This window comes from Chloroflexus aurantiacus J-10-fl (assembly GCF_000018865.1).
GTDB classification, from domain to species: Bacteria; Chloroflexota; Chloroflexia; order Chloroflexales; family Chloroflexaceae; genus Chloroflexus; species Chloroflexus aurantiacus.
The window spans coordinates 4,844,406-4,902,076 of record NC_010175.1 but is presented as its reverse complement, the minus strand read 5'-3'; the positions used below and the strand labels follow the sequence as shown (position 1 = coordinate 4,902,076).

Here is a 57,671-nt window from a genome sequence, read left to right as displayed (position 1 = left end):
ACGGCCAGACCCGATGGACAACAGGTGAATAGTCCTGTACCGTGGAGTGGTCGCTTGACCAATGCCGGATGCTGAGGGGTAGTCGCCGCGGCGAGACGAGCGCCGTCCAAGCCGGTAGGGAGCAGGGCGAAGGAAATCCGTCCTGCGCTGACCGAGAGGTGAGTGAAAGGGGGTTGGGGAACCAACCGCCAATGGCGAGGCGCCTGTGCAGCCACGAAAGGCCGGCTCGGGAGACCACCCACGCCCGTACCGCAAACCGACACAGGTAGACAGGTCGAGGAGACCAAGGTGGACGAGTGACCCCCGGTTAAGGAACTCGGCAAATTGACCCCGTACCTTCGGAAGAAGGGGTGCTGCGTGTAGGGTGAAGCCCCTGGCGGGTGGAGCCCGAGGCAGCCGCAGGGTCCAGGCCCGGGCGACTGGATACCAGAACCACAGCTCCCTGCTGAAGCCGGAAGGCGACGTATAGGGGGTGATGCCTGCCCAGTGCCGGAAGGTTAAGGGGAGGGGTGAACGCTCCAAACCGAAGCCCCGGTAAACGGCGGCTGTAACTATAACAGTCCTAAGGTAGCGAAATTCCTTGTCGGGTAAGTTCCGACCCGCACGAAAGGCATCACGATCTGGGCACTGTCTCGACCGGGGGCTCGGTGAAATTGCAGTGGCCGTGAAGATGCGGCCAACTCAGAGCGGGACAAAAAGACCCCGTGGAGCTTTACTACAGCTTGCCATCGGGCCGTGCAGGCGGATGCGTAGGATAGGTGGGAGGCGGAGAAGGCGGACTTGCGGGTCTGCTGGAGCCGACGGTGAAATACCACTCTTCGGTCTGCGCTGCCCTCACCGGCGGAAGGCTGGGACGGTGGCTGGCGGGTAGTTTGACTGGGGCGGTCGCCTCCTAAAGGGTAACGGAGGCGCGCAATGGCGCCCTCAGGCGGGATGGTCATCCGCCGTGGAGTGCAACGGCAGAAGGGCGCTTGACTGCGAGGCAGACAGGCCGAGCAGGGATGAAAGTCGGCCGTAGTGATCCCACAGTACCGGGTGGAAGGGCTGTGGCTTAACGGATAAAAGCTACCCCGGGGATAACAGGCTCAGACCGCCCAAGAGTTCATATCGACGGCGGAGCGTGGCACCTCGATGTCGGCTCGTCGCATCCTGGGGCTGGAGTAGGTCCCAAGGGTTGGGCTGTTCGCCCATGAAAGCGGCACGCGAGCTGGGTTCAGAACGTCGTGAGACAGTTCGGTCTCTATCCGCTCTGAGCGCGTAGAGCAGTGCGCGGGGCTGGCCCTAGTACGAGAGGACCGGGCTGGACGGACCGCTGGTGGAGGAGTTGTGGGGCGGCCTGCAAGCTCCGTAGCTATGTCCGGGAGTGAGAACCGCTGAAAGCATCTAAGTGGGAAACACGCCGCAAGACGACTGCTCTCACAGCGCAAGGCTGGTAAGCCCCCCGCGAGATGAGCGGGATAAGCGGCCGGAGCTGGAGGCGGGGTGACCCGTAGAGGCGACCGGTGCGCAGGGGCGAGGGCTTCCGTCCGTCGCGGCGAGGGGGCCGGGACGGGGCAGGTGATGGTGCAGTGAGCAAGAAGGACAATCGCGTGAGGGGTGAAGGGACGACCTTCAACCACTGGGTGTGTGAGGAGCGCGGTGGACCCACCCCGATCCATCCCGAACCGGGTCGTGAAACATCGCAGCGCCGATCCTACTGGCGGCTCTCCGCTGGGAACCTAGGTCCACGCACCCGACCGATGATGACCCCCGGCAACCAGATACGGTTGCCGGGGGTTGTTTGTTTGGTGCACGCTCTGTTTACCGGTCGCTCACAGGCTGCAATGCCATCGGGCCTGCCAGTAGTGCATCGCTTTCGGGGCGTCGCAGGTGTGGGAGTGCTGGTTTCACGCATCTGCGCACAGGCACAGCGGCGGTTGAACGCTGAATAGTATTCTGCACACACCGGATTTGATGTCACTCAGAGCCTTCGTCTTCCTGAATGTCTGGTTGAACATTTGTCGCAGGACATCGTAGCTCCACGTGGATGTTCTGGGATTTGCAAAGTGCAATTCCGGGATCGGCGTGACATGCGCCTGAGAGTAAGCGCGGTACTCTGATAGCAAATCCGGTGTAGCAACGGTCACGGTACGCAAGCTCCTGTCGCCATCACGCTGCGGCCCTGAGCGCTTCATCGTGGTGCGAAAGCGCTGGTATCCTCTGGGAGTTTGCGCCTCCGGTTTGCTCATCACCGGCAATAATACGCCGTGCCCGCCGTCAACGGTGTATCGTGCTCCAGGCTCAGTGTGCGACAGTGGAAGCCATCCGGTACAGGTGGTTTCCGCTCCAGTGGGGGCATGGCGCAGCGCACTGCTGGCCGCAGCACTACCCCTCACGCTGGTGCTGCACCTGAGCGCGAATGGATTGAACCAGCCGCTGCCCCTGCAACAACGTATCAGTGGCTTGTTGGCGGCACACCTTGTAGTGCGCCAGCACAGTACTGACAATCTGCATTGATGCGCAGTGTCAGTCCAGCAGCATAACGGCTGTATGGTATGGATGAAATAGCTGCTGCATAGTGGGTTGATCTCATACAGATCGCGGCTCACGAGCGTGCAAACCAAACTGCTTGACAAGTCAATTTGCATCACGTATAGTAATGGTATCGGTTTTATTCCAAATCGGAATAGATTGCATCACCCCGAGACAATAATTCTCAGCATTACGTCAGCCTCTTCATTGTCCCTCCGCTCCCATCTCAATCGGGGTTCTGCGCATCCCAGTCTGATTTTCCTTTCCGGCTCGCTGGCGAGCTATGGCGATAGTTGGCGTTCATTGACGAACGGAGAGTGCTATGGACATCAGTCGGGAGAAACTCCTCTGGGCGTATGAGCGGATGCGGCTCATTCGTGAGTTCGAGGATCGGTTGCACACCGATTTTGCTGCCGGGAAGATACCTGGTTTCGTTCACCTGTATGCCGGTGAAGAAGCGGTAGCTGTTGGTCTCTGCGCGCACCTGCGGGATGATGATTTTATTACCAGCACCCATCGCGGTCACGGGCACTGCATTGCCAAGGGAGTCGATCTGCGGGCGATGATGGCCGAGATCTACGGCAAGGCAACAGGAGCCTGTAAGGGCAAAGGCGGTTCGATGCATATTGCCGATGTCGATAAGGGCATGCTTGGCGCCAACGGCATTGTTGGTGGCGGCCCGCCACTGGCCTGTGGTGCCGGTCTGACCGCGAAGATCAAGGGTACCGATCAGGTAACGGTTTGCTTCTTCGGTGATGGAGCGTCGAATCAGGGTACGACGTTTGAGGGTCTGAATCTGGCGGGAATCTGGAAATTGCCGGTCGTGTTTGTGTGTGAGAATAACGGCTACGCCGAGACGACGTCACCCCGTTATTCTGTTTCCGGGCAAGACATCGCTGCACGCGCACGTGGGTTTGGTATGCCGAGCATTGCCATTGACGGCCTCGATTTCTTTGCCGTTTACGAGGCAGCCGGTGAAGCTGTAGCGCGTGCCCGGCGCGGGGAAGGCCCGACGTTTATCGAGGCGCAGACGTATCGCTACTATGGTCACTTCGAGGGTGACTCGATCCGCTATCGCACTCGCGATGAGGAAGCTCATTATCGCTCGCTCGACTGTCTCCACCGTTTTCGCCAGACTGTGACAGCGCAGGGATTGTTGACGGCTGCTGAGCTTGATGAGATCGATGCCCGTGCTCGTGCCGCGGTGGAAGATGCGGTACGCTTCGCTGCCGAAAGCCCATTGCCCGATCCGGCAGAGCTGTTGACCGATGTCTATGTTGATTATCCGATGTCGGCTTTGTGGCCCTTCCAGGAAGCTGCCGTCGCAGTACGACGCTAGATGCGAATAGAGATAGTGAGCTGTAGGGAAGGGGTAGCTTTCCTTCGGCACAGACAACTCAACGATGAGGTGATACTATGACTGCAATGGTTGAAGAGGCAGTACGTACTCTGAGCTATCGTGAGGCGATCAATGAGGCATTGCGTCTTGAGATGCGGCGCGATCCAACGGTTATCTTAATGGGTGAAGATGTCACCGGAGCATCCCATAGTGAAGACGAGAGCCATCTTGATGCCTGGGGTGGGGTGTTGGGGGTGACGAAGGGTTTAGTACACGAATTTGGCCGTCAGCGTGTGCGTGATACGCCAATTACCGAGTCGGGATTTGTTGGAGCCGGTGTCGGCGCAGCGGCAACCGGTCTACGACCGGTGGTTGAGCTGATGTTCATCGGCTTTATGGGGGTATGCCTCGACCAGATCGTCAATCAGGCCGCCAAGATGCGCTACATGTTCGGTGGCAAGGCGCGCATTCCACTCGTCATTCGGACGATGATCGGGGCCGGTTTTCGGGCAGCAGCCCAGCACTCCGACTCGATCTACTCGACGTTTGTTCATTTCCCCGGCCTGAAGGTGGTTGCGCCGGCGACTCCGGCTGATGCGAAGGGATTGCTGGCAGCGGCTATTCGTGACGATGACCCGGTTATCTTCTGTGAGCACAAACTGCTTTACGATATGAAAGGGCCGGTTCCCGAAGGTGAATATGTTATTCCGCTTGGGCAGGCTGATGTGAAGCGCGAAGGTGGTGATGTCACGATTGTAGCCATCTCTCGTATGGTATTGCACGCTTTAGAGGCGGCCGAGCGATTAGCGCAACAAGGTATCAGCGCTGAAGTCATTGATCTTCGCACCTTATCACCACTCGATGAGACGACGGTACTGGAGTCGGTGCGGAAGACCGGCCGTCTGGTTGTGGTTGATGAAGATAATCCACGGTGCAGTGTGGCGGGCGATATTGCCACCCTGGCGGCGACACAGGCGCTGGAATTTTTGAATGCGCCGGTCAAGCTGGTCACACCGCCGCATACCCCGGTACCGTTTAGCCCGACACTGGAAGATGCCTATGTGCCTTCGCCTGAGCGGATTGTGGCAGCGGCGCGGGCGACATTTGGCTGATTCTGGGGGCGCTTGTTGCAGGAGAGATCATGCCTACCGAGGTTGTGATGCCAAAGTGGGGCTTGAGCATGCAAGAGGGAAAGATCAACCTCTGGCTCAAGCGCGAAGGCGAGTCGGTGCAGCAGGGTGAGCCAATTGCAGAGGTGGAAACGGAGAAGATCACGAATGTCGTTGAAGCTCCGGTGAGTGGAACGCTGGCGCGGCTGTGTTATCCGGAAGGGAGCGTTGTGGCGGTGACGAAGGTTATCGCCTACATCACTGCTCCCGGTGAGCGGCTGGTCGAGGTGGCCGGGAATGGCGCAGTAGAGACGGTTCCGGCTCCGGTTGCCGTTCAAGATACGCCGGCAGTGTCTCTGCCGCCGGCACCAGCCCGTACCGCTGCACCGCGCGCCATGCCGGCGGCGCGCAAGCTGGCCCAAGAGCATGGGATTGATTTGAGCACGCTGGTCGGGAGTGGCCCTGGTGGGGCGATTATCCGGGAAGATGTTGAGCGAGCCATTGCAGCCCGGGCGACGCCAGTACAGCCGCTCCAGCGGGTCGGCTTCTACAGTGATGGTCATCGTCTTGATGGCTTGCTGTACACGCCTCGTGATCTAGCACCGGGTGAACGCAGGCCAGGTGTGGTATTGCTGGTCGGCTATACCTACCTCAAGACGATGGTGATGCCCGACATCGCCAAAGTGCTCAATGCTGCCGGCTATGTTGCACTCGTCTTCGATTACCGTGGGTTTGGCGAGAGTGAAGGAGAGCGGGGTCGCCTCATGCCACTTGAGCAGGTGGCGGATGCGCGGGCTGCCCTGACATTCCTATCCAACCAGCCGACTGTCGATCCTGAGCGCATGGCTGTGATCGGGATCAGTCTGGGTGGTGCGCACGCAGTGACAACCGCTGCCCTTGATCGGCGAGTTCGTGCAGCGGTGGCATTGGAGCCGCCCGGCAACGGTGCGCGTTGGTTACGGAGTTTGCGTCGGCAGTGGGAATGGAGTCAATTCCTGGCGCACCTGGCTGAAGATCGCCGGCAGCGGGTGCTGACTGGGAAGTCAAGCCTGGTCGATCCGTTAGAGATTGTATTACCCGATCCGGAATCGCAGGCGTTTCTCGATCAGGTTGCGGCTGAGTTCCCCCAGATGAAGGTGACGTTATCGCTGGCAAGTGCTGAAGCGTTGATCGAGTACGCTCCGGAGGATATAGCGGGTAACATTGCCCCGCGACCGTTGCTGGTGATTCACGGCGATGCCGATCAGCTTGTGCCGCTGGCAGAAGCGCAGGCTATCGTCGAGCGGGCGGGGGCAACGGCGCGGTTGGAGGTTATTCCCGGTATGAGCCATTTCAACTGGGTGCTACCGGGAAGTGCAGGATTTATTCGGGTAACGAACAGTATCGTTGAGTTTCTGCAACAGGCACTCCCTGTTGTCAGGTCATCGTAATCTTCGCCAGCAGGAAGACCGGCAGGATCGGCAACAAAACGCTACCGTGTCTTACCTGCTGCTATGCAGTGGAGCGCGGGGCAATAGTGCCCCGCGACGTGTTCCATGGTTACTGTTGGCATCATCGCTAATCCGGCATCAGGGAAGGATATTCGGCGGCTGGTAGCGCATGGCTCGGTGTTTGACAATGAAGAGAAGGTCAGCATCGTTAAGCGGGTTCTGCTAGGGTTGGAAGCCGTTGGGGTTCAGCGTGTCTGGATCATGCCGGATCGGTTCGGGATTGGCCTCAAGGCGCTCGACAATCTCCCGTTGACGATTGAAGCAACGCTCCTCGATATACCGGCCTGGTTTACGCCTGACGACACGTTACGCACGGCACGGTTGTTTGCTGAACGTAACGTTGGCTGTATCGTGACTCTCGGCGGGGACGGTACCAATCGACTGGTTGCCAAGGGGTGTGGTGATGTACCGCTCATGCCAATATCAACCGGCACCAATAATGTCTTTCCATTGATGATTGAAGCGACCACCGCCGGCCTGGCGGCAGGGCTGGTCGCGTGTGGTCGGGCCGACGCGGCAGTAGTTCGTGCCCCACGAATTGATGTCTACCGCCTGGCTACGCCGCAGGCGATTGATCAACTGCACGAAACAACACCGGATGATATAGCGCTGGTGGATGCTGCTGTCTACGACGAGCGATTTGTCGCCGCACGCGCTATCTGGGACAGCACGCGGATCAGTGATCTGGTACTGACGCGCACCGAACCGGGCAATATTGGATTGTCATCGATTGGGGCGCATGCGCTGGCCGGTCAGTATCCATCAGGTCACGGCTTGTATTTGCGGCTTGCCGCTAGCGGGAAACCGGTACGGGCACCTGTGGCACCGGGCCTGATGCAAACCGTTCACGTTGCGGAGCATCGGATACTGGCTCCCGGTGAAACGGTGATCGTCTGTCGTGAGCGACCGGCGGTACTGGCCTTTGATGGCGAACGCGAAATAGAATTGCGAGCCGGCGAGTCGGCGATATTGCGCTTTAACCCGCATGGTCCTCGTGTAATTGAGCCACGGCGGGCAATTGCGCTGGCGGCTGGAGCAGGTTTTTTTAGCGGTGAGTGAGTTTACATAAAATAATAATTGTCAATATTCTCTATTGCCTGGATGACTCTACCTCGTCCCCCGATGCACCGGGGGAAGTTTTTACTCAGGAAACCGCTGATTGTTCAGATGGACGGAACCAGTTTCATCGTTGAATAGCACTTCACCGACTGCAACAACCCTTTCCCCTTCAATCAGCTCAAAACGGCTTCCAGGTTGTAAAAGCTCAACAGGTGCATCAGGAGAAAGAAACCGGAATGAAACGGTCATTGGTTCTCCTGCAACGGGTATTGATGTGAATTCTACAACGACGCTCCAGGTTGTGTCGTGGCCTGGAAATCGTGCCACGGTAGCGTATCGTAATCCGGCGAATGGCTGCCGACGTCCGCCTTCCTCCGCCGAAAGCCATCTCAGCGTGCCTCGTATTGCGGTCCTCATCGGGAGACTGCTCCTCTATAGCGGATGCGATGAACTTATCAGCATTGTGACGTCGTACTTGACCGATGCAGGTGAGTTTGTACCACCGTTTATGAGGCTTTGTCTACGCCGACATGAGTAAGAACAACCTGGTATTGCCCAGGGCCTATCATCAAATTACCCCATTTCTGGCATGTTCCAAATTGTTCGGCACAATATTTGTCCTCTACGAAGTTGCTCACTGTTCAAGGCACATTAGCACATTTGAGCACTTTATATGTGAAAGGGTTTGTTAGCGATAACCTCTCTACCTTGAGCTATCTGTACAGCTTCATCACTGGATCAGGCAAGCAGTTTGGCTCCGGTCAGTGCATTGCTGCTGCGTCATCAGTACAGTCAGTACAGGCCGCTACTCTAATCTCTACATCAGTGCCGCCGGGTACGATTGGGAGAACAGTGGTGGTATCTGCGGTAAGGGTTTGCCAGATAGCAGCGGTATACATAACAGAAGAAGCACAGTCAACGCTACGCATCACTCGCAGCATAGAGAGTATCAGCCCTATGGCAGCCCTAAGATATTCTCCAGCTTATTCAGCACTCGATGGAAAGCTTCCTCGAACGTATACGGGTCTTCGCCCTGTTCAACCAATCGTTCCCGTTGCCACGTCATAAAGAGGGGGATAAACCAAAGCAGCGCAACCATTCGCCAACTCAGTGGAACATTCCCTTCCTGCTCAATGGTCGAAAGCAGACTGAGCAGTCGTTCAAGTCCTGCTTCATCAAACTCACCTACTCTCAGGCGGGCGGGGAAACCTGTCTGTTGTTCCCATTCTTGTTCGAGAGCTTGAATGATGGATGCGCTATCCATTCTCTTACCTCTACCGGATGATCATACATTCATTGCCTGGGAAACCACATTTCTCATCCTGAAGTAAAGGATGACCTGTCGATGAATTGATAACTTTCAGTGAAATTAAATCGCGGATCAGGATTTCCTTACTTTTTCTCAAAACGAAGATAAACTTCACAAGAAGGTTGTAGGACCTGGTATTTGACATGTTCCAAACATTCGGTCGCTTCCTCAACCAATGGCAGATTGTGCTAGTCATCGCCGTACCATAATACGACTGATTGAGCACATTCAACTAAGTACATCAAGGTACGCGCTAAGCGCGTTGCCTCAAAGCAGCCATTTGCAAGTATATGAGCTTGTGCTTCAGTAGAACCTATTTCAAAAATGTCTGCTTGTGCTAGAATAGCGGTATGAGCAGACATGACCTCACCGATGACCAATGGGCGGTGATCAAACCGCTCATCCCGAAACAACAGCGCACGCGGGGTCGTCCGCGCAATGACGACCGCCGGACACTGAATGGTATGCTGTCTGTACTCCACACGGGCTGTGCCTGGGCAGACCTGCCAACGGAGGACGGGTCTCCCAGCACCTGCTGGCGACGATGGCACGCGTGGTCGCAGGACGGGAGGTGGGAGCGCATCTGGCGCACCCTCCTGAGCCGCCTCGCTGCCGACGGCACGCTGGCATGGGCACGTGTGTTGCTGGACGGTAGCGTCGTTCCAGCGAACCAAGGGGCATTAGCGGAGGCAAACCGACGGTCGGCAACGGCGCCAAGGTGATGGTCGTGGTCGATGGCACTGGCGTGTCCATCGGCCTGCACGTGGCGAGCGCACACCCGCACGACCGTACCCTGGCTGAAGCGACGGTGCGGACCATACGGGTGCCACGCCGACGCGGCCGGCCCAGCACGCGACCACACGACGTGGTAGCGGATAACGCCGATGACCGTGCAGCGTTGCGCAACGACCTGCGTCGGTGTGGGAACACACCCACCGTTCCACCTCGTGAGCGGTGCAACCGTCAGCAGCCCACGCGTGGGCATCCGCTACGTGCTGGCACAAACTATCAGCACCGCTGGAAGGTCGAGCGGTGCGTCGCATGGATGGACAAGTACCGTCCGTTGGTGGTGCGCTCTGATCGTCATCTGCATAGCTCTCGTGCGTTCTGTCTCGTCGCTATCATGTTGTGGTGCGTTGACCGAATTTTGAAATGAGTTCTAAACAGCGTATCGCTTAACCCTGTCTCTGTGGCTACAACTGTCCAACACGCTCCACGTGCTGTGGGAAACAATTCATGTGCAGCATGAACCAGGAAGGGTTGATCTGGCTGCACCAGCTTCACGTGCACATCAAAGTGGTTATCCAGCGTCTGGCAATCACCGGTCAGTAAGATGAATTGACTCATCGTGGCCCTCCTCGGTCAGAACGATTAACGCGGTGGCGCAATTCGCTGGATCGGAGTGCTGCGTCTACGCGGTTGATGTCACTTGCTGTTGTCACCTGGTCAGTGCGATGAATGAATTGACATCCCGTGATGGGATACCTATGGACTTCCGGCAGGTGGGTATGTGGGCTGCTGTAAGGAACGTGATCTTCCGCAGCGCAATCCCGCCAATTAGACGCACCGGCAGCAGCGGCAGATGCCTCAGCGGGTCGGTGTACGTCAGCGGGTTGTTCAGCGCGTATGCGTAGCGGTTCAGGTCCTGCGGATTGACCGGGCCGCTGCCGGCGCTGCGCCACATCCCCTTCGCCGTCGCATCGCTCGGTCAGACGGTGAGCGGCTGGTTGGGAGCGATGGCTCGTGCGAGCTATTCTAACTCCTTCAGTCAATGGTAGCAATGCGCAATGCCAGCTCCGAAGGTGCGCCACTGCCGCTGGCCGTTTGGGATTGGCCGAACATACACCGGTCGCTCGTGGATTGCCGATGGGCGCGCCGCCGCCTGCGCCGCACCCGCCGATGAGGCGGCGTGGGCTATGGCGGGCAGGGCAGCCGCTGCCTCGTCGGCGTGGGCAGCGGCGCGGATCAGTGCCCCTCCGCCGCCAGGAACGATGGGCAGCGCGGTGGACGCGGTGTCGGCAGCGAGCGCGGCCCAATTCCAGGGGTCGCTGGGGTTCTGCCAGACGGCAGCGGCGCTCAGGGCCAGATTGGCAAGGTCCCACGCGCTCTCAACCCACTGCCCCGTCGGGTCGGTGTATGTCAGCGGATTGTTCAGCGCGTAGGCAGAGCGGTTCAGGTCCTGCGGCGTGGCGGGCACGCCGCCGCGCTGCGCTCCCCATCACCTGGCACTGCTGTTCATGATGGGCTAGTGGAGAGACGGGGAGTGATTACTATCGCATGCTACGATAGCAGTTGGTTGGTGTCCAGGCTAGAATGGACGCTATGCTAGCGCAGCAGCTCATCGGGATCGATGTTGGGGATGCCGAGCTGATCAGCCGGAATATCAAACGCGATCATTTGATGGACAAAAAGCGACAATACCTCATAATAAGCTATGACACGCCCCCGTTCATAGCTACAAGCGTCTGTATTCCTTTCCCGAGTAGGGTTGGCAGTCAGGCATGCTTCCCACCTTTGCTTGCTTTCCATGGCTTGTTCATGTAGCAGCATGACGAAATCCTGCAGAAAATAGAGAAAGGTGTTGTTATCCATCACGGCCCTCCTTGACCACGTTCCATCAGCAGGCCGCGCAGCACATCAGCCTGCTCTGCGTAATTGGTAGCTTCTTTATGCCAGTACCGCAGTAGATCTTCCCGATCTTTGGCAGTCATAGTTTCCCACTTTTCGGCATACTGTGCGGGATTGGCAAGCTTGTCACGATGCAGTGCGGCCTGCCGCTCCAGGCTGCGTAGTGCACGCTCAATTTCTGCCGAACGCCGTGAGAAATAGTTTTTGAGAACGCCAGCATGACGGCCACCAGCCTTCGTGATCTCATACGCAGCGGGTAATGACTTTCCCGCCCCCTTGGTACCCCCGATAATCCCAACCCGCAGCAGGTCATCGAGGGGTAGCGCAACCGGCAGCAGGTCATCAGGTTCAGCCGCTTCCAGCGCGGCGGTCAGGGTCAGATTGGCCGCCGCCGCGCGCTTCTCCTCAACCGACGCCTGCGGATCGGCCAGCGTGTGGGTGGCTTGCACGGCATCCCACGCCGTCCAGCCGTCGTCAATCGCCTTCAGCAGCGCCAGCCCGCCAGCGATGGGCACCGGCAGCAGCGGCAGATGCCCCGTCGGGTCGGTGGCGGGCAGCGGATTGTTCAGCGCGTACGCAGAGCGGTTCAGGTCCTGCGGGTTGACCGGGCCGCTGCCGGCGCTGCGCCACATCCCCTGCGCAGTCGCGTCGCTCGGCCAGACGGTAAGCGGCAGGCTGGGAGCGACGCGACGCGCGGCACTGCGCTCCCTGACGGGATGCTCCCATCATCGCATCCAGCGTGCCAGTGGAGCGCCCCCGCCCCGCCCGTGCTTGCTGCCCTATCGTCGCGCTACCAGGAGATCGTTGCCCGCATCAGCACCGCCGACCGGTATCACCCAAAGCGATGTCTCGTCAGCATCAGGCACCGCACTGCATGCGTTGCCAGGCGCGGTCTGGCCTTCGCGTGGCCCGATCACCGCATCCCGCTCTCTTCCTCCGCTGCCCGACGCTGGCTGCAGCGCACCCCGTCCTGGGTGAGCGACCTTCCAGGGAGCCTGGTTCGTTCGCCGTTTCCGAGCGTGCGTGCTACGCAGCGGCACGCCCGGTCGCGATTACCACACCTGGATCGGCTTCCCAATACCAGGAACAAAATGCGCTGCTTCTGATTCCGGCCATATGCGTGCCCGCGCATCATCATCGAGCCGAATGCGCAGCACGTGACCGGAGGTGAAGGTGAGCGTGATCGCCACGTCGTCCTGCAGTTCGACGCGCTGCACGGTCGTGCCGATGAGCGCGCACAGTTGATCGCGGGACGTGGGGTCGGGAAAGGTGATCTGGGTGCCGTCACATGCCAGGATGGGAGGCACCAGGGCGCGCAGGATCGGACCATCAAAGCAAAACTCCACATAATCCCGTACAAAGCAGACAGCGGCTAATTCCTCGTCAACGAGATCGTGCAACGTGCGTATGTCCTTCATCCAAATTACTCCCAATCCTTGAGATAGAGATGGGCCAGAGGGTCGCTCTTGGAAATGGTTCGCCCAGTGTACGGATTGACTCTCTGATCACGCTCATTCATATACACAACGCGCCGTCCTTGCCTCTGGTTTGCGTCCATAATACGGACAGCGGACACACGCTGGTCGAGCCCTTTCCCGCCCGATCCCCCGATATATTGAAACCCCGGCGCCCGGGTGGAGAGCGGACCGACGGCGCCATCAGGAACCGGAATGGCTTCTCCGTGTGGCGTCACCACGAAATCCGGTGCGCGCCGCGGCTCTGCCAGCGTACCGACGGCCGCACTAGCGGGTGTAGTCGCCGCCTCCGCCACCCCCGCCCCACCCCGCGCCGCCGCCTGCGCCGCACCCGCCGATGAGGCGGCGTGGGCTATGGCGGGCAGGGCACCCGCTGCCTCATCGGCGTGGGCAGCGGCGCGGATCAGTGCCCATCCGCCGCCGGGGACGACGGGCAGCACGGTGGTGGTGTGCAGGGTCGGGGTGGACTATCACGTCGCGCCACGCTCCCGGCTCAGCGGCTCAGCCGTGTGCCGGCCAGGTCCCTCATCGCGCGTACCCGCCGGCGTGGCGTACGGGGCGCTGATAGTGCGCGTGCCCCCCTCCTCTGCCGCTATCGTTGTGTTCGTGCTGACCGTGGCCTGGCCGATGGCCGTCAGGCGGTCGTCGTACCGGTGGCGGCGCCGGGATCCCTCGTTGCCTTGTCCGCCCTCACCCCAGCGCGACCCGCTCACGCTGAGGCCACAACCCGGATCGGTTCACAGCCAACAAGCTGCGTGACCCCCATCGCCAGCAGCAGGCGGTAGACCCGGTTTGAGATGATGACGATGCGCCCTGTGGCCCTGCCGCCATCCCCGAACACCTCATACGAGGCATTGACGTCGGCGGCAGCAAAGCCGTCCTGTCGATAATAGAGCTCCGATGTGGGAGATTCCCAGTGGTGGTCGCGGGCGCAGTGCGGGGTTGCCGTGGGTAGCCGGCGCATCCGGGTCGGTGGCACCAGCAGCGGAGGCAAGAGGTGGGTTGGCTGCAGCGCATACCACCCGGCGGGCCGCTCTGGACCCACCGGGATGAGGGAGAGGCCGGTGACGTCTGCCTGCTGCAGCGCCTCCGCCAGCGGTGCACTGACAACCAGGGGGTGCCAATCGACCGCCGCCAGGTGCGGGCCGGTGGGCAGGTCGCTGATCTGGAGGTGTTGCCAGTCCCAGCGCTCCTCGGCGAAGCCGCAATGGGGACAGATGGTGACCCAGTCCCAGCGGAGGGTGCCGTCGACGGAACTGACCACGGCCTCCGTGCCAAGCCTGAGGAAGGCGGCGTCGAGGAGTTCGGTGGGGGTGTATTCCCGCCGTTCCCAGACCGAGCCGTAGAAGCCGCGGGCTTGCAGGTGTTGCCAGACCTCGTCCAACTGGGCAGGATAATGGTCGAACTGGAACGTGAGCACACGCGGATTGGGCCATCGCTCAATAGCAATAAAGCCCAAAGGCTCCAGGATTTGCAGCACCTCGCGTTCCCACTGCGGTCGATGGGTCGCCTCTTCCTTGCTAATCTCCACTCTGAACTTAATAATCTCTCGCATTGAGGGTCCTCCTCTTCCAACTGGTGGTTGGCCTACTGGTAGGGTAGCCCGAGTGGTTTGAAGTAGACTTCCCAAATGAGTTGCGCCCAATCCTCGAACCCAAGGTCGGTATAAACCTTACGATGCACCTCCCAGATTTTTTGCGCTGATGGCAGTTCGCCCGGTTGATACGGAAGCTGATCGCGGATCATATCCGTTATCGTCTGCTTCACCTTTCCCGGCCGGGCCGTGCAGCGTCTGTGGAATGAGCACTGCCAGGATCCGCTGTTCAGCCTCTTTCAGGCTCGTGAACCCTGGTTGCCGCCAGAGCCGCTTCTCCACCAGGTGATGGACGGCGGTACCCGACGGTGCCAGGGGCGGTCAACCTCACCGTAGGGTTGGATGCTGTATGTCCGGATGGTTGCCAGGGCCGCCTGGCTCAGGGAGGTGACGGCGCGTCCTGAAGGAACGGCGCGTCCCATCTGGCGCAGGAGGTCGGCATCGGAGAGGACATTGGCAACCTTCGTGCCGCGGATCACCGCCCCCGCGCCGCCAGGAACGCCGGGCAGCACGGTGGACGCGGTGTCAGCGCTCAGCGCAGAGTTGTTCCCGGCAAGCTGCGCACTACCAGGTGCGTAACGGTAATGTGCAGCCTGCCACTTGCCCTATCTCTCTTCGGTACTCAGTACCGCTTCAATGGCTGTTACCACCCGTTCCAGGTCGGCCTGCTCGATAACCAGCGGTGGTAGCAGCCGCAAGACATTGGGTCCCGCCGGTAGGGCCAGGACGCCGTGGTCGATCAGCGCTGCGATGGCGGGCTGGGAGCGACTTTTCAGCTCAAGACCGACTAACAGGCCCAATCCCCGGACTTCGCGAACCGACGGCAGGCGCAGGTCGCGCAGTGTTTGTAGCAGCCATGCCCCTTTGGCCGCCGCCTGCTCAGGTATCCGTTCGCTCTGATACACGTGCAGGGCGGCCCGGGCCGCAGCACAGGCCAGAGGGTTGCCCCCAAAGGTTGAGCCATGGGTTCCCGGTGGTAGTGCGCCGTGACGTTCGTGGATGACCACGGCACCCATTGGTACCCCGGCAGCAATGCTCTTGGCAAGGATGAGCATATCAGGCGTGACGCCACTATGCTCAATCGCAAACAGCTTGCCGGTTCGCCCAAAGCCAGTCTGTACTTCATCAACCAACAACAACGTGCCATTCGCAGCGCAGATGGTGGCGACTTCTGCCAGATAGCCGGGCGGCGCCGGTCGCACCCCACCCTCTCCCTGCACCGGTTCGATCAGCACCGCAGCCGTCTGTGGGCCGATAGCGGCTCGCAACGCTTCCACGTTTCCGTAAGGCACATGGCTGAATTCCGGCACCAGGGGTAAAAATGGTTCGCGGTACTTGCTCTCCCAGGTGGCACTGAGCGCCCCCATGGTACGGCCATGGAAGCCGCGCATGGTTGCAACGACGCCAGGCCGACCTGTCAAAAGCCGCGCAAATTTCAAAGCTGCTTCAACCGCTTCTGCCCCGCTGTTGCAGAGGAAGATACGCGAGGGGAATGGTACGACCGCCGCTAATTCGGCCAGATATGCTGCCCGGACATCGTTGGGAAAGATTTCGGGACAACTGATGAGCCGCTCTGCCTGTTCGCGAATCGCTGCGACGATAGCCGGGTGGCAGTGGCCGAGATTGGCCGCACCCTGACCACCGACACAATCGATGTAGACCCGGCCATCCGCATCGTACAGGCGCGCCCCTTCCCCGCGCACGATTGCCAGTGGCCGCTTTGGATACAAGCCACTGGTGTAGAGCGCTTCTTGCGCAATAATCTCGGCATTTGTGCTCAGCGTATTGATCATCACGACATCCTTACCCTTGTGTGACTCATTGAAGCTATGAGGCATGCTATTCGGCGACCGTAATCCCGGCCTGGGCCAGCGCATTACTGACCAGTGGCCAGATCGTGCGGTGATCAATGACATTTTGATCGCGCCGGGTGCGTACCTCGATCAGATGCAAGCCGCCGGTAAAACTGGCCTGAAGTGCTTCGTGTACCGCTGACCAATCTGTGGCCAGGGTGTAGTGCGCGTTGTGCATTGCCGCCAGTGGTGCGAAATCAACACCGTGTGGCGTACCGAATAATAGCTCGAACTGGTCAGTTTCGCTGGCCTGGGGCAGAAACGAGAAGATACCGCCACCATCGTTGTTGATCAACAGGATCGTAGCATCGAGCCGGTGGAGCCGAGCGGCAAGCAGGCCGTTGGAGTCGTGCAGGAGCGAAAGGTCACCCAACGCCATCACGAGCGGTCTCGCCTGACCGGCAGCCAGGCCGAGCGCGGTTGAAACCAGGCCATCAATGCCGTTAGCTCCCCGATTGCCAACCACGTACAGCGGGTTCGTGCGTGGGCCGAGAAACGTGTCGCAATCGCGTACCGGCATCGAATTGCCAACAAACAGCGTTGCACCGGCAGGCAACCAGGAACCGAGACGGGCAAACAGTCCCGGTTCACTGATGTGCTCTTGGGGTAGGAGATGTGACTGAATGATCGTCCGTGCCGTCTGCTCGGCGCTTACCCATGCGCGTAGCCAGAGGGTCGGCCCTTCACGTTGCGAGGATGCCAGCGCGTCGGCCAGCGCGATACAGAACCAGTGTTCATCGACGTGCAGGTGTTCGCGGGCCAGGCTGGTCGGCTCACGCCAGCCGGCACCGCCATCAATCACAATCTGGCGAGCGTGAGGATGGTGTTGCAGGTAAAGCAAGAGCGGTTTGCTGGTTGGCATTGCCCCGAAGCGCAAGACAACTTCTGGCGCGTAACTGGACACGAAGCGCTCATCACGCAAGAAGGCATCATATGTGCCCAGGGTATACTCATCGACGTGCGGCCCGTAGCGTACTCCCGACAATGGATCGGCCAGGATGGGGTAGCGCAGACGATGGGCCAGGGTGGTGAGCAGTGGGCCAAGATCGGGTGGACAATCGGGACCGGCGATGATCAGTCCCCGGCGGTATTCAACCAGGCTGGTTGCCAGCATTGCCAGTTCTGCTCCACCGATCATGCGACGTGCCGGCGTTACCTGAACCGCTGATGGCGTTTCGCTAAACAGGGCTGCCATCCGCGCCCGATCAGGAACGAGTGGTTCTCGAAAGGGCAGATTCAGGTGCACCGGGCCGGCAGGAGCACTGCGCGCCAGTCCGACAGCACGACCCAGCGTAGCCCGTAAAAAGGGCAAGAGTGCCATATCCGGTGTGGGCAGATCAACAAACCAGCGCACATTGCGCCCGAAAATTCCGATCTGATCAATTGTTTGCGGCGCACCATTATCGCGCAACTCAGGTGGGCGGTCGGCAGTCAGGATCACGAGCGGCACCCGGGCGAGGTTAGCTTCAACGACTGCCGGCAACAGATTGGCCACCGCCGTGCCGGAGGTACACAGCACAGCAGCCGGCATCCCGCGCGCACGAGCCATGCCCAGTGCGAAAAAACCGGCTGAACGCTCATCCAGATGCATCCAGACCCGCAACGACGGGTGGCGCGCTACGGCCAGCGCCAGTGGTGTACTACGCGAACCGGGGCAAACAACCACATCTTTGACCCCATTTGCCGCCAGACTCTGCGCAATTGCTGCCACCCAATGCGTCAGCGCTTCGATATGCGCTGTAACGTTCATGCAACCCTCGCTTAGCCAATCATCTCTTCACTTGCCCCAAGCGCCTCTAACATTGCCCGCAGCTTAATTCTGGTTTCGGTTAGCTCACGCTCTGGATCAGAAGCTGCCACAATCCCACAACCGGCAAAAAGCGTTGCTTCGCGCCGCCCGATCAATGCCGAACGGAGGGCAACAGCGAACTCGCCATCACCCCGGGCATCAACCCATCCCACGGGAGCCGCGTACCATCCCCGATCAAGTCGTTCGTGATCACGAATCCAGGCCAGTGCAGCGGGACCCGGTTTACCACCAACCGCCGGAGTTGGGTGAAGACGCCCAACCAGATCAAAAATATCGTACCCGGCTCGGATGCAGGCTGTGATCGGTGTAAACAGATGCTGGACATTACGCACCCGCATAATCTCAGGGGTAGACGGCGCCTGCACCGCGTCGCAATACTCGGCCAGCGCAGAGCGAATCATCTGCACCACAAAAGCGTGCTCGGCGCGATCTTTAGCGCTTTGCAACAACGCCGCGGCCAACGCGGCATCCTCATCCGGTGTCTTGCCACGTGGTGCCGTACCGGCGAGCGCCGAAGCGGCCACTGCGCCATTCCGGAGCGCTACCAGACGTTCGGGTGAAGCGCCGAGAAATGTTCGGCCACCGCGCGCCACGGCAAAGACAAATGTATGCGGATAATCCCGGCGCAACCCGTGCAGCGTCGCAGCCGTATCAAACGGTTCTGTGCTGCGCAAACGCACAGCACGTGCCAGCACCACCTTCTCCAACGTACCGGCGCGGAGTTCGCTCACGGCATTGGCAACAATAGCTTTCCAGGTCTCGGGATCGAGCGAGACATCAACCTGCAAATCAAGCGGAGGACGCCGCGGTCGTAGTGGGAGACCGATCAGTGCCTGCAAACGACGGGCAGCGGCTGCCCCTAGTGCCAGCGTCGAACTGTGCGCATCCACCATCCCGTTCACCGTCAACGTTGTCACATCACCGTGGCGCACGATCAGCAAGCGTGGTACCATCAGCAATGCCATCGGATAATCCCGCCACAAATCGCTTGGGGGTTGATCGGGATCAAAACGAAACCCGGCCACGGCAACGGGTCCCTGTACCGGCAGTTCGGGATCGGCATCAATCACTGCCTCACTCACCAACTGCTTCCATGCCGCAGCACTGACAGCAAAGCGATCAGCGCCAGATGTTGGTGTAAAACTCCATGCTGCACCGAGACCGGTCAATTCAAAATCAGCGGCCGGCGTGCTCCAGAAAAAGCGATTATGGGTAACACCGGCACCACGGGCAAACAGCGCCAGGGGATCGCGCAGCCCGACACGAGTGGTGATACTCACCAACACCGGTCGCCCAAGCTCGCGAGCGCGTTGCCGGGCCACATCGGCAGCCGCCTCCATCCGCGGCACTTCGCGTAGCGTGGCAGTAGTTACCCGTACTCCGATGAGAGGATTGGTCATACGATTGTGATGTAGTACACGCTCCCTTTACGACCCGGGATTGTTACAATCTTGCCTTTATGCATTGTATCACGTTATGGTTGTTCTGATGCGAGATAACGACCTATTCGAGCGTGTCGTGCTTAGTAGATTGTGTCGGGAGAGTGGATTGTGAGGTGAGATTATACGGATGCATGAAGTAAGTTCTGGTAGCAAAAAACAGGGCGAAGCCCCTTCGCCCTGTTCACTATGCCCGCCAGGTTAGCGGTGTTCTGTCAATGTTCCTGCTCGCGAGCCAGGTAGTAGGTCATGCTTTGCAGTACCGCGACCGGATCGATGTAGCGCACCCAGACATCTTCGGGGACTTGCAGGATCATCGGCGCGTAGCTCAGAATCGCCCGGATACCCGCCTCGACCAGGACATCGGCAACGCGCTGTGCCTGTTGGGCAGGCACAGCAATAATCGCCATCTTGATCTGCTTCTCGGCGATGATGCGTCGCACGTGGGCGAAATCCTGAATCGTGAGATCGCCGATCTTCTGACCAATTTTGGCCGGATCGGAGTCAAAGAGAGCAACGATCTCAATTCCTTCGGTGCGGAAGCCTTCGTAGCGGGCAATGGCCTGGCCCAGCAAGCCGATACCGACGAGTGCTACCGGCCAGTGGTGATGTAAGCCGAGAATACGTTCGATGTGCTGAAGCAGCTTCTCGACATCGTAGCCAATACCCTGTTTGCCAAATTCACCGAAATATGAGAGGTCTTTGCGGATTTGGGCCGCAGTGACGTTGATCCGTTCTCCTAATTCTTGCGACGATACAGAGTGGACACCCTCTTCAAGCAGGTAACGCAGACTCCGTGCATAGAGGGGAAGCCGCCGAATGACAACATCTGGTGGTAGATCAGAACGCTCCACGCAACTCCTCCATTGGATCGGGTGGATCGGGTGAAGTATGTGAAGTGTAGCACAAGCATGACAGTTCTGCAAGCGTTTTTCTTTTGTGTATTTTGCAGGTATCGCTCTGGGCAGAGGTTGCGGATTGGTACAGAGGTGACTGGTAGCCTGCTTATATCAAAGCTGGTAGTATAGAGGTCATGACGGCACCGGCTAACTATGACCCTGATGCTGCACCTGAATGATGTGCCGCTGGAGGCCAGTAGGGACGACGCATGCGTCGCCCCTGCGACGCTGACAACAACTGCGCTGTGGCGTAAAAACCACATGCCGTGCCCCTGCTGTCACGTCACCCACAACCCACTGGCGACTCGCCGGCGGTATATGTGGCAACGCTTCAGCAAGAGGATCACATCTGACCGATGCCCATGGTGTCACTCCGCCATCCTGCCACATGTGCTACAATGCGCCCGCGGGAGTATCTGTTCGCTATGACAGGTCGGTTACCGGGTGATATATGGATACGCTGGCTGGTAAGCGAATTGTCCTCGGTGTGTGCGGAAGTATCGCTGCGTACAAGGTGGCCCAACTGGCTCGCGATCTGACGCTGGCCGGGGCGCTGGTTGATGTGATTCTGACCGAGTCTGCCGAGCGTTTTGTTGGGGCAGCAACCTTCCAGGCTCTGACCGGACGCCCGGTGCTGACCGATATGTGGAGTCTGCCCGAAGATGGGGTTGTGGGCCATGTGAGCCTGGGGATGCACGCCGATATGGTGGTCATTGCTCCGGCAACCGCGAATACGATTGCCCGTCTGGCTGCCGGGTTAGCCGATGATTTGTTGACGACCACAGTCCTGGCGACGCGAGCACCGCTGCTGATCGCTCCGGCGATGAATCCGGCGATGTATGAACATCCGGCAACGCAGGCGAATCTGGCGGTGTTGCGTGAGCGCGGAGCGTATGTGCTTGAGCCAGAGGTGGGGCGGATGGCCGAGCCGGTTGTCGGACGTGGTCGGCTGCCCGAACCGGCCGATTTGCTGGCCGAGATACATGCCCTGTGGGGACGTCGGTACGGCCCGCTCCGTGGGCGCCGGGTGGTCGTTACTGCCGGTGGCACCCGGGAACCGATTGATCCGGTACGTTATATCGGTAATCGTTCGTCGGGGCAGATGGGGTATGCGCTGGCTACCCGTGCCCGTGATCTGGGTGCACAGGTCACGTTAATCAGTGGCCCGACTGCCTTGACCCCACCACGAGCGGTATCCTTTGTCGCGGTCGAGACGGCATTAGAGATGCAGGCTGCGGTGCAGTCGGCCTGTGCACAGGCCGATATCCTTATCATGAATGCAGCAGTGGCCGATTTTCGCCCGGCTTCTACGGCTGCCGAGAAGATCAAGAAGCACAATGATGAGGGTATGGTGCTGCATCTGGTACAAAACCCCGATGTTGTGGGTGAGCTGGCCGGGCGGCATGATATATTTAAGGTTGGCTTCGCGGCTGAAACCAATGATTTGCTGGTCAACGCCCGGCACAAGCTGCGACGTAAAGGCTTGAACCTGATTGTCGCCAATGATGCAGTGGCCAGTATTGGTCAACCTGAGATTGCGCTTACCGTGCTGGACGGTGAGCGTGCCGTCGAGTTGCCACGGCAGCCAAAGGCTGTCGCCGCGGCAGCGTTGTTGGATGTTATTGTAGAGCGTTTTGAATATTGGCTGAGCACTCGCCGGCCATCTGGTGAAGAGTTTGAGGATCGATGACGACAGAACCACAATCAAATCAGTCGCCGCCTGAACCACCACCGGCACCTCGCCCAACCCGTCGTCTGACGGTGCCGACATTGCCACGGGCAGCGGCTGCCACAACTGGTCAACAGGTATCGCGGGCTGAAGTAAACGAATTAATTACCGCCTTGGGTGATGCCAATCACCCTCGCCACGCCGAAGCGGTGGATGCCCTGGTTGCACTGGGCGCAACCGTCGTGCCGGCTCTGTGTGCCGTGCTTGACCCTGATCGACCATGGTTGACGGTCTACCGGGCAACGGAAGCGCTGGCGCAGATCGGTGATGGACGGGCGACCGGCCCACTCATCAAGGTGCTCAAGCATCCCAATGCGAATGTGCGTTGGGGTGCGGTACGGGCACTGACCCAGGTTGGTGATGTGCGTGCCCTTTTCGCACTTCGTGACGTAGCGCGTTCGGATCAGGGACGAACGACCTGGGGCGAGTCGGTGCCCGGTGCCGCCCAGAGTGCGCTTGAACTGCTGAGCCGGCGCAGTATCTGGGCACAGAGCCTTGAACTGGTGAAGCTGGCCGTGGTCAGCGTGATCTTCCTGTTGTCGATGGCGCTGGCGTTTGGTGTCATTGGTACCCTTCGGAATGAGCTTGATCAGTTTGGCCGTTATGTTCCCGGTCAGACCGAATTGCCGACGCTGGTGTTACCCACACCGCGCCCAACGGCTACCCCGCGCCGGCCAACACCGGCAAGCCAACCGACAACATTGCCGGCAACCCAGGTGATTACCGGCACGGCCCTGCAGGTAGCGAATGTTCGCCCCTTACCCGGTACGAATAATCAGCCGATTGGTCGGATTAATGCCGGCGATGAGATCATCTTCCTGGCTCGCACGGCCAACGATCAATGGTATCTGATTCGTCTTGGCGAGCAACGGAGTCCGGACTCTTTTATTGCCAACCCCGATGGCAGTGGTACCGGCTGGGTCAATCGCGCGCTGGTTTCGCCGCCGCCAACTGAAGTGCCGATCCAGGAACCGTTACCGCTTCCTGCACCAACAGCGACGCCGTAGGGCGTTTCAGGCGATTGTGGCTGCACACGTGCAATCTGTGATCTCGAAATATCTGCCTGCGCTCGGTTGGGCTGTTTTCGCCGCGTGTGTGATCACGCTCTTCACACAGGTGCCGCTGCGGCGCGAGTTTGATATTGGCCGTAACGATGCCGGGATCGTTCAAGGATTTTCCGATCCCGAACCGATTCCGGCTACGGCGCAAGCTGACGCTGGTGTTGGCCGACGGGTATTGCCGGCAGCCGCTTTACGCATTCCCCAGGCTGGCGCACCGGCCACAGTGACAATGCGCTGGCTGGCGCCAGCCGGAATGCCGGTTGTTATCGCGATCAATGATCAGCCACCTATCCAACTGATTGCGCAGGGCCAGTGGGAAGAGCACGATATTACGGTGAGTAGTGGCTGGCGTAAAGCCATTGATCTGGTGGTACAGATAACGGCTCCAGAGTCACCGGAACAGATTGTCCTCGACCGGGTTGTTGTCACCGTGACCCCACCGGTATGGCCATATCCGGCCCAGGTGGGCTACGCGCTGATGGTTGGCGCACTGTGTGGGCTGCTGCTGCAAGGTCGTCCACGCTGGCAACCGGCGCTTGCCGTTAGTGTGTATGGGCTGGTCTGGTGGTTGTTCTACCGCAGTAGCCCCTATCCGCTGCTCTACTTGCCGCCAATCGTGGTAGCGGGACTGCTGACAATCTGGTTAATCTGGCGCTGGCCGAGTCTCGTTGTGCGCTGGCCGCGATGGGCGACGCCGGGACTGGCAGGTGTGATGATAATCCTCTGGATGGGTGCATTACTTCCGGCAATGGTTGCCCACGTAACCCTGGCCCGCCCCGGTGTTGAGAACGATTTTCGCGTCTTTGCTACCCGTGATACGCTGGAAACTATCTTTCAGGCCGATGGTTTCTACAATCTCGGCTATCCGCTGCTGCTCTGGCTGGTACGACCGCTGACGCACGACAACCCCTTTCTGGCTGCGCGCCTGATTTCGCTGCTGGCAGGTGGTGTCTTGATTGCCGGAGGCTATCTGTTGGCCCGCAGTCTGCTCTCACCTGGATTAGCATTCCTGGCAGCCGGGTGTCTGGCATTGAGCGGCATAGTCGTGCAGTATGGTTTGCTGGTCGGGAGCGATATGCCGTTTGCGGCGCTGATGACACTGGCCGTAGCCGTGACATTACATGTTCATAGACGTTCTCACGCACTGCTGGCGCTGATTGGTGGTGTCTTTGCCGGCACAGCGTTTCTGGTGCGTCATCCCGGCTTGCTGTTGCTGCCCTGGGGCGCTGTAACCCTCTGGTACATTGCCGGTCGCCGTCCGGCACTGCTCTTCGGATTGGGGTTTGTGCTGGCTGCCGCCCCCCAATTGGTGGTGAATACCCTGCAAACCGGGCAGCTCCTGTTCAATCAGCAGGCTAAAAATATCTGGCTGGCAGTGTACGCCAATACCGATTGGGGACGTTGGGATGAGGTTCCCAACAGCATCGGTCTGTTTGAGGTAATTGGCCGTGATCCGCTGCGTTTTTTGACCAACTGGAGTCGGAATGTGGTTGGTTTCATCGGGGCCGGTGCCGAAGATGTGAGTGAATTCGGGCGCGCCGATCAATTACGCTTACTCGGCTGGCCGGCGAACTGGCTGGCAATTGGGGGATTGGTTGCAGCAGGCTGGCTGGCATGGCAGCATCGGGCCGACCGGCGCTGGCTGACGTTGCTTGCGTTGATTGCCCTGTACGTGGCTGCTATCGCGACTGCGTTCATCTTGCCCCGTTTCTTTCTCCCGCTCACACCGCTGTACGCAGTAGCCGCAGCGTGGGCCATAGCACAACTGTGGACAGATCAGCGACACCTGGTGGCGGCTGCCTTGATCATGGTCGTTTTACTCAGTCCGGGGCCAATGACGGCAACGCAGGCGGTACTGGCAGCACAACCGGCAGACGAAGTGGCAGCAGTGACGTTGGTGCAGCGCTCGTTACCGGCGGATGGCTCGCGACTGGTAGCCGCTATTCCTGATCGCTTGCCGTTGGCAAAATATTCCGCGATAGCGCACCTCGTTCACGTGCGCGTATCACCAACCGTCACCGCGACCGAATTACAGGCGCTGGACGCCGACTATCTCCTTTGGGATAATGCCCAAGGGCCACCTCCAATCCCCGAACCTGAGCGCAGGCGAATCGGTGATGGCCGTTTTACCCTCTACAGCCTGACAGCGCCAGCTACAAAGTGATAACTGTCTATTGCCTATCTTCTCTCACCCACCTATTTCCTATCTTCTCTCGCCTCCTATTTCCTATCTTCTCTCGCCTATCTTCTCATCAGCCCCACTGTGCACCCACCTATTTCCTATCTTCTCTCGCCTATCTTCTCATCAGCCCCACTGTGCACCCACCTATTTCCTATCTTCTCTCGCCTATCTTCTCACCAGCCCCACTGTGCACCCACCTATTTCCTATCTTCTCTCGCCTACCTCCTAATCATGTACAATAGCGTCGTACATCAGAACACACCTTGCGTCTGCGTTAGACATCACAGCATGCATGAAAGGTAGCAAACAGGTCACAATGGTATCTCCTGCTCCACGTTCTATCGTCGCAGTACAACCACACCGATGGCGGATCGCCCTGCTGATCAGACGACCGGTCATTTGGGTTGGTCTCCTGATGATAATTGGTCTAATCCTGCGTCTCTGGTTTCTTTTCATCTATCAGATCGACCCGCGTTTCTCGGCAGCCGACGATGGTGACTATTATGTGCGGGCGCTTCAGTTGGCGGTGACCGGCGAATATCGCGATAACTCGTGGCTCATCCGACCACCCGGTCATATATTCTTCTTCGCCGCAATGATCCGTATCGGGCTATGGCTGGGCGATCCGGCGATTGGGATTGCGCTGATCCGGGCCGTGCAAATTTCGCTATCGCTAGCCCTGATCCCTATTGGGTATGATCTGGCACGACGGCTCTTCGATCAGCGTACCGGCCTGATCTTCGCAGCAGTTCTGGCCCTCTGGATGCCGATGGTCGAATTGCCGGTGCTGATTCTCAGCGAACCGCTCTTCTTCTTCATGCTGGCAGTTCATGTGTGGCTGTTGGTGCGCTGGCGCGACTCGCGCCATCCCGGCTGGTTAGCTGGTGCCGGGGTAACGCTGGCTATCGCTGCGCTGGCTCGCTCACCGGGATTGTACGGGGCGATCTTTGCAATACTCTTCATCGGTGTCAGTGCCTGGACAGTCCACCATCGTCGGCACTGGCAGCCCATTGTCGTGGCGCTGTTGGCGTTTCTGCTACCCTTTGTGCTTACCATCGCTCCCTGGACGCTGCGGAATTACCTGCTCTACCGCGATTTTATTGTGATCGATACCCTGGGGCCGGTTAATCTCTGGATCGCGATGAGTGATGCGGTACACGAAGGGCGTGGTGAGGGGGAAGCCAAAGGGATTCTACAAGCGATTCCACAAGAAGATCGGCAACGGTTTGTGAGTGCCGAATTGCGCCGCATTCTGCAAACAGAACCGTGGCGCTTTACCCGCAATCTCTGGCCGCATTTTCAGCATATCTGGAAGGCTCAGTTTATCGAGGATTTCTTCGTGAAAGCCAGCTTCTTCACCCGACCATTGCGGGAAGTCTGGCTTCATGGCCTGATCAGTGATCTCGCCTGGTTGAGCTTGATCCTGGCGGCACCATTTACGCTGTTTGGACGTGGCCAGGATTGGGCAGTACGACTGTTAGCGCTCGGTTGGATTGGCTATACCTGCCTGATGGTGATGCTCATCCACGTTGAACCGCGCTATCTGTTGCCGATCTGGTTCTGGCTGACGTTGTACGGTGCAGCGACGCTGGCCCGGTTGGGACAACACCGCTGGCGTCTGGATCGCCGGCAATTACCCGCATTGATCGTCAGCCTTGGGCTGGCCTTCCTGATTTTCAGCTACCGCAATTACCCGCAGATTATCCAGAATGGTATTTCCCGCGAGCAGGCATACGCTGCGGCGATGGCTGCGCTGCAACGCGGTGATGATGAAGCAGTAGAACAGGCATTTCGCCGCATGCTGACCGCCGACCCCGATTTTGCCGATGGTCAGGCCGAATTTGCCCGCTGGCTGCTGGCTGAAGGTCGGTATGACGAAGCCTGGCAGGTGATCGGTTCCTATCCAACCCACCGTGGTGATCTCGTGCGTGGTGCATTGGCGAGGGCGCAGGGCGATCTTGAAGCAGCGAAGGTGTTATTGCGCGATGTGGAAGAGCGCGCCGGCGAGGACGCGCAACGGCTGGCAGTGCGCTGGTTATCACCGGCACCGACGACGGCGTTAACCCTGGGTGATGATCTTGATCTGGGGTATCTGTATGGCTTCTCATTCGGTGAGCGCACGGGTGATACAACGTTCCGCTGGTTGCAGGGTGAAGGTGCTGTGCGCCTGCCGTTGCCAACACCGCTGATCGGCAACGAGATCCTGACACTACGGCTGGCGGTGCCGCAACCGACGAACCTGACGGTGACGATTGGTGATCGGCGGTATGAGGTAAACGTTGCGCCGGGAGGCTGGCGGGTGTATCATCTGCCTGTACCTGCGCAGATGCAGGGGGCACGTGAGGTAATCATCTTGCTCAGCGCGCCGACATTCTTGCCGTATGAGCGTTTTCCCGGTAGTACCGATGCCCGTCCGTTGAGTGTGATGGTGCAGCAAATAGCAGTTCGGTGAAGTATCATGCAACAGATAGACACGACAGCCCAAACAGAACCGGTTGTGGTTCAGACATATCCCTTTACAGTAAGTGTGGTCATCCCGGCCTACAACGAGGCGCATGGGATCGCTCAGGTCATTGAGCGTGTGCGAGCGGTATTACCCGAGGCTGAGATTGTGGTGGTGGATGACTGCTCGCAAGACGATACGGCCACCGTTGCACATACGGCAGGTGCGCGGGTTATCCGTCATCCCGTGAATCGCGGCAACGGTGCCGCCGTTAAAACTGGTATTCGCCGCGCTCGTGGTGAGGTCGTTTTGCTGATGGATGCCGATGGACAGATGGATCCGCGCTACATTCCCGATCTGTTGGGAGGCATTGCCGCCGGTTATGATATGGTGGTGGGGGCCCGTACCCGCGAGACACAGGGCGACTCGATCTTTCGGCGCTGGGGCAATCGTGCCCTCGATGCGCTCGGCAGTTATCTGGTAGAGACCGAGGTGCGCGATTTGACCAGTGGTTATCGGGCGATGCGCCGCGATGTCATCATGGAGTTCATCAATCTCTTGCCCAATCGCTACTCCTACCCCACTACCAGCACGCTGGCGTTGCTCAAAGCGGGCTACCACGTCGGCTATGTCCCGGTCACCGGACAACGCCGGCAGGGTGGGCGAAGTGGGCAAAAGCTCCTGCGCAACGGCATCCGGTTCGGGCTGATCATTTTGCGGATTGTCTCACTCTTCGCACCATTGCGCGTCTACTTTCCGGTAGCGCTCTCGATGCAGGGGTTGGCTCTGCTCTCGTTTCTGATCAGCTTCTTTATCACCGACCCCTTCCGTTTTCATATTCCCAACTCGGCGATGGGCTTATTTGTTGGCAGCATTATTGTCTTTATGTTCGGACTGAACGCCGAACAGGTTGCCGCACTCCGCTTTCAGCGCCCCCTGCGTAGCAATGAAGAGGAGTAGTTCGTGATGCGTGTTCTGCTTTCGTGGCTACTCCGTCTGGTCGGGCCGGCGCTGTTGCTGTGGTTTATCGTGACCTGCGATCTCAACCTGTTGTGGCAGACTATGCGTTCGGCTGATCTGGTGCCGGTTCTCTGGTCGCTGGCCCTGCTGCCACCGTTCATTATCATCAAGTCGTGGCGATGGATTCAGATCATGCGGGCGATGAATCTCTCCCTCGATCTGCCAACGGCCTGTGCCCTCTACATGGTCGGTATCTTTTACGGAACGACAACGCCGGGGCAAGCTGGTGATCTGTTGAAGGCGATGTATCTGCGCGAACGGGGTCAACCGACAGCGCCGGCACTGCTCTCGGTTGTGCTGGATCGGCTGTGTGATCTGATCATTATGGCCCTGTTGGGGATGATTGGCGTCTTCGCGCTGGGTCAGCTCCTCCCCAGCCGTGAGCTACAACAGATGATCGTGATCGCGATGGGTGTTGGTCTGCTCACGATCACGGTGGTCTTGACGGCAAGGCGGCCACGTTCGTGGGTGCTGACCACACTCTTGCCGCGATTTGCGCCACGGCTGCGCTCCCGCCTGGATCGCTGGAATGAGCAGATGCACAGTCTGACGCTGACGCCGACCCTTATCGCAACGCTCGGTGGGGCAACGCTGGTCTCGGCCTTTTTCACCTTCTTCCGACTCTGGTTGCTCTTCCTGGCCCTTGATCTAAGTGCCGTGCCGTTCCTGGTCTTTGTTGGTGCATCGGCGTTGATTGCCGTGTTGCAGGCATTGCCCATCTCGATTGGCGGTCTTGGCGTGCGTGATGTGGTACTGGTCGCGATTCTCGCCGCCTACGGCTATTCACAAGAGCAGGCGTTAACGCTATCGGCGCTCTTCTTGCTCATCAATGTTGAACACATTATCGTCGGCTTTATCGTTTCGTTATGGTTTCCCCTCGGGCGAAGTGGTACAATTACTCCATGACATATCAGCGCTACGCGACCGTGTATGATGGTAGCGGTCAGATACGTTTTGCGCTGCTGACCGCCCTCTATCTGGAAGAGTTGTTGCAACGCCATCCGGTGTACGGGCGACGGGTGCTGGACGTTGCCTGTGGTACCGGCACGCTGCTGGCAATTCTGGCCGAGCGCGGCTGGCAGGTAACGGGAGTCGATGCTTCGGCAGCGATGCTGGCACAGGCGGCGGCGAAGCTGGCCGAGGTACCGGTGCCGGTTGAGTTGCGACAGGGTGATATGCGAGAACTGGCGCAATTGCTGCCGGCGCATACGTTTGATCTGGTGACGTGTACTTACGACAGTCTCAATTACCTGATCGGGAGTCATGACCTGGCGGCGTGTTTGCGCGGCGTGGCGCGGGTGCTGGTGCCGGGTGGATTGTTTGTCGCCGATATGAATACTCGCCACTTTTTAGCCGTTGATTGGGGTGAGTACGCTTTTCATGAACAGCCGGGCTATGTCCAGGTCGAACGAACCCATTTCGATCCGGCGGCTAACCTCTCTACCATGTGGCTGACCGGTTTTATTGGCAACGACCGCGATGGTTACGAACGATTTGACGAGCTGCATATCGAACGGGCATATCCCAATGACCTGGTGGCTGCGCTGATCGAGGCAGCCGGTCTGAAGATCGAAGGATGCTACGACGGCTTTACCTTTCAACCGCCAACTGATACAACTCAGCGTATCTGCTGGGTTGCCCGTAAACCACTATGCCAAAACTACTGATTCTATCAACCGGTGGTGCGTTAGCGATTCGACGGGCGTTGGGTGCCCGTGATGATCAACTGACCGTGCGGCCCGATCTCACGGTCGTGATTGAAGAGTTTGCCAATCTGCCGGGTAGCCATCTTACGCCACAGCAAATCTTTGCTCTGGTACAGCGCATCCAACAGGTGCGTGATGGGTATGATGGTATTCTGGTTGCGACCGGCAGTGACACGCTGGAAGAGGCCGCCTTCCTCATCGATCTCTTACTCCCTGCCGGGTCGCCGGTCGTTATTACCAGTTTACCACGCCTCAGCACCGGTGGGGTGAGTGAGACGAATGGTCTTCAGGCTGCGATGGCTGTTGCGGCAACCCCGGCCGTTGCCGGCGCAGGAGCGCTGGTCGTGGTTGATAACACTATCTACGCCGCTGCCACGATTCAGATGCAGTTCAGTCAGGGGCCTGGTATGGTGACGGCGCCACTGGGTGCACTGGGACGGGTTGAAGGCGATCAGGTCAGCCTGCGCTTGCAGCCGGTAGGACGACAGCAGATCGCCGCGCCGCGCCTGGTTGAGCCGGTCGATCTGATACGCATTGGAGTTGGTGCCGATGATCGTCAGCTACGGCACAGTATTGCCGATAATGTCGCCGGAATTGTGATTGAGACGCTGGGTAGCGGACGAGTTCCACCCTGGTGGTTGCCGGCGATTGGCGAAGCAGTGCAGCGCCGGATTCCGGTCGTCGTGGTCAGCCGGGCCGGGGCCGGGGGGCTGGGTGATGAATTTGGCTACGTTGGCGCCTACCACGATCTGCGCAAGCTGGGGGTCATCTTTGCCCCCGATCTGAGCGGGATCAAAGCCCGCCTGAAGCTGATGGCTGCACTTGCCGTTGCCCGTTCTCCCGCTGAACTACGGGCGCTCTTTCGTTAGTGTGTTGATTTGGTTTGATAGGGAACATGAGCGTATTAAATCGCGTGAATATATTTCGTTGCATGCGCGATGGTAGAGAGGTGAACTGCGATGAATGTACTACCACCGCCGGAAGCAAAAGCGGCGTATGTTGAGCAAATGTTTGCCCGCATTGCCCGCGGCTACGACCGGGTCAATCGGGTGATGACGTTTGGGCTTGATCAGGGCTGGCGGCGTAAAGTGGTGGAATATGTTGCGCCACCGGTACACGGTCGTGCGCTTGATGTTGGTACCGGTACCGGTGATTTTTTGATCGAACTGGCAGCCTGGGCCCGTGAAGGGCTGGTGGTCGGGGTTGATTTTACCGTGCCCATGATGCAGGCCGGCCAACCGAAAATTGCTGACCTGGCCCAAAGTGGACGTGCTGCCTTTGTGGCCGGTGATGCGTTGCAGTTGCCGTTTCCCGACAACACCTTCGATGCGATTACCACCGGTTTCGTTTTGCGGAATGTCACCGACATCCCGGCAGCGCTGCGGGAGATGTACCGGGTGGCCCGGCCCGGTGCCACCATGGCGTGTCTGGAAGTAGCTCGACCACGGCATCCATTGCTGCGCTGGGGGCACCGTATCTATTTTGAGCACGTTGTACCGTGGATCGGGGCCTTGCTGGGTGGTGATCGCCGCGCCTACACCTATCTCCCACAATCGGCGCGTGCCTTTCCGCCTCCCGATGATCTGGCGGCAATGATGCGTGAAGCGGGCTGGAGTCACGTCTTTTACCGCCTCTATGGCCTGGGTGCGGTTGCAATTCATGTCGGTGCAAAAAAGATGTAGTGACAATGACCATCACTTCAAACACTTGCATGAGGTTGCCCCATGTACCACGACGATGATGATGACGATGAGATTCGACAGCGGGCCAGACGGCTGATGCGTTTGCGCCGTGAACGCGAATGGTTCGATGACGACGATTATTTGGATGTGCAACCCAGAATCGGTTATCGGTCACAGCCAATCCGAAGTGGTATTTCGGGTTCGGTCATCGTTCTCCTAATAGTCGTGCTGTTGATCGGGATTGGCGGTTTCTGGATAACACAGCGCATCAGTGCCCTTGGCAGTGCAATCCCGAATGTGCAGGTGATCGTCCAGACGCCGACACCCCAGATCATCAGCGGTGCGGCTGTCGTGCAGCGAATACAGCAACTCAGCCGACTCGAAACCAGCAAATACACCATTGAGCGGGTTATTGATATCCGCCAGGGCAGCAATATTCCGATTATCGGTGATTGGCTGGCCAGCGATGCGATATTACTCATCGCTCACGGCACGGTGGTGGTAGGGGTCGATCTGAGTCAGATCACCCCTGATGCGGTCACTGTTTCGCCTGATGGCCGGCAAATTACCGTGCGTCTACCACCGGTACAGGTCTTTAGCGCAACCCTTGACAACAGCAAAACTCGTGTCTACAGTCGTGAACGTGGTTTACTGGCTCCAGACAATCCAAATCTGGAGACAATAGCTCGCCAGGCGGCTGAACAGCAAATTCTGCAGGCAGCCTGCGAGGATGGGATTATGGAGGAGGGTACGCGCAATGCAGAGCTGGCACTCCGCCAGTTTCTGGGCCTGATCGATGGTGCAGTTGTCGAGGTCGTGACCTCACCTCCAGCATCATGTACGGTCTCGCCATGATGGAAACGATAAAGGCGCTTCACATGAGTGTTCCGTATGGAGTAGTGATTGGGGGATTGGGAGAATACGCTGATGAATACCTGCTGCCTATCTTCATTGCGTCTGGTTATCAGATATGGATCACACGGGGGGCTGCCACTCTTTACGACACATTAAGTCGCCAGATCGATCTGGCGCTGGTCAGTATTCCAGATCAGTCGTATCTCGATCAGATTCCTGCACTGCTCAAACAATGGCAGGGAGTCTTCATGCTGATTGGCCCTCGTAATGATCAACTGGTGGTGGAGTCCTTTGCCCATGGTGTTGATGACTACATTGCCCGACCCTTCCGTACCGATGAACTCCTGGCACGGGTACGTGCGCAATTGCGCCGGCGACAGCGTTATCTACCGCTGCCGTTCACAGCCGGTCCTTTCACGTTTGATCTAGCCGCGCGCACCATCTCTTTTCGCGATCAACCACTTGATCTCGATCTGCCTGCATTCGCCCTCCTCACCGTATTAGCCGAAGCGCCAACCCGCCGGTTTACATCAACTGAATTACTAACGCTCGTCTGGGGTCGCGGACAGGCAAACAATCTCTCGCTCCTTGAGTCAACCTGGCAACGTGTGCGTCAGCAGATTGAAGGCGATGAAAGCGTCCTGGTTGGTGATATTACGCGAGAGGTGGCATTGTTACAGTGATGGCATTATACAGACGTTGAGGCGGTAATATGCTCCACATTGCGCTTAATGTATCACTTACCATGCGCGAACTGGCGTGGTCTGAACGCTTCGACACGGCGGCACGGCTCGGTTTCGGTACAGTCGAGTTCTGGTGGCCGGATGGGGTTGATCTCAAGGCAATCAGCCGCCAGTTGCGTGATCTCGATCTGCAAGTAGCACTGGTCAATTTTGCCGCCGGTGTGCTGGCCCATGGTGAACGAGGGTTATTGAACCATCCGGAACGGCAACATGAGTTTCGCGCCAATGTTCCGGTGGCGCTGGAGTTTGCCCAACAGATTGGGTGTCGGCGACTGAATGCCCTGGTTGGTAAGCTCCTGCCCGGAGAAGATCGCGCTTCACAGATGTCACGGGTACGCGAGAATCTGGCCTGGGCTTGCGAGCAGGCAGCCGCAGCCGGGATTGAGGTGGTCGTCGAGTCGCTCAATGCCTGGGAAAACAGTGGCTATCTACTGACCAACACCGCCGAGACGCTGGCATTTCTGGCGAGTGTTGGTGCACCGAATCTGCGCTATCAGTACGACTGTTACCACATGCAGTTGATGGAAGGAAATATCACTCGCACGATTCGCGAACACGTTGCTCGGATTGGTCATATTCAGGTCGCCGATGCTCCCCATCGCCACCAGCCCGGTACCGGCGAACTGCATTTTCCGTACATCTTCCGGGCAATTGTTGAGAGTGGCTACACCGGTTTTGTCGGTCTGGAGTTCATCCCTGACCGTGAACTGGCCGCTTGCCTGGAATGGCTACCCCCAGATCGTCGGCAACCGATAGCGCTTGAAGCTATGCGCTGGTCGGCAGTGGGTGAAGAACAGGAGCGTTAATCGCTCTAGTCATGACGCCGCGATGTTTGCCCCAAACCTGGCGTTGTGGGGATTGCATAGTGTGTCTCGTTGTTATCCATCATCGACAGAAAGTTACACATGACACCACAGGTCGGTTTTGTCGGGCTTGGGATTATGGGCAAACCGATGGCCCACAATCTCCACCGTGCCGGCTTTTCGGTTATGGTCTGGAATCGCTCACGCCAACCAATGGATGAACTGCCTGCTGAAGGTCTGCATTCTGCCGAGAGTCCTCCGGCGCTGTGCATCCGCCAGACCCGTGCGCATCCGCGTTCCACTGACGATCCCCAGCGATACCTACGGTGACGCGCCCAATACGCACGATCAACGGTGTATCCGCGTGCATCCGCCAGACCCGCGTGTATCCGTGTTACCTAAACCATTCTGTTTCAAGGGTGTCTACGCTGCCCGATTAGAGCAAGATGATTGGGCCTTTTCTGGACGTTCAGGTGCGAGTCGGCGAACGATTACAGCCAGCGTCACCCAAAGCGGTACAAAGAAAATGAAAGCTAACTGGATATACAAGGACTCAACTGAACTGAAAAGATAATTGATTGCCTGTGGTATACAGTGAAGACAAGGCTGGAATCGATTGTAAGCTCATAAGGTAATATTCTCGATATTTTTCAATACCAATCGCAGCATAGCCGATTGCTTCTGCCGCAGCAATGGTCGATCCAGAACCCATAAAAGGATCAAGGACTACTCCTTCGCCAAGAGGCAAAGAGGCATACACAATTTGGCGCAGAAACGATTGTGGTTTCAGGCTTGGGTGATTTGCTATCGCCCGCTCCTTTTGCGGTGTGCGTTCACTTTCGATAACATCTTCAAAAGGATTACCGTCTTGTTTACGGCGCAATCCCCCTGTTTGGAAAAGCCGTAAACACTCACTTACGGTCATGCCGTCTGGAATAGGTTTTCGGAAAATACCCCAGGGTTCGTAGCAACCGCGTGGCATTGAGCAAACATCGGGGAATTCTTCCTCAGCATTCTTTGGTCTATCACCACCGCGAAGCGTTCGGACCAACCGAACAACCTGTCCACGAAACTCGAAACCGGCCTGAACAATGGCAGTAAAGACTATTTGGGAAAGAAAAACATTTGATGCAAGAAATACGTGGCCACCAGGACGTAACACTCGTAAAGCCAGCCTGGCCCACTCGTAAAAGTAATGTTGTATTCGTTCTCTTTCCTTTGGATTTAGTGCAGTAAATCTTGGTAAGGGTGATCTGGTATGACCATCAAAAGATGGCGGAATGCGCCAGATTCCTCCATTGCCATTTGAGCGCTTTTCCAATTGCTCAGGATCGTATTCCTTCACGCCGTAGGGGGGATCGGTGACAATGGCATGAATGCTATCGCCTGGGACTTCGCTTAGCCATTCAAAACAATCAGCATGTATGACTACAGATTTGGTAAAAGAGTGAAATTCATGGTTAAGGGTGTAAGTCTGTTCGAGATAGTTGATTGACATTATGATCACCTGAACATTTTCGACAACCTGGTATACCGAGACGATTTCACGGAAGGTTAATCAATCATCTGCGTTTTCTAAAGTATTGGGTGCTGATAATCTTTATAAATATCGTACAATAGAACAAATGTTTTGTCAAGAACATCTGTCTGGCAAGTTTGACTTTTTCCGGTCTTAAAGCTGGTTGTACATGTTCACCGTTAAGATATGCTCTTGCGCGGAAAGATAGAAAGATATCCGCTCAGGCCACTATCCGGCAAAAAAGGCACCAGCCTAACGCATCATTGTAGTGACCAATTGCCATAACATCATTTCCATCTTTGCAAAATGCTGCGATGGGGCCTGAATCGCCCGGAACGAAAGCTGTTGTGTTGAGCACTCCATTGCACCGGGAATAATGCCACTCGTCCTGTCTTCCCCCATTCCTGCAAGCGCGGACTTCCGGTCTACCGGTACTGGTCTGGAAGGGATCAACCGCATCCATCCTAACCACCAGTCTTGAATGCACATCCCCCTCCGCAGCAAAACATCACCTGCAATACACGCAAAAGCGAGGTGGACATCCACCCCGCTCTTATGAAGTATCACCACCCTACCGCGCTACGCCGTCACCGCGTCGCCTGGCTAATTCCTGCCAGCGGTTGCGCCACATCGTCACCCAACTCGTACCGCGCAACCGCCAGGTACCGACGATGCCGTATGGCAGGAAGAGCACGATGAGAATGTACACGATCCCAAACAGCAGTGGCCATGCCGGCCCGAAGAAGAAGTTCAGCCAGTACCCCAGCAGTTGGATCACGGCGGCGCCAAGCATCGGCCCGATCAGCGAACCGACGCCACCAATGATCGTCATCAGGAGCGCATTGATCGTTGTCCCTACGCTGAGCACCGCCGGGTTTGCGTTGAGATTCCACAGTGCGTTGAATGCACCGGCCAGCGCTGCCATAACACCGCTGATGGTGATGGCGATCAGCTTGTAGGTGAGCGTATGGTAGCCCAAGACTCTGGCCCGTACCTCGTTGTCGCGGATCGCCATCATCACCCGCCCGGTTGGCGAATTGACGACCTGGCGGGCCAGGAGATACATCACTACTGCAAATCCTAACGCAAGATAGTAGAAGCGCAGACGTTCGTTGGTCGGGCTGATCCACGCCGGTACCGGAATACTTTGCAACCCATCCTCTGCCCCTGTCCACTGGCGAAAGTCGGTTGCTTCGGCCAGGAGGAAGAACATCTGGGCAAAGGCCAGTGTCACCATCGCGAAGTAGACACCGCTGACCCGCAACGAGAGCAGGCCAACGATCAGGCTTTGCAGTACCGCAATGACGATGACGGCCACGAATGCTGAGCCGAGATCCCAGCCGGCATGTTTGAGCAAAATCCCAATCGTGTAGGCACCTGTGCCGAAGAAGAGGGCGTGGCCGAAGGAGAGAATGCCGGTATAGCCCATCAGAATGTCGTAGCTCATCGCAAAAACGGCCAGAATGAAGACCTGGATGAGCATACCCTGCCAGAATTTCGGTATCCCACTGTCAATTGGCTGCCCGGTGAGCAGTGCTATCAGATAGGGGAAGGCGATCAGACCGCCGATCAAGGCCAGACCGGCCCATTGTGGTGCTTTCAAACGTGTCAGCATCGCCTACTCCTTCTTCCCAAAGAGACCTGCCGGGCGCAGCAAGAGCACCAGCGCCATGATCAAGACTGTTGAAGCGCGCGCAATTGAAGGTGAGAAGGTGATCGCTTCGCTCATCCACGGTAGTTGGATGCCGGTCAGGACAATCTGGTCGCCAAAGGCGCGCGCCAGCCCCACCAGCAGCGCACCCATCGCTGCACCGGTGAAGCTGCCCATTCCCCCGATCACCACGGCGATAAAGGCCTGTAACTGAAACTCCTGTCCCAAACCAGGACTAATACCGAGGAATGGTGCCGCTGCCACCCCGCCCAACGCGGCAAGGCCGGCTCCAAGTGCAAAGACCAGAGTGAAGACGCGGCGAACGTTGATCCCCAATGCCTGCACCATTTCGCCGTCCTGCACGCCGGCCCGAATGATCATCCCCAGGCGGGTGCGGCGTAAGAGGAGGGCAATGCCGATAAACATGGCAATGCCCAGGGCAATAATAAAGATGCGATAACTGGGGAATGGTCGCCCCAATACGTCAATACTGGCACAGTTGTCGCGGAGCCAGGCGATCAGGTTGGGTGATGGGCAGTCAGGTCCGCGACGGCTAAACCATTCGGGCAATTCCATAAAGTAGCCACCCGGCCCCCAGATGCCTTTCACCAGCTCGGTGCCGACAAAGACCAGCCCCAGTGTGACCAGTACCTGATAAATAGGCCGGCTGTACAGCGGGCGAATCAGGCTCCATTCCATCAGACCACCCAGCGCTGCGCCACTGGCGGCCCCGATCACCAGGGCCAGGAGAAAGCGGATGTTTGCGTTGATGCTCAATAGCCAGCCTTCGGCAGCGAGGCGGAATGGTGCGATGATCAATGCCAGCGCAAGCATACTCAACCCCAGGACGAGATCGGCCCTCGTTGGTGGCCGAGAGTGTTCCTTTCCGATCAGAAAGGCGATCCCCGCAATGAAGCCGGCTACGCTCAACCCTACCGTTCGTCCGATGAAGATAGCAGTTGGCGCCTGCGCTTCCTCAGTAGGCACTCGCCCACCTGAACTGAGCGCAGTGGTGGCCAGCGGTGCCAGCTCGAACCCCCAAAGTGCCAGCCCGCCCACGATGAATGCCCCAAGCCAGAACCACCAGCGCGGTGCCTTCATTCGATTGGTGGGGAACCAGCGCGTCAGGAGCCACCCCGCTACAAACGCCAGCACAAACGGCATAGTGTTCAGCAACAAACGCGGGTTGGCGTAGAGGGTAAAGCCCACATAGGCACCGATCATAAACAGTGTCCCATGGGCGAAATTGAGTACATCCATCAGGCCGAAGATCAGTGAGAGGCCAGATGTGACTAAAAAGTAGAGTGCCCCCAGCGTCAGGCCAGAGAGGAGAATACTGGCGAGAACACGCGGTTCGTAATGGGTGACTGCCCAGTATGCAAAGATCAATGTCGCACCGATCCCGGCCAGCAAGCCTCGTCGCTGTCGAATAAATTCATTCATGGATCTCCTCACTGTGGCACGATAACGGCGCGGCATCGTGCCGGTCGCTTGCAACGGTCTGACGAGCGTCATCTCTGCATTAGATGACGCGCTAAGCTCCTGCTGTCATCTCTCTTACCCGGCTCCCAGGTACCGGTTAATCGTTGCCTGATCGTGGACCAGGTCGGCCATCTTTCCGTGCTGAACACTGCGACCATCGTCGAGAATGTAGTATTCGTCGGCCAGTTGGGCTGCCATGGCAAAATTCTGTTCAACGAGCAAAATCGTTGTTTCCGTCGCCATCTGGCGCAACGCGGCCATAATTTGTTCAACGATGATCGGGGCCAGCCCTTCACTCGGTTCGTCAATCAAGAGTAAGCGATTCTCTGCTACCAGGGCCCGGGCAATCGCTAACATTTGCTGTTGGCCGCCGGAGAGCTTGCCGCCGGGATGGCGGTAAAAGCGCTTCAGGTCGGGGAAGAGGCTCATAATCAGGTCGCTCCGTCGGGCCAGATCACCGCGTTTACGTTCGGCGAGCCGCAAGTTCTCCTCGACGGTGAGATCGCGAAAAATAGCCCGGTGTTCAGGGACGTAGCCGACCCCCAGGCGAGCAATGTCATACGCCGGACGCCCGTTGATCACTTCTCCGGCCAGGCGAATACTTCCCTGTCGCGGCGGATTCAGGCCCATGATCGAACGTAGCGTCGTGGTCTTGCCGGCACCATTACGCCCTAGCAGCGCGGTGATGCTTCCGCTTCTCACGCGCAGCGATACTCCTTCAAGAATGTGAAATTGACCGATATAGGTGTGAATGCTATCAACGTCCAGCAATATTTCGCTCATTGCCGACCTCCGGTGAAGGTCGTTCCCAGGTAGGCATCGCGTACCGCCTGATTGGCACTGATCTCAGCCGGGCTGCCCTCTGCCAGCACACGCCCCTGGTGCATCACCGTAATTGTTTCAGCCAGACTCATCACCACCGACATATTGTGTTCGACGATCAAAATCGTTTTGTTCGTTCCTTGCCGAATGTTACGCAGTAAGTCCAGCAACATCGGCACCTGTTCCGTTGCCATCCCTGCCGTTGGCTCGTCGAGCAGGAGAATATCGGCGTCACCGGCCAGCAGAATCGCCAGCTCAAGCCGACGTTTGTCGCCGTGGGGGAGCGTGGCCGCAATCTGGAGTGCCCGTTCGTGTAAGCCAACCTGTTGTAACGCTGCGTAGGCCCGTTCGCTGTACCTGTGGAGCTGGCTTGCCCGCTTCCAGATGTGCAGATTATCCCGTCCACGAGCCTGCGCAGCCAGACGAACATTTTCCAGTACGGTCAGGGTTGGAAAGATGTTGGTAATTTGAAACGACCGCCCGATACCGAGATGGGCCATTCGATGCAGGGGGACGTGCGTAATCTCACGATCACGCAAGAAGACCCGTCCCGCTGTCGGTTTGAGATAACCGCTAATCAGATTGAAAAGAGTCGTCTTTCCAGCACCATTCGGCCCAATAATCGCATGCACGCTTCCAGCGCGCACCCGCAGATCGACGTGATCAACGGCGCGCAGGGAGCCGAAATCACGGGTCAGGGCCTGGGTTTGAATGATCCATTCGCTCACAAACGCACCTTCGCTTCCAGCATGTGCCGCGCATGCCCACACCGGCATGCGCGGCGAGTGTAACGGTTACTTGCAGCGTCCTAATGCTGCCGGTACAGCACAGGGCGGTGCCGTCTGTTCGGGAGTGAAGAGGGTGACCAGCTCGAAGAACTTGAAGTCAGGATCGTTGGTGTTGAGCAGGCGCACCAGGGTCATCGGCTGGAGGAGTACGTGATCTTCGGTCCGCACCGTGTAGGTTCCCTTCGGCCCGTCGAAGGTCATCCCTTCGAGAGCGGCAATCAAGCCATCGGCAGCCGGATCGCCATTGGTCTCTTCCAACGCCTTGACCAGCATGATAGCGGCGTTGAAGCCACTCTCTGTGAAGAGATCAGGAGGAACGCCATACGCTGCTTTGTGGCGTTCGACCAGCCAGTTATTCACCGGATTATCGAACAGGCTGTAGTGATAGACACTCACACCGACCGAACCGATGGCATCGGCATAGCCGTTGACCATCGTCTGATTGTCACCAAACCCGGTCGCAACTGTCATGACATCGAACACACCCAGTTGCTGCATCTGCTGGAACATGGGCACGAAACCGGTTCCCGACCAGGTCACGATCAAGACTTCTGCCCCAGAGTCGAGGAGCTGGTTGATGTACGGGGTGAAGTCGGTCGTATCCGGCGGTGCAAAGACGGTACCGGCACCCTCTGCGGTGTCATTGAGCACGAATTCGCCACCGAGGGCTTTGACCGTGAGGTAGAATGCGCCCGCTGAACCGCGACCGAACGCATTGTCTTGCGCAATCTGCACGAATTTCTTGCCGGTCTGCAAGAGAGCGGCGCTCATGGTGAGGGCGTCTTGCACGCTGGTACGACCGGCGCGGAAGGTGTAGATGTTAAAATTCTCGCCGGTGAGGGCCGGGGTAGCTGCCGGTGCTGCGATATAGACGATCTTATTCTCGGCGGCAACTGCCGAGATCGCCAGTGCTACCGGCGAGCTGGGTGAACCAACGAGCACGTCGGCACCATCACTCTCGATTGCCTCGCGGGCCAACGAGACCCCGGTCTCTGGATTACTGGCGGTATCTTTCACCACCACATTGATTGGCCGGCCTGCCACCTGATTGGTACCGTTCGTCGCATATTCCAGGCCGAGCGTGAAGCCGCGTTCAAGCATCGGGCCGTAGATAGCCAGCAAACCAGAGTTGTCGGTCATTAGCCCAACCACAATCGGTTCGCCGGTCGTGGCCGCGGTGGTTGGTGCCGCAGTTGGCTCTGGGGCGGTGGTCGGTACGGCGGTTGGTTCAGGCGCGCTGGTCGGTGCCGCAGTCGGTTCTGGGGCTGCGGTTGGCTGTGCGGTCGACCCACCGCCACACGCACTCAGCGCGAGGGCAAAGACTATCAGCAACGTGATAGCCAGTTGGCGGACAAAACGGACAGTGTGCATCGGTCGCTCTCCTTTGTCACAGACATCTGCATTATTCCGGCGGGCGGTTGCCCGAACAACATAGCGTGTTACACTTGCGGCACCATCACGAGTGCCTCGCCATCAACAATCAGGCGTTGGTCACTGCCGGTACACTGCGTGCGGAGCGTAACCAGTGGTTTATCGGTCCGAATATGGGTAATGGTCACCGTTGCGGTAAGCATCTCGCCAATACGGGCCGTATCGTGGAAGATGAGTTCCTGGCGGAGATATACTGACCCCGCTCCCGGTAATTTGACACCCAGCACGTGGGAAAACAGCGCACCGATCAGCGGTTCTGGCACAGTCTTTTGCGGTTGGTCATCGCAGAGCCGTGCATATTCGTCAATCAGGGCTTGATCGATCACGCGCTGGACGGTCGCCTGCATTCCAACGGTCAGCGCTGTCATACCGTTTCCTCCGTGGTCATTGTTGTGCGTTGCCGGTCGAGAAAGGCTTTCAAGCCAAGATCAGCCTCAATCGACTGAATACGCTCGCAATACACTTCTCGTTCACGATTGAGGGCGGCAGCGATCTGTTCCCGTTCCGCCCAGAGCAACCGGCGTGTGCAGGCGACACTACCCGGCATCTGCGTTGCAATCTGGTAGGCCAGGGCCTGGGCTTCGTCAAAAAGATGGCCGGGCGCGACCAGGCGGTTTGCTAATCCCCAGGCCACTGCCTCCTCGGCCGTGATCGGCCGTTCGAGAAGTAACACTTCGCCGGCACGTCGTTGGCCGATCAGTCGTGGCAAGAGCGTCGTCCACCCTCCTTCCGGCGACAGACCGAGGGTTGTCGCGTAGGCCGTGAAATGGGCATTGGGTGTCACCAGGACGATGTCAGCCACCACAACCAGCCCCAGCGCGCTTCCGTTCACCGGTCCCTGCACAGCGACAATGAACGGCACCGGCAGATCTATCAGCGTCAACATCACCTGATGCAACAGGCGCAACCCATGATCGGCGTAAGCGAGCCGGTCGGTTTGCCGGACCAGGGCTACCAGGTCAGTCCCGCACGAAAAATAGGTGCCACTGGCTTGCAAGACGATAGCCCGTAGTCCATGATGCTGACGTGCTGCAATAATGTGCGCTTCCAGCTCGGTTAACAGCTCTGGCGTCAGGCCGTTGTGCTGCATCGGCCGGTTAAGGGTGAGAGTTACAACCGGGCCGTTTGTTAGAATGGTTACCAGATTACTCATGCCCAACAATCAATCTTGTCTCACCACTACAGGCGACCTTACCGTCAGCACGGGTGACGTTGACCGTGCAATTGATCGTGTTATCGTCCTTACCGGTCACTTCCACGGTGACATGAACCGTATCACCGGCAAAGACCGGATTGGTAAAGCTGAGGGTCTGTTGTTGCTGTACCGCTGATGGAGCCAGGTTGCGCAGTGTGGCACGGATGTAACCGTAGAGCAGCATACCGTGAGCGATGGTGCGCCCAAAGCGCGTTGCCGCTGCGACTGCCGGATCGGTGTGAATCGGGTTCGTATCGCCGCTAATCGCCGCAAAGCGGTTGATGTCTTCCTGGCTGATCGTATGTTGCCGTTGATAACGGGTACCTGCTGTCAGTGCATGCATGCTCACATCCTCTTCAGGAAGCGCGTGCTGTTGCCAGATGGGGCAACAACAGCGCCAGGAATCGATCCGGTGCTTCGAGATTGGCCGAGTGACCGACCCCGGCAATAATCTGTGGCTCGACCCCCAGGGCCTCGGCTGCCCGCTTCACCGTCTCCGGGGTCACCAACGGATCGAGTTCGCCACCCATCACCAGTGCCGGGGCGCCAATCGTGCGCAGACGATCACCGGGTTTCCATTCACGCAGTGCATTGATTGCCCCGTTGGCAGCACTCAGCCGCTGCGAGTGACCGATAGTCACCAGTTCGCGCCAAAGTTCGTCATCTGGCGCGGTTGGTGCCATCGCCCTGATGGCCTGGGCAAAGAAATCAGGGTTATCTTTCAAGAGTTGTTGCCGATCTGGTTGATAGACCTCGTCGGGCATGCCATCAACCCATGGCGGTGCCAGCACGGCAATCGTTGCTACCCGATCAGGTTGATCGAGTGCGGCCTGCAAGACCACCGCCGCCCCCAACGAATGTCCAACCAGATGGCAGCGTTGGATGCCGAGGGCATCGGCGAAACGCCACAGATCGGCGGCCAGTGCGGGCATCCGGTAGTCGTGGTCTGGCCCCTGCGTGGCGCCTCGACCACGTAGATCGGGAGCCAGCCCACGATACCCGGCAGGGAGACGTTCGAGCACCCGTAGCCACCAGCCGCAACTGGCCCAATTGCCGTGCACGAAGATAATCGGCTCGCCTTCACCAACGTCAAGGTAGTGAACCTCAATATCTCCGGCCTGGATAACTGGCATAGCTTTCTCACTTTCCCGCTCAAGCCTGTTACCTGTTACGCAGGTGATCGTGGAATGCAGCGTTGAACTGGTCAGGATGCTCAATGTACGGCGTATGACCACATTCGGCGAAGACCAGCTCACGGAAGCGGCCACCGGCGGCGGCGTAGCGCTCCAGCACAGCGCGCGTTTGCCCGATCATCGGTTGCGGAGGATGGGCATCGGCGCCGGGCCAATCGGGTAAGATGCCGAGTTGACCGAGCGTACCAACATCGAAGAGCGACATATCGCTCACGATCTGGTCATCAGCACCACGCACCCACAAGATAGGGGGCTTCGGCTCCGCAGCCACAAAACGCTCGACCGCATCTCCAACGTAGAGGGGTGAAATGGCATTGATTGGTCCCCAGACCCCCGGTGCGACACCCGGCCAGTGCGGCGATGGCTTGAAATCGCCGGGGTAACGCTGCGGTCCCACCTTCTCACTTAGCATCGAGGCCAGCAATGCCTCTTCGCGGGCCGGGCGGAACGGTGGTTTCCAGTAGAACGTGTTCATGACAACTCTGGGGGCTGCGTTGCCTGCCTCTTCGGTAGTATCGCCGGCAGCCATACGCTCCACGAAGGCTTGATTGACCGTGCCGCCACCCGATCCGGCACCATCTGGCCAGCACAGCTCGCCGTTTAGCCCTTTGCAACCACCAAAACCGTAAGGCGAACCAGGTGCTACCAGGGTGGCCGTGATGATACGTTGCGGCACAGCCGCGATGAGATTGAACAGCACCACACCACCCAGTGAATGCCCCACCGCGTGGCAGCGATCAATGCCGAGGGTATCGATCAAGGCGATCAGATCGTCAACCCAGTCACCGCAGCCACGGGTCGCATCGATCAGCAAATCCTCGGTCTCACCGTAACCGCGCAGATCGGGCGCAATCGCGCGAAATTGTGCCGGCAACGCCAGCATCGTCTCTTCCCAGAATGTGGCCGACGAGGCATTACCGTGGATGAACAGCACCGCTTCGCCGTCAGCCGGGCCACTGCTCAAAACATGCATCTGCAAACGACTGGTTGCCACCATCGTCGAAGTGATACCGGGTAATGTTGGAATCTTGCTCATAGCGTTCTCCGCTTCATACCTGCAACTGCTGAAACATGTGTTTGATAGCCTGCTTATCAATCTTGCCGGCACCGGTCTTCGGTAATTCAGCGAGGGTGACAATTCGTTTGGGTAGTTTGTAGCGCGCCAGACGCAGCCCGGCAAAAGTGATCAAGTCCTGTTCCGAGAAGGTACTGCCGGGACGCACCACCACCGCCGCCCAACCAACTTCACCCCAGTGAGGGTCTGGCATACCGACCAGGGCCACTTCCGCGACGGCCGGATGGCCGGCCAGCACACTCTCAACCTCGGCGGGATAGATGTTTTCGCCACCCGAAATGATCACATCCTTCAGCCGCCCAACGATCCGAAAACAACCATCGGCATCGAAACTGGCCAGATCACCCGTGCGCAGCCAGCCGTCACGAAAAGCCGCAGCCGTCTCGGCAGGACGGCGCCAGTAGCCGGCGCAGACATGAGGGCCACGGATCTGCAATTCGCCAATCTCATCAACACCACATTCCCGACCATCAGCCGCAACCACCCGCACATCGATAAACATCAAAGGGTAGCCAACCGCCCCTGGCTTCTCCCGCACCAGTTCGGGTGGCAGCCAGAAGGTATTGGGACCGGCTTCGGTCAGGCCATACCCGGTCTTGAAATCGATCCCGCGTGCCCAAAAGGCATGAAACACCGGTTCCGGACAGGGCGCACCACCGCTGATAACAATCCGCATCCGGCTAAAATCAACCGTCGGCCAGCGTGGATGTTGTTGCATAGCGATGAACATCGTGGGCACGCCGAAAAAGAGCGTCGCCGGGCCGTGGTCGATGAGATCGAAGACCTGATCGACGTTGAACGAGCGACAAACAATCGAGGCACCACCGATCTGCAGCAGGGGTGCAGTAAAGACATTCAGGCCGCCGGTGTGAAAGAGCGGCGCATTGAGAATGGCAACATCATCGGGGCGCAACCCCCAACTCATCACCGTATTCACGGCATTTGCAGCAATGCTGCGATAGGTAAGAATTGCTCCTTTCGGCAAGCCGGTGCTACCACCGGTGTAACAGATCACCCACGGATCATCCCAGCTCAGCGGTACTGCCTCGAAATGGGTAGGAAAGGCATTCCGCCGGGCTATGGTCAGATCGGATGGATCGGCTGCCGGCGCATCATCGATTGCCAGCCAGTGGGCGACAAAGGGTGTCTGTGGACGCAGTGCCAGTGACATCGCGGCGTATTCGGGGCCATACGCCAGCACGCGCGGCTCGCCATCAACGATCAAATCGCGCAACTCGGCTGCGGTGAGGCGCCAGTTCAGGGGCTGAAAAATCGCCCCCAGCTTTGCACAGGCAAACCACAGATCGAGCAGATCGACGCAATTCTGGGCCAGGGCCGCGACCCGATCACCACGTGCCACGCCCATATCGCGCAACAGATGCGCCGTCTGATTGACCCGCTCATTCCACTCGCGGTAGGTGAGCGGTTGCATGCCGTGTTGGGCATCGAACAGGGCAACCCTGGTCGGAGACAACCGGGCACGACGGCCAAGCCAATCACCGAGATACATCACATCCATGTGTCGTGTGCGGCGTCACCGCCGCGATAGCGCAAACGCGCAGCTTACAACCGGGGATTTGATGGCGAGGGTAGCAGAAGGAGGTTGCTGAGCGGTTACAAATTGGTAACAGGGATGGGGTAATTACGTTCGTAGCGAAAGTGTTCGTATCTGACGAATATTGTTCCGGCTTGTGACCATTGTTCGCCTGACAGGTGCCACGATTCTTTGTTTGTTGGCGAGTAGATTAAGGGGCTATGTGAAAACGCTGATGGAATAGGGGTTGCTCTACGTGTCAGGTAAACCTGATATCAATTATTCGGATAAGCTCTGAGGATCATCGTATTTGCACACGTTTGTATGGTTGATAGGGAGAATAAAGAATGAACATACCAGCAAAGCAGTACGCTCTGACAGTGCTTATTGGTGTGATCTTGTTTCTTGCTGCTGGAATTGCTCCTCCCGCTTTACAGGCAATAGAAGAAACTAACCCATTAACGGTTAATAATCCATCATCGCTACATAATGAATGTCCTTCAGTCGGCGGATGGATGTGGACTCCTGGCCCGATGATGCCAGAAATAGCCCACAAAGTTCAACACATCCTGCATTCGGAAGGAATTGATGCCCAGGTGATGGCGCGGAGTTTTGGCGAAACTGACCCTTGTGGTCATTTTAGACCCTATGAGATAGACTTTTCAATTACAATTAATCGTCCTTTTACTTCGCTAACATCTGAACAGCAAACGCTCAGTGAAACAATACAGGCTGCGCTGGCAAACGTTGCACATCACGCTGTCGGTAATGTCCAGATCACGTTCGCTTCTCACAAGAGCACTGTCACGGTACGATACGATGATCTATTGGCATCTACAGCGAATCAAACCTCTCCATCCATCAGCAACTCGAATATACCCCCTCACCATCACTCATCCTTCAGTGGCGGTATGCAAAGTCTGCCGTATGATATATTCCTCCCAATCGTTGCTCGCTCGTTTGCACCTGCCGAAATTATTGTCAGAAAGGTGTATGTCATCGTATATGACCCAATTCTAAGTAATGGGCAGCATCTGAGTGACTAGAACTCATTTCAAAATTCGGTCAACGCACCACAACATGATAGCGACGAGACAAAACGCACGAGAGCTATGCAGATGACGATCATAGCGCACCACCAACCGACGATACGTGTCCATCCACGCGAAGCACCGCTCGACCGTCCAGCGGTGCTGATAGCTTGCGCCGGTACGCAGCGGACGCCCGCGCTTTGGCCGCTGACGATTGCGCCGCTCACGAGATGGCATGGTGGGTGTGATCCCACGCCGACGCACGTCGCTGCGCAACGCTGCACGGTCATCGGCGTTATCCGCCACCACTTCGTTTGGTCGCGTGCTGGGCCGGCCGCGTCGGCGTGGCACCCGAATGGTCCGCACCGTCGCTTCAGCCAGGGTGCGTTCGTGCGGGTGTGCGCTCGCCACGTGCAGGCCGATGGGCACACCAGTGCCATCTACCACGACCATCACCTTGGAGCCTTTGCCGACCTTCGTTGTGCCTCCGCCAGTGCCCCTTTTTTCGCTGGAACGAAGCTGCCGTCCAGCAACGCGTGTGCCCAGTCCAGCTTGCTGTCGGCGTCGAGGCGGCTCAGGAGCGTGCGCCAGATGCGCTCCCACGTCCCGTCCTGCGACCACGCGTGCCATCGTCGCCAGCAGGTGCTGGGGGACCCGTACTCCTTTGGCAGGTCTGCCCAGGCACAGCCGGTGTGGAGCACATACAGCATACCATTCAGTGTCCGGCGGTCGTCGTTGCGTGGACGACCCCGCGCACGTGGTTTCTTGGGGATAAGCGGTTCGATCACCGCCCATTGGTCGTCGGTGAGATCATGTCTGCTCATACCACTATTTTAGCATAAGAAGACATTTTTGAAATAGGTTCGAAGCTATTTGCGGTATAAAGGTTTACAATATGAACACTAGAGGTTTACCACGTACAGTACAACGAGTCATTGTTCCACCAATAAAGTGTCAAGGAATTAAGACTAAACTGACTAAGTTTATTCTAAGCAATATCTCCTGGCACGGTCAGGGACGATGGATTGAGCCATTTTTAGGTTCAGGAGCTGTACTTTTCAATGTTCAGCCCGATTATGCAATTGTGAATGATATCAATCCTTATATCATACGCCTGTATCAGATGATATATGAAGGAAAAATATTTCCTGAAACTGTACGAAAGTATTTGACAGAAGAAGGAAAGAAGCTATTATTAGAACTTATTTCATAATAAAGTTGTACTGTCGCGCTCTAATAACTATCTCCGGTGCCATCACGCGCTGAATAGGTTGCCTTGATCGCTTATCATCCGCGTGTGGCGTAGTTTGGAGTGCGGCAGCCATGCTGCCGCGCCAGCCGTACACACGATCCGGCACGTGTCACGTCGTTGACCCGGCTGGTCACGCGGAGGCCAGGTTTGCTCGTCATGAACATCGAATCGAGTGGCAATGAAGAAGATACCTTCTCGTAGATGTTTTTTGAAATAGGTTCTACAATGCAATCGTGAACTCGCCTGCCTTCGATATTTGTGGGCGGGCGAACCGGGGTGAGATAGATGAGGTGTGGATATACAACGGTCCCTGGTTTGGTTTCTATGAGTCTACACTGGTAGGACCGAATGCGTATTTCTATAATTCTATGCCGGTACCGGGTCCGCACTCGTGCAATCGCATCATACCGATTATGGGGCCAAGCCCTGAGCGTGATCTGGATAGTGCCATTCATAATTTTGGGCATCGCGCAGAATCGACAATGACCAGAGTGTACGGTAGCTGGCAGCAAAACCGCACTACTCACAATTGGGAGAGGTTTGCATTAGTTAAGGCGTTGTCGCCAAATTACTCGTATAGTGGATGTGGCAATATTCACTATCCGCCGAATGGTGTACGTGATTACGATTACACTAATCCCTCTACAGTGTTGTCGAATTGTGCCGATTTTAGTAATTACCCAAACCTTAGCAATCCTTTGAGTACGGCAACACCTGTTTCTTGCTCGCTATGGAACTGTAATCATCTTGGTTTTCTGGAGTTTTGGTTCAGCCATCTACCGGCAAAAACCGGATGTGGTCCCGATTCGATTGCCAGTAACTGGTGGAAGTATTTTAGCGATCCCCAACTGGCTCTGAATCCGACTTCACTTTGTCGGTAGCTACCTTGATGGATTGTGTAGAACCTGTTTCGTAAATATCCTGTCAGTCCGTTTCGTTATATTACGTGCGTGAACCGGGTTTCTGCACTGCCCGCACGGATGTCCGCCCATACGAACGACGCACCGGGGTAACCATACAAGGTGTGCGTCGTTCGCTTCATTATTGGGACTGTATCTGCGCGATGATGAATCAGACTCGACGTTGACGGAGGGTGTCAGGGCACAGACTTCAGTCTGTGCTACAATGCTACACTACCACACTACCGGTCAGGTGTGGTCAGCCCTTTCTGAAATAACGTTTAGGCTAGCAGGGAGGATTTGTGAAACGTCGATTATGGTATTACCTGCGATCAGTATTTACTATTTTGCAAAAGATTGTGAACTGGTATGTGTGTTTCGGTCTCCTATTCCGGCAAGGCGAGACGGTGATTAAGCTTAAAAATGGCTGTCAATTTAAAGTGCGTAGTTTAATGGATGTGTGGATTATTAAAGAAACCTGTCTTGATCGTGATTATGAGACATACGGAACTCCTATCCAGGATGGCTGGACTGTTGTTGATATTGGTGCGGGGCTGGGTGATTTTGCTGTTTCCGTCGCGTATGATCATCCGACATGTCGGGTTTTTGTCTATGAGCCGTTTCCGGAGTCGTTTCGCTTGCTGAAGGAAAATCTTGCCTTGAATGCGATCCAAAACGTGCAGGCATTTCCGTTCGCAGTAGGCGCATCATCAGAAGAGATGGTGTTGTTTGCTACCGGGGCAGCGGTGCAGCATTCAACAACATCAGCCACACAGGCTGTCGACTCCATAGTTGTACCTGGGCGTAGCCTGGATGATATATTGAATGAACACCCTATTGGGGTATGTGACTTTTTAAAAATAGACTGTGAAGGTGCTGAATTTGATATTCTGTTCAATGCGAGTGCGCAGGCATTACAACGCATTAAGCGCATCTGTCTCGAATACCACGATGGTGTAACGCAATTTTCTCATGAGCATCTGGTGGAATATTTACAACAACGAGGGTTCCACGTGCGAACTGCACGAAATCCAGTTCATGCCCATTTAGGTTTTTTGTATGCTTCTCAAGATAACTGATTGAACGTTCGTCTACAAGATTGTTTTTAGACATCTTCGAGCGCTGAGGTTGTTGTTTCAGTGCTGCTTGCAGGTGGCACGAGTGGTGGTATATCAGTACGAGACGTCATTGCTTGTGATCGCACCATCATCCTGGTACCGCTTCCCGCCCGGATTGCCGTGACGCATCGTCTGGAGTGCGGCAGCCACGCTGCTGCGCCAGCCGTGCTCGCGATCCGGTGCGTGGTGTAACGCTACCGCTGCGGGTCGAGGTTGTATCTGCTCCAGGGGAGTACCGCTTCCCCCCCCCGTATTGCCGTGACGCATCGTTTGGAGTGCGGCAGCCACGCTGCTGCGCCAGCCGTGCTCGCGATCTGGTGCGGAGGGACGAGGTGCGTGCAGTTCACACCCACCTGATTTGACCATCCGTGATGATCTGGCTGTGCGTGAGCAGTGGCGTGGATCGTGAAGCAGGCTTCCAGCCTGCCCATCAGCCTCCTTTCGTATCCCGTAACACTGGTACAGGTGATGGAAGAGCATAAGCGGTGATTCCCCCCGGAGCGGGGCAACCGCTATCACGGGACTGATGAACGAAGATTTGATATAACACGGTAACATGGTTCAGCCGCTGACAAGATGCCGTCCATGCTATAATATCTACACCACTACCCAGGAGCAATCTATGGAACCACCATTTCCGGGCATGGATCCGTATCTGGAGCGTTCGAGCCTGTGGCCTGATGTACACCATCGGCTGGTGAACGCAATGAGTGACTATTTACAGGCCCAAATTGCTCCGGGGTACGTTGCGCAGATTACTCCCTACGTCGCACTGGAGCAGGTTGAGATCACGGCACCCCGGCGCGCCCTGGTGCCCGATGTCGGTGTGTTCGAGCGGGAAAGCGCAGCGGTAACGCCGGCGACAGCCGTGGTAGACACCCCCTCACTGACCGGAACGGCCTTGCTCGAAGTGCCCACCCGCTACGCCCGGCTGGAAATTCGCACCGTGACTGATGATACCCTGGTCACCGCTATTGAACTGCTCTCACCGGTGAACAAGCGCCCGACCCCCGACGGTGCCGATGCTTACGAGCAAAAGCGACGGGAGCTGTTTCAAAGTGGGGTACACCTGCTCGAAATCGACCTGCTGCGAGGTGGCCGCCGGCCACGGCTGGCCCGCCCCGATCCGCTCCCCGCTGCCCCTTACGTAGTCTTCCTCAGCCGCGTCGAACGCTGGCCGGAGATTGACATCTGGCTCTGTCCGCTGGCCAAACCGCTCCCGACGGTGCCGGTGCCGTTGCGGCGTCCCGACCCCGATGTGCCCTTGCCGTTGACCACCCTCGTGCATCAGGTCTACCGCAACGCACGCTACGACCTGCGGATCGACTACCGTCAACCCCCGCCGCCGCCCGACCTCACCCCCGACGAGACGGCCTGGCTCGATGCCCACCTGCGGGCACGCGGGTTACGGCAGTGATGCCCGTTTCTGGAGTATTTGTATCACCCGTTTCCCTGTCTTGGGCCACGTATACCCTCGCTTGGAGCGTCTCCAGGTACTGACGACAGTTACTTCGAGCACACTATTTGCTATAATCTCTACAGAACTACCCAGGAGCAATCTATGGAACCACCATTTCCGGGCATGGATCCGTATCTGGAGCGTTCGAGCCTGTGGCCTGATGTACACATCGGGCTGATTACGGCTATTCGCGACTATGTACAGGCCCAGATTGCACCGGGGTACGTTGCGCAGATTACTCCCTACGTCGCGCCAGAGCAGGTTGAGATCACAGTGCCCCGGCGCGCCCTGGTGCCCGATGTCGGTGTGTTCGAGCGGGAAAGCGCAGCGGTAACGCCGGCAACAGCCGTGGTGGACACGCCATCACTGACCGGAACAGCCTTGCTCGAAGTGCCCACCCGCTACGCACGGCTGGAAATTCGCACCGTGACCGACGATACCCTGGTCACCGCTATTGAACTGCTCTCACCGGTGAACAAGCGTCCGACCCCCGACGGTGCCGATGCTTACGAGCAAAAGCGACGGGAGCTGTTTCAAAGTGGGGTGCACCTGCTCGAAATCGACCTGCTGCGGGGTGGCCGCCGGCCACGGCTGGCTCGCCCCGATCCGCTCCCCGCTGCCCCTTACGTAATCTTCCTCAGCCGCGTCGAACGCTGGCCGGAGATTGACATCTGGCTCTGTCCGCTGGCCAAACCGCTCCCGACGGTGCCGGTGCCGTTGCGGCGTCCCGACCCCGATGTGCCCTTGCCGTTGACCACCCTCGTGCATCAGGTCTACCGCAACGCACGCTACGACCTGCGGATCGACTACCGTCAACCCCCGCCGCCGCCCGACCTCACCCCCGACGAGGCGGCCTGGCTCGATGCCCACCTGCGGGCACGCGGGTTGCGTGCGTAGCAGTCATAACCATCCGGCCTCTGTCACCCGACCGCTTCATGTGGCAAAGGCATCTCCCCGTGTCGCAGCCGTTCGGCGAGTGCAATGGTCTCCGGTGCCGGATCGACATTGAGTTCACGGGCAAGGTTATCGCTACAACGTTGAAAAACCCGTAGCGCAGCGGCCCGATTACCCTGACGGGCATAGGCCAGCATCAACAACCGATAGGCGCGTTCCCAGCAGTTATCGTAGGTGAGGATACGTTCGGCCAGCGCAATCAACTCCTCGTTCTGCCCCTGTTCAGCCAGACACTGGGCCAGGCGGTCGGCACTGCGCAGAAACATACTCCGCAATCGTTCTCGTTCCGCGTCGGCCCAGCCTTCATAAATCGTATCGGGAAGAAAATCACCCTGGTAAAGCTGCAACGCAGCCTGGAGTCGTTGCATGCCGGCACCGATCTGACCTTGATCAAGCAGCCGCAAACCGGTTGTGCAACCGGCACTGAATTCGGCGCAATCAAGCCAGATGTCTGCCGTTGGCCGTAGCCGATAGGCACTGCCTTCACGGGCAATAAATGCCGACGTTGCTTCAGTACGATTCGGCTCCAGCGCTCGATAAAGAGCACTCAGCGCAACCTTAAAGTCGCGCACAGCCGCTTCAGGATTGAGCTGTGGCCAGAGCAATTCGGCCAACTCATCGCGTTGCAGCCAGCGATTGCGATGCACGATCAGCGCCTGGAAAAGCTGACGGGCCTTATCCCGTTGCCATTCACGCGCCTCAATCTCGTGATCGCCACGCCAGACCCGGAACATCCCCAGAGTTTGAACCCGCAACTGATAACCGGGGTGGGCTTCGAGACCACGCAGCCCCATCGCGGATAACAGCCGCTCGATGTAGTCGCGATGATGGCCGCGAGCACGGGTCGCCAGCAAGAGCGGGATGACCCGACGCGGATCGGGGAGACCGAGAAAGGTTGGCCGGGTAAAGAGATAGTCGTACCCGGCGGTGGCACTTAAATCCAGCGCCTCATCAATCGCCGCCGTCGCCGCAGCATCATGCCGCTGTTCGTAGTATCCCAATGCCAGCCAGAGCGTGGCTACGGCCTGACCAAACCGATCACTACAGGCACGCAAATCGGCGCGGGCAGCCAGCAATATCTCCTGCGCACGGTCAAACTGACCGCCAAGCAAATGGCTCACACCTCGTTGCAACTGGATCATCGCCCCCAGCCACAAATCACCTGCCCAGCGACAAAAAGCCTGACCATCAACGGCGGCGTTCTCGGCAGCCGCCAAATCACCGGCCAGCCCATAGAGGCGGGTTAAACCCCAGAGCGGTTCCACCCGTAACCGGTCGACGCCTATCGCCTGGCCCTCGGCCAATGCCTGGCGGTAATATTCGAGCGCGCGATCCCGTGCCGACACACCGGTTAGCGCACTCTTGAGCAACCAGGCGTGCCCAAGCCGGGCGTAGGCGACAGAGGTAATAAAGCGGGAGTGGCGTTCAGTACCGACCTGCACACCCTCTTCGGCCAGACTGAGCGCCTGATCAACATCCCCTTCAAAAGCGGCAATCAACGCCAGCACCAGCACCGCCTCGCGATGACCGCGTGGAGCGGGGGTGGCACCCCGTGCCGTCGCCACACGCTCCCGATCCCGCCACGCCTGCAACAACGTCCGTGCCGCCGCCAGTTGACCGGTGCGCAGCTTCACCCGTGCGCTCAGCAGATCGGCTGCCGGGCTGGCGGCGCGCAACTGGCGTGCCTGCTGCTGCAACGCCTCTGCCTCGTCCGGCTGCCCCATATTCAGCTTATTCTCGGCCAGCAACTCAAGCACACGGGCGCGGGCAACCTGATCCTCCAACCCCTCACTGACCCGCAACGCCTCTTGCAACACACTCTCGGCCTGCACCGGCTGCACCTGATCGATATAGACCAGAGCCTGACCGTACAAGGCACGGGCCAGCTCGGCGCGGTCGCCGTGTTGTCGGCTGATCGTCTCGGCCTGCGCATACCAGTTACGGGCTTCATCAAAACGGGCACGCAACCGGTACAGATCGCCAAGATAGCTCTGCAAGCGCGGACGACTCGCGATCAGCTCAGCCGGCAACGCATCAATCCAATCGGTCAGCGTATCGAGCCGACCATTGCGCAGCGCATCCTCACCGGCTGCGACAATCGCGTCGGCGGCAATGGCCACCTCACCGGCGGCAAACCAGTGATAAATCGCCTCCTCGGCCTGCCCGGCTGCCGCATAATGCCGCGCTGCACGCCGATGCCGCTCGGCCAGATCGGGATCACTGCGCGTCTGCTGACGCAAGAAATCGTGAAACAGATGATGGTAACGGTAATGACTGGCATCCAGCTCAACCACAAAAAGATCGCGGTCGCGCACCTGAGCCAGCAACTGATCACTATCATCAGCCTGGCGTACAGCATCGCACGCCGCCGCAGTCAGCACCCGCAGCGGCGCAGTTGCCCGCAAAAAAGACGCAATCTCTGGCGGCTGTCGATCCAACACATCCGAAGCCAGAAAATCGAACAACGCCGCCAGCGACGCCGGGCCACTGGCCAACAGCTCACTCACACTGCGCGCCTGCCCACTCCGCAACCCCTGCCAGACCAACTGAAGCGCAATCGGCCACCCCTCGGTATGGTGATCGAGCAGATCAACATCAGCGTCACTCAGCGCCATACCAAACACATCGCGAAAAAGCGCAGCAATCTCATCGTGGGTAAAAGCCAGCGCATCGCGGTGTAACTCCAGCACCTCACCACGAGCGCGCCATCGCACCAGCTCACCGCTCACAATCGGATAGCGCGTCGCAATCAACAGACTGAGCCATGGCGGCGCATACGTAATCAGCCGCTCAGTCAATGCCCGAATCTCGGCTGACGCCGCGACAAAGTGATAATCATCGAGGATCAGCAACACAGGTCGTCGTGGCGAACCGGCCAACGCATTAAGCAACCCATCGACAGTTTGCGTCCAGACCGCACGGTCAGCCGGATGCGAACGGAGCGTCGCCAGCGCCTCTGGCGCCCCCTGCGGCAACACCGGGGCACACGCAGCGGCCAGATACGTCAGAAACGAAACCGGATCACGGTCATTTTCACCGATGGTATACCAGCACACCGTTGCCGAACTCATAGCCAGCTCGGCCAATGCCGTCGTCTTACCATAGCCGGCACCGGCCTGCACCAGCGTTACCCGATAATCAAACGCCTCACGCAAACGCGCAGTCACCGCCGGTCGTACCAACCGATAGCGGTGTGGTCGCGGCGGCGCGACCTTTGCCTGTAACAACACTGTCTCTTCATTCATACCGGTGTAACAGTCCTCAAGCGGGCATACGGTGCCCTGTATTATACCAGGGTGAAAGGGGAGACCGATGGGCATTCGATCAACAATCCACGCGCACGGCCAACATCGGCGGATTCTATGGAGTTCGGGAGACGTACTTCCGAACCATTCCGTCTTCCTCCAGCCAGCGTGAGCGGCGTGCCCACCTGCCCGCCACTGCCAAACGGCGAGGATGTCCTCCGCTGAAACGACCATCTACCCGACGAGGCATGATTGCGCGTCATCCCGATGCACTGTCAGCCTTC

The 57,671-nt window shown here is 58.0% G+C and carries 54 protein-coding genes and 2 rRNA genes (1 of these 56 only partly in view); 27 read left to right on the top strand and 29 right to left on the bottom strand.

Features of this window, described 5'->3' with window-relative positions; genetic code table 11:
* The 6 genes from CAUR_RS19275 to CAUR_RS19250 form a co-directional block, all read left to right on the top strand.
* Window positions 1–1,528 (top strand): 23S ribosomal RNA (locus CAUR_RS19275) (it extends 1,413 nt beyond the left edge of the window).
* Window positions 1,529–1,620: 92 nt separating this feature from the next.
* A 5S ribosomal RNA gene (gene rrf / locus CAUR_RS19270) occupies window positions 1,621–1,735 on the top strand.
* A gap of 1,098 nt (window positions 1,736–2,833) precedes the next feature.
* On the top strand, window positions 2,834–3,850 hold the full coding sequence (locus tag CAUR_RS19265) for a thiamine pyrophosphate-dependent dehydrogenase E1 component subunit alpha (protein ID WP_012259508.1): 1,017 nt from the start codon (window positions 2,834–2,836) through the stop codon (window positions 3,848–3,850).
* Window positions 3,851–3,927: 77 nt separating this feature from the next.
* Window positions 3,928–4,962 (top strand): alpha-ketoacid dehydrogenase subunit beta, encoded by a 1,035-nt coding sequence (locus CAUR_RS19260; protein WP_012259507.1) that lies wholly within the window; start codon window positions 3,928–3,930, stop codon window positions 4,960–4,962.
* A gap of 29 nt (window positions 4,963–4,991) precedes the next feature.
* On the top strand, window positions 4,992–6,389 hold the full coding sequence (locus CAUR_RS19255) for an alpha/beta fold hydrolase (RefSeq protein WP_012259506.1): 1,398 nt from the start codon (window positions 4,992–4,994) through the stop codon (window positions 6,387–6,389).
* Between the two features lie 105 nt (window positions 6,390–6,494).
* Window positions 6,495–7,508 (top strand): ATP-NAD kinase family protein, encoded by a 1,014-nt coding sequence (locus tag CAUR_RS19250; RefSeq protein ID WP_012259505.1) that lies wholly within the window; start codon window positions 6,495–6,497, stop codon window positions 7,506–7,508.
* Window positions 7,509–7,589: 81 nt separating this feature from the next.
* Here CAUR_RS19250 and CAUR_RS19245 read toward each other — a convergent pair whose 3' ends face one another.
* Window positions 7,590–7,757, bottom strand: a complete 168-nt coding sequence (locus tag CAUR_RS19245; RefSeq protein ID WP_157866493.1) for a hypothetical protein — start codon at window positions 7,755–7,757, stop codon at window positions 7,590–7,592.
* Window positions 7,758–8,463: 706 nt separating this feature from the next.
* The gene (locus CAUR_RS19240) at window positions 8,464–8,772 is read right to left on the bottom strand and encodes a hypothetical protein (protein WP_012259504.1); all 309 of its coding nucleotides are present in this window, start codon (window positions 8,770–8,772) and stop codon (window positions 8,464–8,466) included.
* A gap of 395 nt (window positions 8,773–9,167) precedes the next feature.
* Between CAUR_RS19240 and CAUR_RS21980 the strand changes: the two genes are divergently transcribed.
* Both CAUR_RS21980 and CAUR_RS19230 read left to right on the top strand, forming a co-directional pair.
* Window positions 9,168–9,539: an IS5 family transposase gene (locus CAUR_RS21980; RefSeq protein ID WP_012259503.1), complete on the top strand. Its 372-nt coding sequence runs from the start codon at window positions 9,168–9,170 to the stop codon at window positions 9,537–9,539.
* Entirely contained in the window at window positions 9,536–9,973 is a 438-nt protein-coding gene (locus CAUR_RS19230; protein WP_273068661.1) for a transposase, read from the top strand. The genes CAUR_RS21980 and CAUR_RS19230 overlap by 4 nt, the downstream gene beginning before the upstream one ends.
* A gap of 282 nt (window positions 9,974–10,255) precedes the next feature.
* Here the strand turns inward: CAUR_RS19230 and CAUR_RS19225 are convergent, their stop codons facing one another.
* The 11 genes from CAUR_RS19225 to CAUR_RS19175 all read right to left on the bottom strand — a co-directional run bounded on the left by CAUR_RS19225 (window position 10,256) and on the right by CAUR_RS19175 (window position 20,470).
* A complete protein-coding gene (locus CAUR_RS19225; RefSeq protein ID WP_012259501.1) occupies window positions 10,256–10,501 on the bottom strand; it encodes an RHS repeat-associated core domain-containing protein in 246 nt (81 codons plus the stop codon).
* Window positions 10,502–10,585: 84 nt separating this feature from the next.
* Window positions 10,586–11,014: an RHS repeat-associated core domain-containing protein gene (locus CAUR_RS21660; RefSeq protein WP_012259500.1), complete on the bottom strand. Its 429-nt coding sequence runs from the start codon at window positions 11,012–11,014 to the stop codon at window positions 10,586–10,588.
* A gap of 128 nt (window positions 11,015–11,142) precedes the next feature.
* Window positions 11,143–11,409, bottom strand: coding sequence for a hypothetical protein (locus CAUR_RS19215; protein ID WP_012259499.1), 267 nt, complete (start codon window positions 11,407–11,409; stop codon window positions 11,143–11,145).
* Entirely contained in the window at window positions 11,409–12,077 is a 669-nt protein-coding gene (locus tag CAUR_RS19210) for an RHS repeat-associated core domain-containing protein (protein ID WP_012259498.1), read from the bottom strand. The genes CAUR_RS19215 and CAUR_RS19210 overlap by 1 nt, the downstream gene beginning before the upstream one ends.
* Before the next feature lie 420 nt (window positions 12,078–12,497).
* Complete coding sequence (locus CAUR_RS19205; protein WP_242604987.1) at window positions 12,498–12,845, bottom strand: hypothetical protein; 348 nt, start codon at window positions 12,843–12,845, stop codon at window positions 12,498–12,500.
* A gap of 784 nt (window positions 12,846–13,629) precedes the next feature.
* Window positions 13,630–14,475, bottom strand: coding sequence for a hypothetical protein (locus CAUR_RS19195; protein WP_012259495.1), 846 nt, complete (start codon window positions 14,473–14,475; stop codon window positions 13,630–13,632).
* A 32-nt stretch (window positions 14,476–14,507) separates the two neighbouring features.
* A complete protein-coding gene (locus CAUR_RS21090; RefSeq protein ID WP_012259494.1) occupies window positions 14,508–14,666 on the bottom strand; it encodes a hypothetical protein in 159 nt (52 codons plus the stop codon).
* A 453-nt stretch (window positions 14,667–15,119) separates the two neighbouring features.
* Complete coding sequence (locus CAUR_RS19190) at window positions 15,120–16,307, bottom strand: aspartate aminotransferase family protein (protein ID WP_015909458.1); 1,188 nt, start codon at window positions 16,305–16,307, stop codon at window positions 15,120–15,122.
* A 46-nt stretch (window positions 16,308–16,353) separates the two neighbouring features.
* The gene (menD, locus tag CAUR_RS19185) at window positions 16,354–18,117 is read right to left on the bottom strand and encodes a 2-succinyl-5-enolpyruvyl-6-hydroxy-3-cyclohexene-1-carboxylic-acid synthase (protein ID WP_012259491.1); all 1,764 of its coding nucleotides are present in this window, start codon (window positions 18,115–18,117) and stop codon (window positions 16,354–16,356) included.
* An 11-nt stretch (window positions 18,118–18,128) separates the two neighbouring features.
* On the bottom strand, window positions 18,129–19,577 hold the full coding sequence (locus tag CAUR_RS19180; protein ID WP_012259490.1) for an isochorismate synthase: 1,449 nt from the start codon (window positions 19,575–19,577) through the stop codon (window positions 18,129–18,131).
* A 254-nt stretch (window positions 19,578–19,831) separates the two neighbouring features.
* Window positions 19,832–20,470 (bottom strand): redox-sensing transcriptional repressor Rex, encoded by a 639-nt coding sequence (locus CAUR_RS19175; RefSeq protein ID WP_012259489.1) that lies wholly within the window; start codon window positions 20,468–20,470, stop codon window positions 19,832–19,834.
* Between the two features lie 496 nt (window positions 20,471–20,966).
* On the opposite strand from CAUR_RS19175, the gene coaBC reads away from it, so the two are divergent.
* The 13 genes from coaBC to CAUR_RS19110 all read left to right on the top strand — a co-directional run bounded on the left by coaBC (window position 20,967) and on the right by CAUR_RS19110 (window position 35,069).
* Window positions 20,967–22,205, top strand: coding sequence for a bifunctional phosphopantothenoylcysteine decarboxylase/phosphopantothenate--cysteine ligase CoaBC (gene coaBC, locus CAUR_RS19170; protein WP_012259488.1), 1,239 nt, complete (start codon window positions 20,967–20,969; stop codon window positions 22,203–22,205).
* A complete protein-coding gene (locus tag CAUR_RS19165; RefSeq protein WP_012259487.1) occupies window positions 22,202–23,251 on the top strand; it encodes a HEAT repeat domain-containing protein in 1,050 nt (349 codons plus the stop codon). Before coaBC ends, CAUR_RS19165 begins: the two co-directional genes overlap by 4 nt.
* A gap of 37 nt (window positions 23,252–23,288) precedes the next feature.
* Window positions 23,289–25,469 carry a glycosyltransferase family 39 protein gene (locus CAUR_RS19160; RefSeq protein ID WP_242604986.1) on the top strand — a complete coding sequence of 727 codons (2,181 nt, stop codon included), beginning with the start codon at window positions 23,289–23,291 and terminating at the stop codon, window positions 25,467–25,469.
* Window positions 25,470–25,803: 334 nt separating this feature from the next.
* Window positions 25,804–27,939: a glycosyltransferase family 39 protein gene (locus CAUR_RS19155; RefSeq protein ID WP_012259485.1), complete on the top strand. Its 2,136-nt coding sequence runs from the start codon at window positions 25,804–25,806 to the stop codon at window positions 27,937–27,939.
* 45 nt (window positions 27,940–27,984) lie between these two features.
* Window positions 27,985–28,890 carry a glycosyltransferase family 2 protein gene (locus CAUR_RS19150; protein WP_423191609.1) on the top strand — a complete coding sequence of 302 codons (906 nt, stop codon included), beginning with the start codon at window positions 27,985–27,987 and terminating at the stop codon, window positions 28,888–28,890.
* Window positions 28,891–28,896: 6 nt separating this feature from the next.
* Entirely contained in the window at window positions 28,897–29,856 is a 960-nt protein-coding gene (locus CAUR_RS19145; RefSeq protein ID WP_012259483.1) for a lysylphosphatidylglycerol synthase transmembrane domain-containing protein, read from the top strand.
* Entirely contained in the window at window positions 29,853–30,617 is a 765-nt protein-coding gene (locus CAUR_RS19140; protein WP_012259482.1) for a class I SAM-dependent methyltransferase, read from the top strand. The genes CAUR_RS19145 and CAUR_RS19140 overlap by 4 nt, the downstream gene beginning before the upstream one ends.
* On the top strand, window positions 30,602–31,525 hold the full coding sequence (locus CAUR_RS19135) for an asparaginase domain-containing protein (protein WP_012259481.1): 924 nt from the start codon (window positions 30,602–30,604) through the stop codon (window positions 31,523–31,525). Before CAUR_RS19140 ends, CAUR_RS19135 begins: the two co-directional genes overlap by 16 nt.
* A gap of 90 nt (window positions 31,526–31,615) precedes the next feature.
* Complete coding sequence (gene ubiE / locus CAUR_RS19130; RefSeq protein ID WP_012259480.1) at window positions 31,616–32,338, top strand: bifunctional demethylmenaquinone methyltransferase/2-methoxy-6-polyprenyl-1,4-benzoquinol methylase UbiE; 723 nt, start codon at window positions 31,616–31,618, stop codon at window positions 32,336–32,338.
* 42 nt (window positions 32,339–32,380) lie between these two features.
* Window positions 32,381–33,193 carry a DUF4230 domain-containing protein gene (locus CAUR_RS19125; protein ID WP_012259479.1) on the top strand — a complete coding sequence of 271 codons (813 nt, stop codon included), beginning with the start codon at window positions 32,381–32,383 and terminating at the stop codon, window positions 33,191–33,193.
* Between the two features lie 23 nt (window positions 33,194–33,216).
* Window positions 33,217–33,876, top strand: a complete 660-nt coding sequence (locus CAUR_RS19120; protein WP_164927837.1) for a response regulator transcription factor — start codon at window positions 33,217–33,219, stop codon at window positions 33,874–33,876.
* A 29-nt stretch (window positions 33,877–33,905) separates the two neighbouring features.
* Window positions 33,906–34,742: a hydroxypyruvate isomerase family protein gene (locus CAUR_RS19115; protein WP_012259477.1), complete on the top strand. Its 837-nt coding sequence runs from the start codon at window positions 33,906–33,908 to the stop codon at window positions 34,740–34,742.
* Window positions 34,743–34,841: 99 nt separating this feature from the next.
* Window positions 34,842–35,069: an NAD(P)-binding domain-containing protein gene (locus CAUR_RS19110; RefSeq protein ID WP_012259476.1), complete on the top strand. Its 228-nt coding sequence runs from the start codon at window positions 34,842–34,844 to the stop codon at window positions 35,067–35,069.
* Window positions 35,070–35,292: 223 nt separating this feature from the next.
* Here the strand turns inward: CAUR_RS19110 and CAUR_RS19105 are convergent, their stop codons facing one another.
* The 12 genes from CAUR_RS19105 to CAUR_RS19050 all read right to left on the bottom strand — a co-directional run bounded on the left by CAUR_RS19105 (window position 35,293) and on the right by CAUR_RS19050 (window position 47,405).
* On the bottom strand, window positions 35,293–36,237 hold the full coding sequence (locus tag CAUR_RS19105; protein ID WP_012259475.1) for a DNA-methyltransferase: 945 nt from the start codon (window positions 36,235–36,237) through the stop codon (window positions 35,293–35,295).
* A 592-nt stretch (window positions 36,238–36,829) separates the two neighbouring features.
* Window positions 36,830–37,873 (bottom strand): branched-chain amino acid ABC transporter permease, encoded by a 1,044-nt coding sequence (locus tag CAUR_RS19100; protein ID WP_012259474.1) that lies wholly within the window; start codon window positions 37,871–37,873, stop codon window positions 36,830–36,832.
* Window positions 37,874–37,876: 3 nt separating this feature from the next.
* Window positions 37,877–39,352, bottom strand: a complete 1,476-nt coding sequence (locus tag CAUR_RS19095) for a branched-chain amino acid ABC transporter permease (protein ID WP_012259473.1) — start codon at window positions 39,350–39,352, stop codon at window positions 37,877–37,879.
* Between the two features lie 114 nt (window positions 39,353–39,466).
* A complete protein-coding gene (locus CAUR_RS19090; protein WP_012259472.1) occupies window positions 39,467–40,174 on the bottom strand; it encodes an ABC transporter ATP-binding protein in 708 nt (235 codons plus the stop codon).
* A complete protein-coding gene (locus CAUR_RS19085) occupies window positions 40,171–40,941 on the bottom strand; it encodes an ABC transporter ATP-binding protein (protein WP_015909456.1) in 771 nt (256 codons plus the stop codon). The genes CAUR_RS19090 and CAUR_RS19085 overlap by 4 nt, the downstream gene beginning before the upstream one ends.
* Window positions 40,942–41,007: 66 nt before the next feature.
* Complete coding sequence (locus tag CAUR_RS19080) at window positions 41,008–42,372, bottom strand: substrate-binding domain-containing protein (protein ID WP_012259470.1); 1,365 nt, start codon at window positions 42,370–42,372, stop codon at window positions 41,008–41,010.
* Window positions 42,373–42,440: 68 nt separating this feature from the next.
* Window positions 42,441–42,800, bottom strand: coding sequence for a hotdog family protein (locus tag CAUR_RS19075; protein WP_012259469.1), 360 nt, complete (start codon window positions 42,798–42,800; stop codon window positions 42,441–42,443).
* Window positions 42,797–43,585 (bottom strand): enoyl-CoA hydratase/isomerase family protein, encoded by a 789-nt coding sequence (locus CAUR_RS19070; RefSeq protein WP_012259468.1) that lies wholly within the window; start codon window positions 43,583–43,585, stop codon window positions 42,797–42,799. The genes CAUR_RS19075 and CAUR_RS19070 overlap by 4 nt, the downstream gene beginning before the upstream one ends.
* The gene (locus CAUR_RS19065; protein ID WP_012259467.1) at window positions 43,578–43,970 is read right to left on the bottom strand and encodes a MaoC family dehydratase; all 393 of its coding nucleotides are present in this window, start codon (window positions 43,968–43,970) and stop codon (window positions 43,578–43,580) included. The genes CAUR_RS19070 and CAUR_RS19065 overlap by 8 nt, the downstream gene beginning before the upstream one ends.
* A gap of 13 nt (window positions 43,971–43,983) precedes the next feature.
* Window positions 43,984–44,760: an alpha/beta fold hydrolase gene (locus CAUR_RS19060; protein ID WP_012259466.1), complete on the bottom strand. Its 777-nt coding sequence runs from the start codon at window positions 44,758–44,760 to the stop codon at window positions 43,984–43,986.
* A 28-nt stretch (window positions 44,761–44,788) separates the two neighbouring features.
* Window positions 44,789–45,856 carry an alpha/beta hydrolase gene (locus CAUR_RS19055; protein ID WP_012259465.1) on the bottom strand — a complete coding sequence of 356 codons (1,068 nt, stop codon included), beginning with the start codon at window positions 45,854–45,856 and terminating at the stop codon, window positions 44,789–44,791.
* 13 nt (window positions 45,857–45,869) lie between these two features.
* Window positions 45,870–47,405: an acyl-CoA synthetase gene (locus CAUR_RS19050; RefSeq protein WP_242604985.1), complete on the bottom strand. Its 1,536-nt coding sequence runs from the start codon at window positions 47,403–47,405 to the stop codon at window positions 45,870–45,872.
* 371 nt (window positions 47,406–47,776) lie between these two features.
* Between CAUR_RS19050 and CAUR_RS19045 the strand changes: the two genes are divergently transcribed.
* Window positions 47,777–48,475 carry a hypothetical protein gene (locus CAUR_RS19045; protein WP_012259463.1) on the top strand — a complete coding sequence of 233 codons (699 nt, stop codon included), beginning with the start codon at window positions 47,777–47,779 and terminating at the stop codon, window positions 48,473–48,475.
* Window positions 48,476–48,478: 3 nt separating this feature from the next.
* Here the strand turns inward: CAUR_RS19045 and CAUR_RS19040 are convergent, their stop codons facing one another.
* Together CAUR_RS19040 and CAUR_RS21970 are read right to left on the bottom strand one after the other, a co-directional pair.
* Entirely contained in the window at window positions 48,479–49,006 is a 528-nt protein-coding gene (locus tag CAUR_RS19040; protein ID WP_083772637.1) for an IS5 family transposase, read from the bottom strand.
* Window positions 48,913–49,284 (bottom strand): IS5 family transposase, encoded by a 372-nt coding sequence (locus CAUR_RS21970; protein ID WP_012259461.1) that lies wholly within the window; start codon window positions 49,282–49,284, stop codon window positions 48,913–48,915. The genes CAUR_RS19040 and CAUR_RS21970 overlap by 94 nt, the downstream gene beginning before the upstream one ends.
* Before the next feature lie 71 nt (window positions 49,285–49,355).
* On the opposite strand from CAUR_RS21970, the gene CAUR_RS19030 reads away from it, so the two are divergent.
* From CAUR_RS19030 to CAUR_RS19020, 3 genes are all read left to right on the top strand, one after another.
* On the top strand, window positions 49,356–49,673 hold the full coding sequence (locus tag CAUR_RS19030; RefSeq protein WP_083772602.1) for a DNA adenine methylase: 318 nt from the start codon (window positions 49,356–49,358) through the stop codon (window positions 49,671–49,673).
* A gap of 452 nt (window positions 49,674–50,125) precedes the next feature.
* The gene (locus CAUR_RS19025) at window positions 50,126–50,593 is read left to right on the top strand and encodes a hypothetical protein (protein ID WP_242604983.1); all 468 of its coding nucleotides are present in this window, start codon (window positions 50,126–50,128) and stop codon (window positions 50,591–50,593) included.
* 320 nt (window positions 50,594–50,913) lie between these two features.
* Entirely contained in the window at window positions 50,914–51,690 is a 777-nt protein-coding gene (locus tag CAUR_RS19020) for an FkbM family methyltransferase (protein WP_012259459.1), read from the top strand.
* A gap of 93 nt (window positions 51,691–51,783) precedes the next feature.
* On the opposite strand, the gene CAUR_RS19015 is transcribed toward CAUR_RS19020, so the two are convergent.
* Window positions 51,784–52,017, bottom strand: coding sequence for a hypothetical protein (locus CAUR_RS19015; RefSeq protein WP_157866491.1), 234 nt, complete (start codon window positions 52,015–52,017; stop codon window positions 51,784–51,786).
* Window positions 52,018–52,351: 334 nt separating this feature from the next.
* On the opposite strand from CAUR_RS19015, the gene CAUR_RS19010 reads away from it, so the two are divergent.
* Window positions 52,352–53,146 carry a DUF4058 family protein gene (locus CAUR_RS19010; protein ID WP_012259458.1) on the top strand — a complete coding sequence of 265 codons (795 nt, stop codon included), beginning with the start codon at window positions 52,352–52,354 and terminating at the stop codon, window positions 53,144–53,146.
* Window positions 53,147–53,290: 144 nt separating this feature from the next.
* Window positions 53,291–54,085: a DUF4058 family protein gene (locus CAUR_RS19005; RefSeq protein WP_012259457.1), complete on the top strand. Its 795-nt coding sequence runs from the start codon at window positions 53,291–53,293 to the stop codon at window positions 54,083–54,085.
* A gap of 23 nt (window positions 54,086–54,108) precedes the next feature.
* Here the strand turns inward: CAUR_RS19005 and CAUR_RS19000 are convergent, their stop codons facing one another.
* Entirely contained in the window at window positions 54,109–57,387 is a 3,279-nt protein-coding gene (locus tag CAUR_RS19000; RefSeq protein WP_162015902.1) for an ATP-binding protein, read from the bottom strand.
* Between the last annotated feature and the right edge of the window lie 284 nt (window positions 57,388–57,671).

Coding starts and splice junctions, on each gene's coding strand:
- CAUR_RS19265 (WP_012259508.1), top strand. CDS start 2,834: ATGGACATCAGTCGGGAGAAACTCCTCTGGGCGTATGAGCGGATGCGG.
- CAUR_RS19260 (WP_012259507.1), top strand. CDS start 3,928: ATGACTGCAATGGTTGAAGAGGCAGTACGTACTCTGAGCTATCGTGAG.
- CAUR_RS19255 (WP_012259506.1), top strand. CDS start 4,992: ATGCCTACCGAGGTTGTGATGCCAAAGTGGGGCTTGAGCATGCAAGAG.
- CAUR_RS19250 (WP_012259505.1), top strand. CDS start 6,495: ATGGTTACTGTTGGCATCATCGCTAATCCGGCATCAGGGAAGGATATT.
- CAUR_RS19245 (WP_157866493.1), bottom strand. CDS start 7,757: ATGACCGTTTCATTCCGGTTTCTTTCTCCTGATGCACCTGTTGAGCTT.
- CAUR_RS19240 (WP_012259504.1), bottom strand. CDS start 8,772: ATGGATAGCGCATCCATCATTCAAGCTCTCGAACAAGAATGGGAACAA.
- CAUR_RS21980 (WP_012259503.1), top strand. CDS start 9,168: ATGAGCAGACATGACCTCACCGATGACCAATGGGCGGTGATCAAACCG.
- CAUR_RS19225 (WP_012259501.1), bottom strand. CDS start 10,501: ATGTGGCGCAGCGCCGGCAGCGGCCCGGTCAATCCGCAGGACCTGAAC.
- CAUR_RS19215 (WP_012259499.1), bottom strand. CDS start 11,409: ATGGATAACAACACCTTTCTCTATTTTCTGCAGGATTTCGTCATGCTG.
- CAUR_RS19210 (WP_012259498.1), bottom strand. CDS start 12,077: ATGTGGCGCAGCGCCGGCAGCGGCCCGGTCAACCCGCAGGACCTGAAC.
- CAUR_RS19195 (WP_012259495.1), bottom strand. CDS start 14,475: ATGCGAGAGATTATTAAGTTCAGAGTGGAGATTAGCAAGGAAGAGGCG.
- CAUR_RS21090 (WP_012259494.1), bottom strand. CDS start 14,666: ATGATCCGCGATCAGCTTCCGTATCAACCGGGCGAACTGCCATCAGCG.
- CAUR_RS19190 (WP_015909458.1), bottom strand. CDS start 16,307: ATGATCAATACGCTGAGCACAAATGCCGAGATTATTGCGCAAGAAGCG.
- menD (WP_012259491.1), bottom strand. CDS start 18,117: ATGAACGTTACAGCGCATATCGAAGCGCTGACGCATTGGGTGGCAGCA.
- CAUR_RS19180 (WP_012259490.1), bottom strand. CDS start 19,577: ATGACCAATCCTCTCATCGGAGTACGGGTAACTACTGCCACGCTACGC.
- coaBC (WP_012259488.1), top strand. CDS start 20,967: ATGGATACGCTGGCTGGTAAGCGAATTGTCCTCGGTGTGTGCGGAAGT.
- CAUR_RS19165 (WP_012259487.1), top strand. CDS start 22,202: ATGACGACAGAACCACAATCAAATCAGTCGCCGCCTGAACCACCACCG.
- CAUR_RS19155 (WP_012259485.1), top strand. CDS start 25,804: ATGGTATCTCCTGCTCCACGTTCTATCGTCGCAGTACAACCACACCGA.
- CAUR_RS19145 (WP_012259483.1), top strand. CDS start 28,897: ATGCGTGTTCTGCTTTCGTGGCTACTCCGTCTGGTCGGGCCGGCGCTG.
- CAUR_RS19140 (WP_012259482.1), top strand. CDS start 29,853: ATGACATATCAGCGCTACGCGACCGTGTATGATGGTAGCGGTCAGATA.
- CAUR_RS19135 (WP_012259481.1), top strand. CDS start 30,602: ATGCCAAAACTACTGATTCTATCAACCGGTGGTGCGTTAGCGATTCGA.
- ubiE (WP_012259480.1), top strand. CDS start 31,616: ATGAATGTACTACCACCGCCGGAAGCAAAAGCGGCGTATGTTGAGCAA.
- CAUR_RS19125 (WP_012259479.1), top strand. CDS start 32,381: ATGTACCACGACGATGATGATGACGATGAGATTCGACAGCGGGCCAGA.
- CAUR_RS19120 (WP_164927837.1), top strand. CDS start 33,217: ATGAGTGTTCCGTATGGAGTAGTGATTGGGGGATTGGGAGAATACGCT.
- CAUR_RS19115 (WP_012259477.1), top strand. CDS start 33,906: ATGCTCCACATTGCGCTTAATGTATCACTTACCATGCGCGAACTGGCG.
- CAUR_RS19110 (WP_012259476.1), top strand. CDS start 34,842: ATGACACCACAGGTCGGTTTTGTCGGGCTTGGGATTATGGGCAAACCG.
- CAUR_RS19105 (WP_012259475.1), bottom strand. CDS start 36,237: ATGTCAATCAACTATCTCGAACAGACTTACACCCTTAACCATGAATTT.
- CAUR_RS19100 (WP_012259474.1), bottom strand. CDS start 37,873: ATGCTGACACGTTTGAAAGCACCACAATGGGCCGGTCTGGCCTTGATC.
- CAUR_RS19095 (WP_012259473.1), bottom strand. CDS start 39,352: ATGAATGAATTTATTCGACAGCGACGAGGCTTGCTGGCCGGGATCGGT.
- CAUR_RS19090 (WP_012259472.1), bottom strand. CDS start 40,174: ATGAGCGAAATATTGCTGGACGTTGATAGCATTCACACCTATATCGGT.
- CAUR_RS19080 (WP_012259470.1), bottom strand. CDS start 42,372: ATGCACACTGTCCGTTTTGTCCGCCAACTGGCTATCACGTTGCTGATA.
- CAUR_RS19075 (WP_012259469.1), bottom strand. CDS start 42,800: ATGACAGCGCTGACCGTTGGAATGCAGGCGACCGTCCAGCGCGTGATC.
- CAUR_RS19070 (WP_012259468.1), bottom strand. CDS start 43,585: ATGAGTAATCTGGTAACCATTCTAACAAACGGCCCGGTTGTAACTCTC.
- CAUR_RS19065 (WP_012259467.1), bottom strand. CDS start 43,970: ATGCATGCACTGACAGCAGGTACCCGTTATCAACGGCAACATACGATC.
- CAUR_RS19060 (WP_012259466.1), bottom strand. CDS start 44,760: ATGCCAGTTATCCAGGCCGGAGATATTGAGGTTCACTACCTTGACGTT.
- CAUR_RS19055 (WP_012259465.1), bottom strand. CDS start 45,856: ATGAGCAAGATTCCAACATTACCCGGTATCACTTCGACGATGGTGGCA.
- CAUR_RS19050 (WP_242604985.1), bottom strand. CDS start 47,405: ATGTATCTCGGTGATTGGCTTGGCCGTCGTGCCCGGTTGTCTCCGACC.
- CAUR_RS19045 (WP_012259463.1), top strand. CDS start 47,777: ATGAACATACCAGCAAAGCAGTACGCTCTGACAGTGCTTATTGGTGTG.
- CAUR_RS21970 (WP_012259461.1), bottom strand. CDS start 49,284: ATGAGCAGACATGATCTCACCGACGACCAATGGGCGGTGATCGAACCG.
- CAUR_RS19030 (WP_083772602.1), top strand. CDS start 49,356: ATGAACACTAGAGGTTTACCACGTACAGTACAACGAGTCATTGTTCCA.
- CAUR_RS19025 (WP_242604983.1), top strand. CDS start 50,126: ATGGGGCCAAGCCCTGAGCGTGATCTGGATAGTGCCATTCATAATTTT.
- CAUR_RS19010 (WP_012259458.1), top strand. CDS start 52,352: ATGGAACCACCATTTCCGGGCATGGATCCGTATCTGGAGCGTTCGAGC.
- CAUR_RS19005 (WP_012259457.1), top strand. CDS start 53,291: ATGGAACCACCATTTCCGGGCATGGATCCGTATCTGGAGCGTTCGAGC.
- CAUR_RS19000 (WP_162015902.1), bottom strand. CDS start 57,387: ATGAATGAAGAGACAGTGTTGTTACAGGCAAAGGTCGCGCCGCCGCGA.